The organism is Serratia sp. TSO36 (assembly GCF_057808395.1).
Genome location: NZ_JBJZOU010000010.1, coordinates 280000 through 337670, shown reverse-complemented (window position 1 = coordinate 337670; position 57671 = coordinate 280000). Strand labels below are relative to the sequence as shown.

The window sequence follows — 57671 nt, the reverse complement described above, 5'->3', positions numbered from 1 at the left end:
TCGGTTTGCCCGGTTCCACCCGCTGCACCGGCGGTAGCACGGTGAAAGGGCTTTGGATCTTGTTGCCGCGATCGTCTTCGATCCATCCCTGCGCCAGATACGGCAACTGTTTGTTCTGGTTACTGATGTTGAGACTGACCGTTTTCAGGTCGCCGTCGAAAATCACGCGCGTGCGATCCAGCGCGATGGCCGCATGAGCGGGCAGGCTGACCGCGCCGATCGTCAACGCGGCGGCGAGCGGGCCCACAAGGAAAACGGTCTTTCTGGTCATAGTCAGATTCATCATGTCTTCACGGTTCCAGTCGGCCGGAAGCGGACGAGCCCGCCCCGGCGGTTTAGCGGCGGAGCGGGCTCCGCCGGGTGTATGTCAGTTGGCGTCGACCGCCGGCTTGTCGCCGGCAAGGGGACGGCAAGGCAGCAGCAACGTGTTCATCAACATTTCGGCCGGCAGCGGCGCCGGCAGCTGGATTTCACACTGCGCCGCGCCGTTCCAGTGCACGCTCATGCGCTCGCCGGGATTGAGGCCAGACAGGTAAACGCTGCCGCCGTCATTGATGATGCCGGTCTCCTGTTTGCGGGCATTCAGCACCGTGGCGCCGAACGGCGGCTCGCTGCCGTCCGCCAGCTTGACGATCGCCATCGCCTTCTCGCCGGCAATCACCTCAAACTTGCGGTAGCCGATGGCCCCCTCGGTCAACGTGGCCTGCACCACCGAACGCGTCGCCTCGACGTTGTCGCTCAGGCTGTTGAGATCGATGCTGGCCTTGTTGCGGTAGTAGCTGTTTACATCCGCCACCACCGCCTTGCCGTAACGGTTGGTCAGCACCGTACTGCCGTAGCCACGCACCGGCACACCGGCGACGCCTTCGGTATCGAGCAGCAAACGCGTACCGCCCGGCGTATTGACGCGGTGCAGCACCGCCCCTTCCGCCGCCATTGTCAGGCCGCCCTGCGCGCCGATGCCGACGGCGCTGTAGCGGCCGGCCTGGTAGCTGGCGTTGGCGTTGATCTGCGCCATGTCGCCCTGATGGCTGTAATAACCGCTGGCCGTCGCTCCGCTGCGTGCGGCGCCGGCGCTGATCTGATAGTTGTTGTGTTCATCGACCCGGTTGTAGTACCCGACCCGGTGGGCGTTCTCTTCGCGATCGAGCGTCATGTTGTAACTGAGCGTGCCCGCGCTGCCCCAGGGCAGCGACAGCGACAGATACATCCCGTCGTCGTTGCGTTCGTTGTAACGGTTGCGATAGGCCGACAGCGACACGCTGACGTTCTTGAAATCGCCGATGTCGAAGTAGCGCGACACCATCAGGTTGTAACGATCGTTCGGCGCCCGATCCCAGTAGGTTTGGTGGCTGTAGTTGAGATAGGTGCTCAGCCCCAGATCGCGGAACTGTTTGTTGAAGGTGATGGTGTACATCTCCTTGCTCTTGCCGCTGCGCCCCCCTTCGTAACGCGCATCCAGGTAGTCCCCCATGCTCATGAAGTCTTCCTGAGAGAAGCGGTAACCGGCGAAGGTGACCTGGCTGTCGTATTCATCGAAGTTCTTCGAATAGCTCAGCCGGTACGAACCGCCGGTCAGCGTGCCATCCTGCGGCAAACGCGCACGCGACTGCGTGGCATCGAACGACAACGCCCCCAGCGCCATCAGATCGCGCCCGATCCCCAGCGACAGCGCGTTGTAATCGCCGCCGGCGATGCCCCCGCCGTACAGCGACCAGCCGTTGCTGATCCCCCAGGAGAACTCGCCGGTGCCGAACATCGGCCCGCGCAGATGGTGCCCCCACTCCGACGGCTTGCCCGTCGCCAGCTTGTAACGCACCGTACCCGGCCGCGTCAGATAAGGGATGTTGGCGGTGTTCATCTTGAACTCCTGCACGCTGCCGTCCTGCTCTTCGACACGCACGTCCAGCTCGCCGGAAACCGCATCGTTGATGTCCTGAATGCGGAACGGCCCCGCCGCCACCTGCGTTTCATACAGCACGCGCCCCTGCTGGCTGACCACCACCTTGGCGTTGGTTTTCGCCACGCCGGTCACTTCCGGCGCATAGCCGCGCAGGTTGGGCGGCAACATGCTGTCGTCGGATCGCAGACTGACGCCGGTAAAGCGCAGGCTGTCGAAAATGTCGGAGTTCAGGTAATCCTCACCCATCGTCAGCCGCGAACGCAGCGCCGGGATCGCCCGGTAGGCGTAATAGCGGCTCCAGTCGAACTGTTTATCGGTCGGCTGAGAAGAGCCGGTCTGATGGTTGAGGTTGGCCTGCCAGTCGGCACGCAGACGCCAGGCGCCCAGGTTGGCGCCGCCGGTGCCGTTGCCGCTCAGGCTGTAACTGCTGCCGCCCTTCTGATGTTTTTGCGTTTGGGCGTTGACGTTATAGTCAAACAGCAGCCCAGGAATACCATCATCCCAGCGCGAAGGTGGGTCCCAGTTTTCCGAGCTGTATTCCAGATAGGCCTGAGGAATGTTGAGATACAGCGAAGAGCTGGCAAGATCGCCGCGGGCTTCCATCCCCGCCAGGCTGGAGGCGTCAAGGCAACGGCCGCCGTGCGTCCAGTTCAGCGTACTTAACAGTTTTTCTTTCAGCCCCAGTTGGTTGACCAACTCCGGCGAAAGACAGGCTTCGCTGCCTTTAGGATCGTTCTCGGGCGCCATAAACGTCACCGGCTGTTCCGGCAGATCGTTCTTATTGACGTGCACCACCATGGTATAAACGCCCGGCATGATGTAGCCGCTGCGCGTGAATTGGCTCAGATCGATATTTTTGCGATCGTTGATGTCCAATACGTCGGTATTGAATTGAATCACGTCGGCGGCATAGACCAACGCGATTGGATTTCCCAGAGAAAGGGCAACGCAAAGCCCCAAGGCCTGAAGACGAAATAACTTCCCTGCCGGTGAAAGCATAATAAAGTCCTTTCAATAACGAATTAACCGTCAGTACGAGAAAAAATCAAAAATAATCCAGCTTAAAACGCACTGTGGAAAAATACGCTCCCACCTTCAACGGCTGGTGATTCGGCATCAACGTCATGGAATAATTCAGCACTCGGTTCCCCGGTATTATTCCCTCCATCGGCAAAGGTTTCCCTGGAATAACCGCCGTGCCGCTGCTGTCTTTTATCTCCAATGCAACGCCGCGCGCATCGCCCTGTACGCCAAACAGAGCGCCTTCCGCATAACCATCAAACGTGACCTGAAAGAATTTCCAGTCAGGCTTGTTTTCCGGCCGTTCCAAAATGCAATTGACCAATTCGATACTGAAAGGTTTAGTCATCCCCTGGCCGTCACGAATGATCTGCCCGAGAGGAATAGTGTCCATATCGATCGTCTGATCGCGGCTGCCGGCGGCAATGGCGCAGGCGGTGTCGATAATGGCGCCGTGCATGTTGACTTTGCCCCACCCCTGCGCGGCGGAAGTTGCATGGCCGGGCGCAAACGCCAACGACGCCAAAAGAACGGCACCCGCTCGATTCCTTGGTAAAAACATCGCGACATTCCTTTGACAGGGAGATTCACCAGGCATGCGGCGAACCCCATGCCTGGTTGATTAAGCCTTCGGGCTCACTTACTGATAAGCCAGGGTGAAATCGGCTACGGCAGTGAAATCGCCCGGAACGATGGCGGCGGAAGCGCCTTCGCCCTGCAGGTAGGCGGCGAAATGCAGGGTGTTATTGCCGGTATTCAGGGTCTGCGCGGTAGTCGCTTCACCCAGTTTGATCGGCTGGCCATTGTAAGAGATGGCTACGCCGGCGCCGCTGGCGGTGCCCGCGATACCCAACAGATCCTTGTCGGTGGACGATGCGACGCCGCTGAAGGTGGTTTTAACGGTTTTCAGCGTGGTGATGTCGCACTGCTCCAGTTTGATTTCAAACGGACGCGGGTTGGATTTGCCGCCGTTTTTCAACGCCACGTTGGAAACCTGGCCCAGATCTACGGTCTGATCGATCGACTCGGGCGCAATAGAGCATGGCGCATCAATAATAGAGCCCGTGAAGGTGACCTTACCGTGTCCCTGATCGGCTGCCTGTGCAAAAGAACTTGCGCCAAATGCAATCACTGCAGCCATCATGATTTTGTTAAGTTTCATAGAACCTATATTCCTTATAAGAAAAAATGCATATTCCAATCAAGAAAAAGAGCAACAGGAAACCTGCTCGCGCTTATATGTGCGCAGCCCTGATTCTTTAGCATCTTGCTGGTTGGTTAACTGCCAAAACCCAAAGGCATCGACAATAAATACGTCGATAACGGCAAGTCTGCAGCGGCCCACCCATTAATAAATTCGTCATATAAAAATAAACGAAATCACAACAAGCAGAGGCCAATACTTTCTAATCCGTCCTTCTTGTCCGGCGATGAATATTCTTGCAAATGCCTCTCAGCAAAAAAAGGCTTTTTTTGATCAAGGCGAACATTCGCAATTTATTTCCTAATTGAAGTTAATTTACTGTTATTTTTAGCCTCATAGATCGTAAAAGATACTTTTATAGAGCAATATCCTGTTTTTCTTGGATTCCCAAGTAATCAGATCGCAAAGTGGCACTTTGTGAATATAATAAACCAAAATTTTAGGTTTCAGCGTGACGCCACCCCTGCCTAAGCACAGGTAAAAACGGGGCGGGCAACGCCTTTTTTTTCAATCCTGATAAATAGATAGGAATTTTCTTTGTTCGCGTTTTACCTCGTTGTTGGTAGGCAGCGAAAGTTTGTTTTTTCTTAGGAATACGGCAATCGGAATACAGAGGAAGTGCTATGGAAGCGTTATCTCCGAAACAAAAGGAAATACGGCAATTGCAGCACGATCTGCTGCAAACATTATTCGCGCAGTCGCCCCGTAAGTGCCCTACCGGCGGGTTGCCGCCACAGCAGCAATGGCTATCGACGCGGCAACTGGCCAATGCCGTCAACGTCGGTGTTTACCGGGCGCGGCGGCTATTGCTGGATCTTGTCTCCCGGAAAAAAGTGATTGTGACGGACGGCTCTATCAACAACTCATTGAGGTGGTATCCCACCGCGTTGCTGAACGGTGATAACGACGGCATCTCCAACAGCGATGCCCCTCACTCCCCTTTAACGGAATAAATATGGCCAGCCGGCCTGATTGGCAATATTTCATTGCGGAGTAACGCCGCACACTATTTATATATATTGGGATATTATCGTGAGAAAAACAGCCCTGCTATTTTTACGTTGCTGCCTGGCATTATCTTTCTTCATGCTGTTTGGCAACGCCAACGCGTTTACCTGCCGCACGTCCGATGGCGGACTGATTCCACCCGGGGGCTCGACCACGCCGGTTGACGTCCGGGTACGCATCGGGCCACAGCTTTCTTATGGCAAAAACGAAATCGTCAACGTCAGCCAGGTCACCTGTAAAAACGACGTCGCAAGCTGGTATGACTATCTCAAAACCGACAGCCCGGCGCTGTCGATGAACAGTGCGATTTTTGGCGCCATCGGCAGCGGCACCACCATCAACGGCAGCGATTACAACTCCCCGGTGCCATCCGGCATCAGCGTACTCAGCCTTACCGGCCTGCAAACCCAGTCGGTCGCCATCCGGGTCTATATCGTGTTGAACCGTTTCCCAACGCCGGATATCAAGGTGAACAAAGGCGACGTCATCGGCCAAATCAACTTTATTCAGACCAACGATCAGCCGGGTTGCCCACAGTGCGGCGTTTATCGCTGGCGCCTGATCGCCGACAACGACGCTTACTTCGTCACCACCAGTTGCACCATCAACAACGGCCAGCAGATTAACGTCGACTTCGGCCAGATCCGTCAGGACTTTCTGACCCAGAGCGCCAATGATGCCCAGATAAAACAGGACAAAGCGCTCAGCTACCAATGCGACGACCAGAGCGCGACGCAGGATATTCTGATCCGCATGGTCAGCGATGCCAGCGGCTTCTCCAGCGATTTTATCAAGACCACCAATCCTAACGTCGGCGTGGCGATGATGTACAACGGCGCGGTGGTGAAGCCGAACAATGCCTTCAGAACGCGCATCGTCAACGGCCAGGGCAACGATACCGTGACCTTTGTACCGGTAAAGAACAATGTCCCTTACACCAGCATCGCCACCGGCCCGCTGTCGGGTTCGGCCACGCTGATCTTCAGCGCACCTTGAGACGGGAGCCAGAATGAACATGACGAGTAAAACGCGCTGCGCGCTGCTGTGGGCGCTGAGCCTGATTAGCGCCGCAGCTCAGGCCGCCGACCAGGGTACCAAGGTCAACATCACCGCCACCGTGGTGGCGCCTCCGCCTTGCGTGATCAACGACGGGCGCACCATCGATATCGACTTCGGCAAGGTCGGCATCAAGCGCATCGACGGCAATCGCTATATGCAACGCATCGATTACAGCATCAAATGCGAGTTTCGGGATAACAGCCGCCAGCTGAAAATGAAGATCATGGGCAGCGCGGCGGCCTTCGACGGCAGCGTGTTAACCAGCAGCGTCAATGGATTGGGCATCAAACTGTTGGCCAACGGTAAGGCCTTCGCCATCAATACGCCGCTGAACATCGACTACGCCAATCCCCCGACGCTTGATGCGGTGCCGGTGAAAAACAGCGCCGTCACCCTGGCGGAAGGCGATTTCACCAGCGGCGCCACCATGCTGGTGGACTACTTTTAATCACCGCCCCAAAAAATCGCGAAAAAAAAGCCGCAACCTCGCAGTTGCGGCCTGGTCGAGGATCGTGCGCCCGGGGCGCGCTCCTCACATCAGGGTATTCAGCCGAAGATCCCGCCGAACCACTGGCTCAGCTTCATCATCACCATATCCCAGATGCGGCTGAAGAAGTTGCCCTCTTTCACCTCTTGCATCACCACCAGCGGGTGTTGCTCGATGGTCTTGCCGTCCAGTTGGAAATCGATGGTGCCGACCACCTGGTTTTTCGCCAGCGGCGCTTCCAGCGTCGGCTGGGTCAGCTTGTAGCTGGCCTTCAGGTTTTTCATCTGCCCTTTCGGAATGGTGACCGAGGCGTCTTTCGCCACGCCGAGCGGCACTTCGCTGACGTCGCCGAACCACACTTTCTGGGTGACGAACGGCTTATCGGCCTTGATCGGCGTCGCGGTTTCATAGAAGCGGAAGCCCCAGGTCAGCAGCTTTTCGCTTTCGCTAAAGCGTACGCGATCGCTCGGCGCGCCCAGCACCACCGAGATCAGGCGCATCGGGCCGTCGGTGGCCGATGCCACCAGATTATGGCCGGCGCCGCTGGTGTAACCGGTCTTGATGCCGTCGACGTTCAGGTTGCTGCTCCACAGCAGGCGGTTGCGGTTAACCTGGCGGATCTTGTTAAAGGTGAATTCTTTCTCTTTATGCAGCGCGTATTCGTCCGGCACGTCGCGGATCAGCGCCTGGCTCAGCAGCGCCATGTCGCGCGCGGTGCTGTACTGCCCTTCCGCATCTAGGCCGTGCACCGTCAGGAAGTGGGTATTCTGCAGCCCCAGAGATTTGGCGTAGTTGTTCATCAGGCCGACGAACGAATCCTGGCTGCCCGCCACGTAGTCCGCCAGCGCGATGCTGGCGTCGTTGCCCGACTGGATCACGATGCCTTTATTCAGCTCCAGCACCGGCACCTGATCGCCCGGCTTGATGAACATCAGCGAAGAACCGCGCAGCGCCGGGTTGCCGGGCGCCCAGGCGTCTTTGCCGACGGTGACCATGTCTTCCGGCTTGATCTTGCCGGCCTTGATCGCCTGCCCAATCACGTAGCTGGACATGATCTTAGTCAGGCTGGCGGGATCGAGGCGGGTGTCGGCATTGCCTTCGGTCAACACCTTGCCGCTGTTGTAATCCATCAGAATGAAGGCCTTGGCGTCTACCTGCGGCGGCGCCGGCGGCTCGGCCGCATGCACGGCCGGGGCGGCCAGCAACAGGATGCCTACGCTGAAGGTCAGTTTTTTCAGGGAAGTGGATAAGTTTTTTTTCATCATGACGTCGCCAGAGTGTCCATTCAAATCATTGAAATAGCGTTAACTTTCAAACATGTTCACGTTTTAAGCCAACCAGCGAGAGTGGCCCGGTGCGCGCGTGCCGGCCGCAACCCCCTGCGGCGCCCGTAGCGGGTAACGCAGCGCACCGAAAATGCCCTTGCTGTGAGTTTATGTGATTTATCTTATTTTTGCAGGGTTTAGCGTGAATTTTCAGCATTTTTACATAACTGTACGCAGCCCCCCGCTTATCGTTCAAAAAAGCATCGCGGCGCACATTTTTGCACCCACCCACGGCTACACGGCCAAGCATCCGCACTGCTAAACATCTACGCATCCATACGTCTAAAAAAGATTAATATATTCCATAATGGCATATAGAACCGTTATTTGTTCTTTTTAAAGCGCTTATTCTCAGCGCTATCATCCACATAACGACTTTTATACCGAATAATCCTGGAGATGAGTCATGGCGATCCCCCATTCCGTCATCGAGATGATTGGCAATACCCCGATGCTGGAACTGACCCGGTTCGATACCGGCCCGTGCCGGCTGTTCGTCAAGCTGGAGAATCAAAACCCTGGCGGTTCGATCAAAGACCGCGTGGCGCTGTCGATGATCGAACAGGCCGAGCGCGACGGCAAGCTGCAGCCGGGCGGCACCATCATCGAAGCCACCGCCGGCAATACCGGCCTGGGGCTGGCGCTGGTGGCGGCGCTGAAAGGCTATAAGCTGCTGCTGGTGGTGCCGGACAAGATGAGCCGCGAGAAGATCTTCCATCTGCGCGCGCTGGGCGTGGAAGTGCTGTTGACCCGCTCGGACGTCGGTAAGGGGCATCCGGCTTACTATCAGGATTACGCCAAACGCCTGGCCGGGGAGATCCCCGGCGCCTTTTATATCGATCAGTTCAACAACCCGGCCAATCCGGCGGCCCATACCACCACTACCGCGCCCGAACTGTGGCGGCAGATGGAGCATGACGTGGACGCTATCGTGGTCGGCGTCGGCTCCGGCGGCACGCTGGGCGGGTTGAGCCGCTATTTCGCCGAGGTTTCGCCGCAGACGGAATTCGTGCTGGCCGACCCTGCCGGCTCGATCCTGGCGGACTACCTCGACAGCGGCCACATCGGCGAAGCGGGCAGCTGGCTGGTGGAAGGCATCGGCGAAGACTTCGTCCCGCCGCTCAGCGACTTTGACCAGGTCCGCCACGCTTATCGCATCGGCGACGCCGAAGCCTTTGCCACCGCGCGCGACCTGCTGCGCAAGGAAGGCGTGCTGGCGGGATCGTCCACCGGCACCCTGCTGGCCGCCGCGCTGCGTTACTGCCGCGCACAGACCGAAGCCAAGCGGGTGGTGACCTTCGTCTGCGACAGCGGCAACAAATACCTGTCTAAAATGTATAACGACCACTGGATGCTGGAACAGGGCCTGCTGAGCAAGCCGCAGCACGGCGATCTGCGCGATCTGATCGCCTACCGCCACGACGAAGGCGCCGCCGTCTCCGCCGCGCCGGACGACACGTTGGCGATCGTGCACGCCCGCATGCGGCTGTACGACATCTCGCAGCTGCCGGTGCTGGAAGGCGATCGGGTGGTCGGCCTGATCGATGAGTGGGATCTGCTGAACGCCGTGCAGGCCGACGCCGCCCACTTCAGCCTGCCGGCCGGCAGCGCGATGACCAAGCAAGTCCATACGCTGCAAAAGGAAGCCGGCTACGACGAATTGCAGGCCACCTTCAACCATGGCCACGTCGCGGTGGTGCTCGACGGCGAGCGCTTCCTCGGCCTGATTACCCGCACAGACGTGCTTAACGCCTGGCGTCAAAAATTACGTTAATAAGGATCCATTATGGCCAAGTTTGATACGTTGACCGTTCACGCCGGTTACACCCCGGACGCCACCGGCGCCGTGATGCCGGCAATTTACGCCACCTCCACCTACGCCCAACCGGCGCCGGGCGAGCATACCGGCTATGAATACTCCCGCAGCGCCAACCCGACGCGCACCGCGCTCGAAAGTGCCATCGCCGAACTGGAAGGCGGTAGCCGCGGCTACGCCTTCGCCTCCGGCCTGGCGGCCTGCTCCACGGTGCTGGAGCTGCTCGATAAGGACAGCCACCTGATCGCAGTAGACGATCTGTACGGCGGCACCTATCGCCTGCTGGAAAAAGTGCGCAGCCGCACCGCCGGCCTGCGCGTCACCTACGTGTCGCCGGCGGATCTCACCGGGCTGGAGCAGGCGATCGAGCCGGACACCAAAATGATCTGGGTAGAGACCCCGACCAACCCGCTGCTGAAGCTGGCGGATCTGAGCGCCATTGCCGCGATCGCCAAAAAGCATGGGCTCATCAGCGTGGCGGACAATACCTTCGCTTCGCCGTATCTGCAGCGTCCGCTGGATCTGGGCTTTGACGTGGTGGTGCACTCCGCCACCAAATACCTCAACGGCCACTCCGACGTGGTGGCCGGCGTCGCGGCGGCGGGGGATAACCCGGCGCTGGCGGAGCAGCTCGGTTTCCTGCAAAACGCGGTCGGCGGCATTCTCGATCCGTTCAGCAGCTTCCTGACGCTGCGCGGCATTCGCACCCTGGCACTGCGCATGCAGCGCCACAGCGACAGCGCGCTGCGCATCGCCCAGTGGCTGGAGAGCCAGCCGCAGGTGGAAAACGTCTATTATCCCGGCCTGCCGAGCCACCCGCAGCATGAACTGGCGGCGCGCCAGATGACGCGCTTCGGCGGCATGATCTCGGTGCGGCTGAAAGGCGACGATGCCTATGCGCGCCGGGTCATCAAGCGCTCGCGCCTGTTCACCCTGGCGGAAAGCCTGGGCGGCGTGGAAAGCCTGATCAGCCAGCCGTTCAGCATGACGCACGCCTCCATTCCGCTGGAACAGCGCCTGGCAACCGGCATCACGCCGCAGCTGGTGCGCCTGTCGGTGGGGATTGAGGATGTGGAAGATCTGATCGCCGATCTGCAGCAGGCGCTGGCGGAATAATCGCCCGTATCAAGCGCCATCAGCCCGGCCGGCGCGCCGGGCTTTTTTGTGCCCGCTATTCAGACGCCGATGACGTCCCGATAAAAGCGCTGCGCCACATCGGGGTGGGAACGGATGCGGCCTTTCAGGTAGTTATACCCCACGTCGCGCAGCAGCGGGTTGAGCGGATCGCTGGCCGGGCCGCGCGCCTGCGCCGCCAGCGGCGGCGGCAGTTGATACAACGGCACCACCGCGTCCAAGCGCGCGCCGAGGAAAAAAGCGATCGACAGCCTGTCGCGCCCCGCCGGCGGCGTTTCCACCCGATGCACCGTGGCGCGCAGATAGCCGTTGGTCGCCAGTTCCAGCAGCTCGCCGATGTTCACCACGAAGGTGTCTTCACGCGGCTGGGCGTCGAGCCACTGCCCTTCGCTCACCTCCACCTGCAACCCTTTTTGCTCGTCCTGTAGCAGGAAGCTGAGAAACCCGGAGTCCTTGTGCGCGCCGACGCCCTGTGCGCTGGCGGTCGCGTCCCGCCCCGGATAGCGAATCAGTTTGATGTGCTCGTTGGGCTTATCGCCATACAAGCGATCGAAAGCCTGCTCCGGCAACGACAGCGCCAAAGCGAAAGCGCGCAACAGCCGCAGCGACATAGCGGTCATCGCCTGCTGCCACTGCAGCAGCAGCGGTTTCAGCGTCGGCAGCGCCGCCGGCCACTGGTTTGGCCCCTGCAGACGCGCCCAGCGCGGGGTGTCGTCAGATAGCGTCAGCGCCGGGCGTTCGGCACCGATATCGAACTGCTCGCGCCAGTCCGGCTGGCCGCGCGTGAGCTCCGCCGCCGCCCGGTTGTAGCCGCGAAAGTGCGGCGAATGCACCATCTGCACCGCCAGCTTGTCGGCTTCCGGCAGCGCGAAAAATTGCCGCGCGCCCTGCTGCAGCCGCGCATTCAGCGCACTGTCCACGCCGTGCCCGCGCAGATAGAAAAAACCGACGTCGCGAGCCGCCGCGCGCAGATCGTCGAGAAAGGCGCGCCGCTGACGCGCATCGCCGTCAAGCAGCGAAAGATCCAGCAGCGGCAGCGTCTTCAGCGTCGTCAGATGCGTCATCATGCGGTTCCTCTTCTTCCCCAATCACGATCGGGCTGCCATACAGGCGAATAATCAACATTCTCTCTCCAGCGGGTAGCTGCATTTGCTCCATAGTTATCACCGCGCTCTCCGGGGCGGCCAATATTGTTGCGTTCTAAGTTATGCAAACGTTCAACAAACTGTCGCAAAACCGTCATCAATGTTTCTTATGCTCTGCGCAATTTCGCCGACGCCGCTGGCTGGCGACGGGCGCTATCCGCTATCCTGTAAACGACCTCATACCCTGCCTGCCGGAGAAATACTGATGGATTTAGCCTTATTCGACCTGGATGAAACCCTGATTGACGATGACAGCGCCAGCCTGTGGATCCGCTGGCTGGTCGGCCAGGGCTTCGCGCCGGCGGAGCTGGAGCTGCAGGAGCAGCAGCTGATGCAGCTCTATTATCAGGGCAAGCTGTCGATGGAGGATTACATGCAGGCCACGCTGGCGCCGCTGGCCGGCCTGAGCGTGCAAACCGTGGCCGGCTGGGTACAACGTTACATCCGGCGCGACATCCTGCCGCGCGTCTACCCCGCCGCCCGTGAACGCCTGCAGTGGCACCGCGAGCGCGGCGACTGCATTCTGGTGATTTCCGCCACCGGCGAGCATCTGGTGGCGCCGATCGCCGAACAGCTCGGCGCCGATGATGCGCTGGCGATCGGCGTGGAAATCAGCGACGGCCGCTTCACCGGCAACACCTACGGCACCATGACCTATCAACAGGGCAAGGTGATCCGCCTGCAACGCTGGCTGGCGCAGCATCCGCACCTGCAATTCGAACACAGCCACGGCTACAGCGACTCCCTCAACGATAAGGCGATGCTGCAATTCGTCGACAGCGCCACGGTGATCAACCCCGACAGCGAACTGAGCGCGCTGGCGGCGGAGCACGGCTGGGAAGTGTGCCGCTGGGAACGCTGAGCGGCAGGCAAAAAGTGCCCTGCGGTGTGACAAATAGCGTTTTGTGGCGTAGGTATAGAGGGTTCTTAATCCATTAACGGAGTTGCGCAATGCTGACCATTTGGGGCCGTGAGAATTCGAACAACGTCAGGAAGGTGCTGTGGTGCGCCGCCGAACTGGGGCTGAGCTACACCCACATCAACGCCGGCGGCGCGTTCGGCAAGGTGAACGAAGAGAGTTACCGCGCGCTGAACCCGAACGGCCTGGTGCCGCTGCTGCAGGACGATGACTTCGTGCTGTGGGAATCCAACACCATCGTGCGCTATCTGGCGGCGAAATTCGGCGACGCGACGTTCTATCCGCAAGATCTGCAGGCGCGCGCCGCCGCCGAGAAGTGGATGGACTGGACCACCTCAACCATCGTCCCGGCCTTCACCATCGTCTTTTGGGGCCTGATCCGCACCGCGCCGGAATTGCGCGACATGGCGAAAATCGAAGCGGCGATCGCCACGCTGGAAAAGCACTTCGACGTCATCGAACAGACGCTGGCGCGCCAGCCTTACCTCTCCGGCGAGGCGTTCGGCTTCGGCGATATCCCGCTCGGCAGCTTCGCCTACGCCTGGTTCGAAATGCCGATCGCCCGCCGCCCGCGGCCGAACATGGAGCGCTGGTATCAGCAGCTGCGCGCCCGCCCGGCCTATCAGCGCGGCGTGATGAGCGAACTCACCTGATCGCTGCGGGGCGTTACGACGCCCCGACCTTCAGCAGCTTGCCGTCCCGCTCGTCCGTCAGCAGATACAGATAGCCATCCGGCCCGCTGCGCACCTCGCGAATGCGATCGCCGCGATCGCCCAGCAGCCGCTCTTCCGCCACCACCTTGTCGCCTTCCAGCGTCAGGCGAATCAGTTCCTTTTGCGCCAGCGCGCCGATGAACAGCGAGTGCCGCCAGGCGGGGAAGCGCTGCCCGTCATAAAACGCCATGCCGCTGAGGCCGGGCGATACCCGCCAATAGTGCAGCGGCTGTTCGGTGCCGGGCACCCGTTCCCCTTTGGCCTCCGGGATCGGCTGGCCGGAATAGTTGATGCCGTAGGTGGCCAGCGGCCAGCCGTAGTTTTTACCCGGCAGCGGGAGGTTGAGCTCATCGCCGCCGCGCGGGCCGTGCTCGTGTTCCCAGATCGCGCCGCTCCACGGGTTCAGCGCCAGCCCTTGCGGATTGCGGTGTCCATAAGACCAAACCTCCGGCCGTTTGCCGGCCTGGCCGACCCAGGGGTTGTCCGGCGGCACCGCGCCTTCGGCGGTCAGCCGCACCAGCTTGCCCTGCAGCTTGTCGGTCTCCTGCGCCGTCGGCCGCTGGTTGTTTTCGCCCAGCGCGATAAACAGGTAGCCCTGCCTGTCGAACGCCAGCTTGCCGCCGAAGTGATTGCCGACCGACAGCTTGGGCAGTTGGCGGAAGATCACCTTGAAGTTTTCCAGCCGCCTTCCGTCTTCGCTCAAACGGCCGTAGCCGACCGCCGTGCCGGCTTTGCCGCCCTCGCCCGGTTCGGCGAAGCTGAGGTACACCCGGCGGCTGGCGGCGAAGTCGGGGGCCGGCAACACCTCCAGCAGGCCGCCCTGTCCCTCGGCGTAAACCTGCGGCACGCCGGCGATCGGCGGCGACAGGCCTTTGCCCTGCTGCCACAGCCGCAGCCGGCCGGGCCGTTCAGTAATAAGCAGGCCTTGTTCCGCCGGCAAGAAGGCCAGCGACCACGGGTGTTCCAGGCCGTCCTGCAGTTGGCTGACCGTCGGCGCGGCGTGCAGCAGGCCGCTGCACAGCAGCAAACCGGCCAGCAAAGTCAATCGGGGCATGGCGTCCTCCTGAGGGTAAAATGACCCGTTTAGTGTAGCCCACTCAGCAGAAGCGGTCGTTTACATTACATTTCAACAGGTTGCCTTTTGGCCGCAGTGTGCTTAAGTTAACCCATCACCCAGGAGGAAAAATGGACATTACCGTTACCGACGCGATTGACGAACACACCCTCGATGCGATCAGGCAAGGCCTGCGCGCTTACAACCTGCCGCATATCGACGCCCGTCATCGCAAGCCGCTCAGCGTCTATGCGCGCGACGAGGCCGGCACGGTGATCGGCGGGCTGACCGCCGAAACCTGGGGCAACTGGCTGAGCGTCGAATGGCTGTGGGTGGCGGATTCCCAACGCGGCAGCGGCCTCGGCGGCCGGTTGATGCGCACCGCCGAACGCGAGGCGCAGGCGCGCGGCTGCCGCTACGCTCGCCTGGATACCTTCAGCTTCCAGGCGCGGCCGTTCTACGAAAAGCTCGGCTATCAGCTGCAAATGACGCTGAAAGAGTATCCGGTGGAACATGAGTGTTATTTTCTTACCAAAACCCTGACTGATTAATGGATGGACGGATGGACAGCAAAAGCATGGTGGTGAACTGTGTGGCGTACAAAGCCGGCCAACGGCTGGGCGAAGTGACTATCGACGATATCAGCGAGGTGGTCAAACAGCCGGATACCTTCATCTGGCTGGGGCTGCGGCAGCCGGAGCCGGCGTTTATGCGCAAGGTGCAGGAAGAGTTCGGCCTGCACGATCTGGCGATCGAAGACGCGCTGTGCGCGCACCAGCGGCCGAAGCTGGAAACCTACGGCGACTCGCTGTTCATCGTGGTGAAAACCGCGCAGTGGGGCGAGAACGACGAAATCGAATACGGCGAAACCCATTTCTTCGTCGGCAAAAACTTTCTGGTGACGGTGCGCCACGGCGCCTCGCCCAGCTACGCGCCGATCCGCGCCAAGGCGGAAGAGAACCGCAAGCAGATGTGCCGCGGGCCGGGCTTCGCCCTCTATTCGGTGCTGGACTTCGTGGTGGACAACTACCGCAGCGTGGTGACGCGCTTCGAGAGCACCATCGAGAATATCGAAGCCAACATGTTTCAGTCGGAGTTCGATCAGGCGGCGATCGAGAACGTCTATACCCTGCGCCGCCACCTGTTGGCGCTGCGCAACGCCGCGTTGCCGATGGATGAAATCTGCAACCAGCTGATCCGCCTGCACGAAGAGGTGATCCCGAAAGAGCTGCGCGCCTATGTGCGCGACGTGCAGGATCACGCGCATCAGGTGGTCAGCAATATCGACGACATGCGCGAAATGCTGACCAACGCCATGCATGTCAACCTGGCGCTGGTAACGGTCAAACAGAACGAAGTGGTGAAACGGCTGGCGGGCTGGGGGGCGATTTTGGCCATCCCGACGGTGATCTTCAGCCTGTACGGCATGAACTTCGCCGACATGCCGGAGCTAAAGTTCCCTTGGGCCTATCACGCCACGCTGGGGGTGACCGCCGTCGGCTGCATTTTCCTGTATCAGAAGCTGAAGAAATCGGGCTGGCTGTAAGCGCCAAAACGGCGGATTTTCCCGCCGGAGAAACGATCTGCGGAGCGGCCCGCCACGCTGCTTCAATACAGCATCGGCCGCCGATCGCGATGCACGTGATTGTGGCGGCCGATATGCTTGTCATCGGCCGCGCAGATATCCATCGATGCCAGCACCATGCCTTCGCCTGCCAGGCTCTGCGTCAATGGATAGCCGTCGGCGTCGACGATCACCGAGCCGCCGATCCACGCAACGCCGCGCTCCGTTTCGCAACGATCGCACACCGCGATGAACAGCCGATTGACGGCGGCGTTGGCCTGCGCCTTCACCATCTCCGCCGGCCGTTCGCCCTGCGGGCGCGGCGCCAGCGGCCAGTTGACCGGCGCGCACAGCAGCTGAGCGCCGGCCAGCGCCGGCAGCCGCACCCACTCAGGGAATTCGAGATCGTAACAGATCATCACCGCCAACCGGCCAAAGCGGGTCTCGACGACCGGCGGCGGCCGATCGCCGGCGGTAAAGATGGTGCTCTCTTCATGCCACAGGTGCGCTTTGCGATAAATCGCCCTCACCCCCTGCGCATCGATCAATGCCGCGCTGTTGGCCACCTCGCCATCGGGCAGGCGCTCGCAGAAACCGGCGACGATCGCCACATCCAACTCGCGCGCCAGGGCTCCCCACAGGCTGAGGCTCGGCCCGTCTTCAGCCTCGGCCAACGCCCGCGCCTCCGCCTTATCGCGCAGCACGTAGCCGCTGTTCACCAACTCCGGCAGCACGATAACGTTGGCACCGTGCTGCGCCGCCCGGCGGATAGCCTGGGCGGACAGCGCCCGATTATGTTCCGCTTCCCCGACCCGCAACGCTAACTGGCAGCATGCGACGCTGATTTTTTCCTTCACTCCCAATCTCCTTACGACCGCCGTTAAACCCATTCGGGAGCCGTGCGCCCCGCCCTCCAGTAAAGCAGCAAAGGCGCCGCGATAAAAGCTCAGTGCGTTTCAGCGCTCGGTTTGGGTCTGCAGCTGCGCTGCCGGGCGGCTCAACAGGCTGCCCAGCACGAAGGCGACGCCGCCGCCCAGCAGGCCGCCGTAGATTGGGCTGTTGGCGTCGATGCCGTGCCAGACCATCAGCCCCACCACGCACAGGCTGCCGGTCAGCATGCTGGCGATGGCGCCGGCGCTGGTGGCGCGCGGCCAGAAGATCGCCCCCACCAGCGGGATCAGCATGCCGCCCACCAACAGGTTGTAAGCCAGGGTCAGCGCCGCCAGCACGTCGCGCACCACGAATGCCAGCCCCAGCATGACCGCGCCCATGAGGAGCGTGGTGAAGCGCCCGGCGGCCAACCCGCCGGAAGGTTTGCGCCGGATGGCCGGCAATACGTCCTCCAGCGCGATGGTGGAAGAGGCCAGCAGGCAGGCGCTGGCGGTGGACATCAGCGCCGCCAACGCCGCGGCGGCCACCAGCCCGCTGACGCCAACCGGCAACACCGCCTGCGCGATAGCGGCGAAGGCGCCGTCGGTGTTGCTGAGCGACGGCAGCACGATCTTGCCGGCCATGCCGATCAGCGCGCCGGTCACGCCGTACAGCACGCAGTAGACGCCCGCCCCCAGCCCGGCGAAGCGCGCCACGTTGGCGCTGCGGGCGGTAAATACCCGCTGCCAGATATCCTGGCCGATCAGAATGCCGAAGAAGTAGATCAGGAAGAACACCAGAATGGTGTCCAACCCGATCGACGACAGCTGGTAGTAACCGGCGGGCAGCAGGCTGGTGAAGGCTTCCCAGCCGCCGGCCTTGACGATGCTCATCGGCATCAGCACCAGCATCATGCCGACGGTCATGATGATGAACTGAATAATGTCGGTCAGCGTCAGCGACCACATGCCCCCCAGCGTCGAATACAGCACCACCAGCCCGCCGCCGAGCAGGATAGACGCGCTGAACGACAGGCCGAACATCACCTGCATCACGCTGCCGATGGCGATGATCGAAGTCACCGCCACCATCAGATCATACGCCAGCATGATCGCGCCGCTGGTAACCCGCGCCGCCGGATGATAGCGCCGCGACAACACCTGGCTGACGGTATACAGCTTCAGCTTGAGCAGCGGCTTGGCCAGCACCAGGCTCAACACCACGATGCCCAGCCCCAGCGCGCCGCACAGCCAGACGCCGGAGATGCCGTAGGTGTAGCCGAGCTTGACGCTGCCGATGGTCGACGCGCCGCCGAGCACCACCGCCGACAGCGTGCCCAGATACAGCCCCGGCCCCAGGTTGCGCCCGGCGACCAGATACGCCTCTTTGGAATTGGCGCGGCGAATGCCCATCCACCCCACCGCGCCTATCACCAGAAAGTAAAACACCACGACCAGCAGATCGAGATTCATGGGTACCTCCACTCCGTTGTTATTGTTATCAGGGGCCCCGACGCAACCGCTCCGCCGGTAGGGTCAGCGCACCGGCCTCAGCGGGCCGGCAGCACGCACAACATTTCAAACAGCAGGTTGGCGGCCAGCAGCGCCGTGTTGCCGGAGCGATCGTAAGGTGGCGACACCTCCACCACGTCGCCGCCCACCAGGTTCAGCCCGTGGCAGCCACGCACGATCTCCAGCCCCTGCCAGACCGACAGCCCGCCGACTTCCGGCGTGCCGGTGCCCGGTGCGAAGGCCGGATCCAGCCCGTCGATATCGAAGCTGAGGTAAACCGGCACATCGCCCATCTGTTCGCGGATCTCCGCCATCAGCGGCGTCAGCGACCGGTGCCAGCAGGCCTCGGCCGGCACCACGCGGAAGCCCTGGCGCCGTGACCAGTCGAAGTCGTCCGCCGCATAGCCGCTGCCGCGCAGGCCAATCTGCACCACCTTTTCCGGCGCCAGCAGCCCCTCCTCGAACGCGCGGCGGAAGGTGGTGCCGTGCGCCAGCTGTTCGCCGAACATCTCCTCGTTGGTGTCGGAATGCGCATCGACGTGGATCAGCCCGACCGGGCCATGCCGACGGGCGACGGCGCGCAGCACCGGCAGCGTCAGCGTGTGGTCGCCGCCGAGCGTCAACGGCATGCAGCCGTGCGCCAGGATCTCGTGGTAAGCCGCCTCGATGCGCTGCACGCTGTCCGCCAGGCTGTAAGGGTTGATGGCGACATCCCCCAGATCGGCCACCTGCAGCCGTTCGAACGGGGCGGAGCCGGTGCCCATGTTGTAAGGGCGGATCATCACCGACTCCTGGCGGATCTGGCGCGGGCCATAGCGGGTGCCGCTGCGGTTGGAGGTGCCGATATCCAGCGGAATGCCGACAAAGGCGGCATCCAGGCCGTGCGCCTGGTCGGCCGCGGGCAGGCGCATCATGGTGGGAATACCGGCAAAGCGCGGCATGTCGTTACCGCTTTGGGGTTGGTTCAGCATGGCGTTTCCTTGTCTTTATCTGCGATGAATTGAAACATTTGAGCAACATTCGCAGACTACCCCGTTGGCCACCCCGGCTACCATTCCCGCTTTTGCATGTAAACATCGAAAAACGCGATGCAACTAACTTATTGAAGTATTGATTTTTATTTCCACTTCATGCCATAAGGAAGGCCATATCTTCAGGGCCGCCCCTATTTTTTCGATGTTAAAAATGGGTTAACCGGCCGACGTTCTGCGGAGGGGGAATGCTCACCAACCTAAGCGATATCGATCTGAAACTGCTGCGGGTGTTCGTCGCGGTGGCAGAAGCCCAGGGCGTCAGCGCCGCGCAGGAAACGCTGCTGATGAACCAGTCCACCATCAGCACCCACCTGGCCTCGCTGGAAACCCGGCTGGGGTTTCGCCTGTGCCAACGCGGCCGCTCCGGCTTCCGGCTGACGCCCAAGGGCGAACGCATGCTGATCGCCTGCCGCTCGCTGTTCAACGCCGCCCGCGACTTCACCCGGGTCAGCCAGTCGCTGAACGGCCTGCTGACCGGCGATCTGCAGATCGGTCTGGTGGATAATCTGGTTTCGCTGCCGGGCAACCCGTTCAGCCAGGCCATCAAACACTTCCAGCGCCGACATCAGGACGTGCAATTGCAGTGCCGCATCTGTTCACCGAACGAGATTGAGCAGGGGCTGCTGCACCGGCAGCTCGATCTGGGCATCGGCTACTTCGGCCAACAGTTGGAGGCGTTGCGCTATCAGCCGTGGCTGGAGGAGACGCAGGCGATCTACTGCAGCGCGGATCACCCGCTGTTCGCGGTGGAAGAACCGGAGCGCGAGCAGATTGAAAACGCGCGCTGGGTCAAGCGCGGCTACCTGCTGGCGCAGCAGCTGTGCCCGATCGCGCCGCCTCACCTGGCTGCGGTGGCCCATCATATGGAAAGCGTCGCCCATCTGGTACTGAGCGGCTCCTGTCTTGGCTATCTGCCCACCCACTACGCGGCGCGCTGGGTGGAACAGGGGCTGCTGCGGCAGTTGGGCGGCGCGGCGCTCTCTTACCGCGCCACGCTCAGCCTGGTCAGCCGCCCTGTCCAGCCCGACGAGGCGTTGAACGCGCTGCTGGAGGATTTGGCGCGCGCCGGCGAAAAAAAAGCCCCGCATGCGCGGGGCCTGACGGACGTTAGCTGACCGGCATGCGCGCCGGATCGGGATACTGGTACTCAAAACCCAGCTCGTTGCAGATGCGGTTGCCGTCCACCAGCCGCTCATCCTGCTCCGCTTCGTCGGCAAACTGCGGCGGCTCCAGGTGCAGCTGTTCGGCCAGCGCCGGATAAAATTCGCGTTTGGCCGGATGACGCGGCGCGCACAGGTTGTATACGTGGCCGCCCTTCGGCAGCTTCAGCAGCAGTTGGATGGCGGCGATGACGTCGTCCTGATGCACCAGATTCACCCCCTGCGAACCGCCCTTCACGTCGAGTTTGCCCGCCAGGAAGCGGCCGGGGTGGCGATCGGCGCCCACCAGCCCCGCCAGCCGCAGAATGTCCACTGAGGTATTCGGCAATTCATGCAGCCAGCGCTCCAGCTCGGCCAGCACCCGGCCCGACGGCGAGACCGGCCGCAGCGGCGACTCTTCGCGCAGCGTGCCGGCGGTTTCGCCGTACACCGAGGTGGAACTGGTGAAGATCACGCGCGGCACGCCGAAGGCCATCGCGCTGTCCACCAGCATGCGCACCGCATTGAAATAGTTCTCGCTGCCTTCGACGGTGCGGCGCGCAGGCAGCGTCACCACCAGCGCATCCACGCGCAGCAGCGATTCCAGATCGTCCGGATCGCACACCAGCTCCGGCGTCAGCTCCAGTTGATAGCATTCGATGCCGCTCATGCGCGCGGCCTCGACGCCGTCCGGCGTGGTTTTGCTGCCGACCACGTCATACCCGCGCCCCATCAGCGACAGCGCCAACGGCATGCCCAGCCAACCCAAACCAATAATGGCTACCTTTTTCATCCTCTTCCTCTCCTGAAGATCGCAGCGCCCTACCCCTAAGGCTACGCCACTGTGCACGGCGATACAATCTGCCCGGCTTAAGGTTAGGTAAAGCCGTGTGTGGCTAATAACCTAACCTGTTTCAATAAATTAAATTTATGACGTTAAAAAAGGGTTGCGCGGTGGACAGCGGATAGTTTAGCTTAATCAGCATACGGTTTTTACCGGCTTTTGATTAGAGAAAAACACCATGACACGCGTTCAGTTCAACCACCATCATCACCATCACCCTGACTAGTCTTTCAGGCGATGTGTGCTGGAAGACGGTTTGTTAATCTTCCAGTGGCGCGCAGAACGCAAGAGAGAGCCCTCGGAAGATTTCTTCCGAGGGTTTTTTTTTGGCTTCGGACAGACAGAAAGAATATTTTTACAACAAATTCATAAAATTACAGATTAAACAGAGGTTACCATGCTGGACAAGACACGTTTACGGATCGCAATGCAGAAGTCGGGCCGCCTGAGCGAGGAATCCCAGGAACTGCTGGCGCGCTGCGGCATCAAGATCAACCTGCAGCAGCAGCGTCTGATCGCCTTCGCGGAAAACATGCCGATCGATATCCTGCGCGTGCGCGACGACGACATTCCGGGCCTGGTGATGGACGGCGTGGTCGATCTGGGCATCATCGGCGAAAACGTGCTGGAAGAAGAGCTGCTCAGCCGCCGCGCTCAGGGCGAAGACCCGCGTTACTTCACCCTGCGCCGCCTCGATTTCGGCGGCTGCCGCCTGTCGCTGGCCACCCCGCTCGACGCCGAATACGCCGGCCCGCAAAGCCTGCAGGACGCCCGCATCGCCACCTCTTACCCGCACCTGCTGAAGCAATACCTCGACAAGCAGGGCGTGCGCTTCAAATCTTGCCTGCTGAACGGTTCGGTGGAAGTGGCGCCGCGCGCCGGCCTGGCCGACGCCATCTGCGACCTAGTCTCTACCGGCGCCACGCTGGAGGCCAACGGCCTGCGCGAGGTGGAGGTGATCTACCGCTCCAAGGCCTGCCTGATCCAGCGCGACGGCGAAATGCCGGAAGCCAAACAGCAGTTGATCGACCGCCTGATGACCCGCATTCAGGGCGTGATCCAGGCGCGTGAATCCAAATACATCATGCTGCACGCGCCGAGCGAGAAGCTGGACGAGATCGTCGCGCTGCTGCCGGGCGCCGAACGCCCGACCATTCTGCCGCTGGCCGGCGCGCAGAACCGCGTGGCGATGCACATGGTGAGCAGCGAAACCCTGTTCTGGGAAACCATGGAAAAACTGAAAGCGCTCGGCGCCAGCTCGATTCTGGTGCTGCCGATTGAAAAGATGATGGAGTAACGCCATGTCGACCTTCAACACGCCGATCGATTGGGCAACGTGCAGCGCCGAACGCCAGGCCGAGCTGCTGATGCGCCCGGCAATCGCCGCTTCCGACAGCATCACCCGCACGGTGAGCGAGATCCTCGACAACGTGAAGGCCAACGGCGATCGGGCGCTGCGCGACTACAGCGCCCGCTTCGACAAGGCGGAAGTCGCCGCGCTGCGCGTCAGCGCCGAGCAGATCGCCGCCGCCTGCACGCGACTGGGCGATGACATCAAACAGGCGATGGCGGTGGCCGTCGCCAACGTGGACACCTTCCACAACGCGCAGCGACTGCCGCCGGTGGACGTCGAAACGCAGCCGGGCGTGCGCTGCCAGCAGGTGACCCGCCCAATCGACTCGGTGGGCCTGTATATTCCCGGCGGGTCGGCGCCGCTGTTCTCCACCGTGCTGATGCTGGCGACGCCGGCGCGCATCGCCGGTTGCCGCCGGGTGGTGCTGTGCTCGCCGCCGCCGATCGCCGATGAGATCCTGTATGCGGCACAGCTGTGCGGCGTGCAGGAAGTGTTTCAGGTCGGGGGCGCGCAGGCGATCGCCGCCCTGGCGTTCGGCACCGAAAGCGTGCCGCGCGTGGCGAAAATCTTCGGGCCGGGCAACGCCTTCGTGACCGAAGCCAAGCGGCAGGTCAGCCAGCGTCTCGACGGCGCGGCTATCGACATGCCGGCCGGCCCTTCGGAGGTGCTGGTGATCGCCGATGCCGGCGCCACCCCGGCGTTCGTCGCTTCCGATCTGCTGTCGCAGGCCGAACACGGCCCGGATTCGCAGGTGATCCTGCTGACGCCGGACGCGGCGATGGCGCAGGCGGTGGCCGAAGCGGTGGAAAGCCAGCTGGCCGAACTGCCGCGCGCCGAGACCGCCCGCCAGGCGCTGGCGAGCAGCCGCCTGATCGTGGCGCGCGATCTGCCTGAGTGCGTGGCCATCAGCAACCGCTACGGCCCGGAGCACCTGATCATTCAGACCCGTAATGCGCGCGAGCTGGTAGACGGCATCACCAGCGCCGGCTCAGTGTTCCTCGGCGACTGGTCGCCGGAGTCCGCCGGCGATTACGCCTCCGGCACCAACCACGTGCTGCCGACCTACGGCTACACCGCCACCTGCTCCAGCCTGGGGCTGGCCGATTTTCAAAAACGCATGACGGTGCAGGAGCTGACGCCGCAGGGCTTCAGCAACCTGGCCGCCACTATCGAGACGCTGGCCGCCGCCGAGCAGCTGATCGCCCACAAGAACGCCGTGACCCTGCGCGTCGCCGCCCTGAAGGAGCAAGCATGAGCATCGAAAAACTGGCGCGCGCCAACGTTCGCGAGCTGACCCCTTATCAATCGGCGCGCCGCCTCGGCGGTAAGGGCGACGTGTGGCTGAACGCCAACGAATACCCGACCGCGCCCGAGTTTCAGCTAACCGCGCAAACCTTCAACCGCTATCCGGAATGCCAGCCGGCGCAGGTAATCGAACGCTACGCCGCCTACGCCGGGGTGAAGAAAGAGCAGGTGCTGGTCAGCCGCGGCGCCGATGAAGGCATCGAACTGCTGATCCGCGCCTTCTGCGAGCCGGGCAAAGACGCCATTCTGTTCTGCCCGCCGACCTACGGCATGTACGCCGTCAGCGCCGAAACTTTCGACGTGGAGCGCCGCACCGTGGCCGCCAAAGAGGACTGGCAGCTGGATCTGCCGGCCATCGCAGACAGCATGGACAACGTGAAGCTGATCTACGTCTGCAGCCCGAACAACCCGACCGGCAACCTGATCGATCCGGACTCGCTGCGCAACCTGCTGGAGCTGGCCAAAGGCAAGGCGATCGTCGCGGTGGACGAAGCCTATATCGAGTTTTGCCCGCAGGCCTCAGTGGCCGGGTGGCTGAGCGACTATCCGCATCTGGCTATCCTGCGCACGCTGTCGAAGGCCTTTGCGCTGGCTGGCCTGCGCTGCGGCTTTACGCTCGCCAACGAAGATCTGATCGCCCTGCTACTGAAGGTGATCGCGCCTTACCCGCTCTCGACGCCGGTGGCGGATATCGCCGCGCAGGCGCTGAGCGAAGAAGGTATCCGCACCATGCGTCAGCGCGTCACCGACATCGCCGCCACCCGCAGCTGGCTGCAGCAACAGCTGGAAAAATGCGCCTGCGTCGAGCAGGTTTTCGCCAGCGACAGCAATTACCTGCTGGCCCGCTTCACCGCCTCAAGTAATGTGTTTAAAAGCTTGTGGGATCAGGGCATTATCTTACGAGACCAAAACAAACAGCCCGGGTTGTCCGGCTGCCTGCGCATCACCATAGGCACCCGCGACGAATGTCAACGCGTGGTGGACGCCTTGTCCGCCCTGCCCGGCGCCAACCAGACTCGCCAGGAGCCAATGTGAGCCAAAAAATCCTCTTTATCGATCGTGACGGCACGCTGATCGCCGAGCCACCGGAAGATTTCCAGGTTGACCGCCTGGACAAGCTGGCGCTCGAGCCGGACGTGATCCCTTCCCTGCTGGCGCTGCAACAGGCTGGGTATCAGCTGGTGATGATCACCAATCAGGATGGGCTCGGCACCGCCAGTTTCCCGCAGGAAACCTTCGATCCGCCGCACAACCTGATGATGCAGATCCTCAGCTCGCAGGGCATTCAGTTCGCCGATGTGCTGATCTGCCCGCACCTGCCGGCGGACAACTGCGACTGCCGCAAGCCGAAAACCGCACTGGTGAAGGGCTACCTCGAACCCGGCGTGCTGAATGCCGCCCACAGCTACGTGATCGGCGATCGGCCGACCGACGTGCAGCTGGCGGAAAACATGGGCATCCAGGGGCTGCGCTACCAGCGCGGCGTGCTGGGCTGGAAAGAGATCGTGCGCCAGCTGACCCTGCGCGACCGCCACGCGCGGGTTAACCGCGTGACCAAAGAGACGCAGATCGACGTCAACGTCTGGCTGGATCGCGAAGGCGGCAGCAAGATCAAAACCGGCGTCGGCTTCTTCGATCACATGCTGGATCAGATCGCCACCCACGGCGGCTTCCGCATGGAGATCGACGTCAAAGGCGATCTGTATATCGACGATCACCACACGGTGGAAGACACCGGTCTGGCGCTGGGTGAAGCGCTGAACAAGGCGCTTGGCGACAAGCGCGGCATCGCCCGCTTCGGCTTCGTGCTGCCGATGGACGAGTGCCTGGCGCGCTGCGCGCTGGATATTTCCGGCCGCCCGCACCTGGAGTACAAGGCCGAGTTCAACTATCAGCGCGTCGGCGATCTCAGCACCGAAATGGTCGAGCACTTCTTCCGTTCGCTCTCTTACACCATGGGCTGCACGCTGCACCTGAAGACCAAGGGCAAAAACGACCACCACCGGGTCGAGAGCCTGTTCAAAGTGTTTGGCCGCACGCTGCGCCAGGCGATCCGCGTCGAGGGCAATACCCTGCCGAGTTCGAAAGGAGTGCTGTGATGAACGTGGTGATTTTGGATACCGGCTGCGCCAACCTGGCCTCCGTCACCTACGCGGTGCGGCGCCTGGGTTACCAGCCGGAGGTGAGCCGCGATCCGGAGATCGTGCTGCGCGCCGACAAGCTGTTCCTGCCGGGCGTCGGCACCGCGCAGGCGGCGATGGATCAACTGCGCGAGCGCGATCTGATCGAGCTGATCAAGGCCTGCACGCAGCCGGTACTGGGCATCTGCCTCGGCATGCAGCTGCTGGCGGCCAGCAGCGAAGAGAACGGCGGCGTGACGACACTCGGCCTCATCGATACGCCGGTGAAGCAGATGACCGACTTTGGCCTGCCGCTGCCGCACATGGGCTGGAACCAGGTGTCCGCGCAGGCGGGCCACCATCTGTTCCGCGGCATCGATGACGGCGCCTACTTCTATTTCGTTCACAGCTATGCGATGCCGATATGCCCCAGCACCATCGCCCAGGCGAACTACGGCGAGCCCTTCACCGCCGCCGTGCAAAAAGACAACTTCTTCGGCGTGCAGTTTCATCCAGAACGTTCTGGAGCGGCCGGCGCACAACTGTTGAAAAACTTTCTGGAGATGTAGGCAGCATGATTATTCCGGCTTTGGATTTGATCGACGGCAACGTGGTGCGTTTGCATCAGGGCGATTACGGCCAACAGCGCGACTACGGCAACGATCCGCTGTTGCGCCTGCAGGACTATCAACAACAGGGCGCGCAGGTGCTGCACCTGGTCGATCTGACCGGCGCCAAGGATCCGGCGGCGCGCCAGATCCCGCTGCTGCGCAAACTGCTGGCGGGGGTTAATGTGCCGGTGCAGGTCGGCGGCGGCATCCGCAACGAGCAAGACGTCAGCGCCCTGCTGGAGGCTGGCGCCACGCGCGTGGTGATCGGCTCCACCGCGGTGAAACAGCCGCAATTGGTGCAGAGCTGGTTCGAGCGCTACGGCGCCGACGCGCTGGTGCTGGCGCTGGACGTGCGCATCGACGCGCAGGGCGTGAAACGCGTGGCCATCAGCGGCTGGCAGGAGGATTCCGACGCCACGCTGGAACAGGTGGTGGAGCAGTTCCTGCCCTACGGGCTGAAGCACGTGCTGTGCACCGACATTTCGCGCGACGGTACGCTGGCCGGTTCCAACGTGGCGCTGTATCAGGCGATCAGCCGCCGCTATCCGCAGGTGGCCTTCCAGGCCTCGGGCGGCATCGGCAATCTGGACGACATCGCCCAGCTGCGCGGCAGCGGCGTTGCCGGCGTGATCGTGGGGCGCGCCCTGCTGGAAGGTAAATTTAGCGTTGAGGAGGCGATCGCATGCTGGCAAAACGGATAATCCCGTGCCTGGATGTTAAAGACGGGCAAGTGGTGAAAGGCGTGCAGTTCCGCAACCACGAAATCATCGGCGACATCGTGCCGCTGGCGCAGCGCTATGCGCAAGAAGGTGCGGACGAGCTGGTGTTTTACGATATCACCGCCTCGAGCGACGGCCGGGTGGTGGACAAAAGCTGGGTATCGCGCGTGGCGGAGGTGATTGATATTCCGTTCTGCGTCGCCGGCGGCATTAAAAGCGCCGAGGACGCCAGCCAGATCCTGTCTTTCGGCGCCGACAAGATTTCGATCAACTCGCCGGCGCTGGCCGATCCCGAGCTGATTAGCCGCCTGGCGGAACGCTTCGGCGTGCAGTGCATCGTCGTGGGCATCGACACCTGGTTCGATAGTGAAACCGGCAAGTATCACGTCAACCAATATACCGGCGACGAGAGCCGCACCCGCATCACCCAGTGGGAAACCCTCGACTGGGTACAGGAAGTGCAGCGCCGCGGCGCCGGTGAGATCGTGCTGAACATGATGAACCAGGACGGCGTGCGCAACGGTTACGATCTGCAGCAGCTGCGCCGGGTGCGCGAGGCCTGCAAGGTGCCGCTGATCGCCTCGGGCGGCGCGGGCACCATGGAGCACTTCCTGGAAGCGTTCCGCGATGCGGACGTCGACGGCGCGCTGGCGGCGTCGGTGTTCCACAAACAAATCATCAATATCGGCGAGCTGAAAAGGTTCCTGGTTGAACAAGGCGTGGAGATTCGCGTGTGCTGACAGAACAACAGAACAACCAGTTGGACTGGGAAAAAACCGACGGCCTGATGCCGGCCATCGTGCAGCACGCCGTTTCCGGCGAAGTGCTGATGCTGGGTTACATGACGCCGGAAGCGCTGGCGGCCACCGAGCAGAGCGGCAACGTCACCTTCTTCTCGCGCACCAAGCAGCGCCTGTGGACCAAGGGTGAAAGCTCCGGCCACTTCCTCAAGGTGGTCAGCATCACGCCGGACTGCGATAACGACACGCTGCTGGTATTGGCCAACCCGATCGGCCCGACCTGCCACCTCGGCAACAGCAGCTGCTTCCACCCGGCCGCCAGCGACTGGACGTTCCTCTATCAGCTGGAGCAGCTGTTGGCGGAGCGCAAGCACGCCAGCCCGGACAGCTCGTACACTGCCAGCCTGTATGCCAGCGGCACCAAGCGCATCGCGCAGAAGGTCGGGGAAGAAGGCGTGGAAACCGCGCTGGCCGCCACGGTCAACGATCGCGAAGAGCTGACCAACGAGGCCTCGGATCTGATCTATCACCTGCTGGTGCTGCTGCAGGACCAGGATCTGGACCTGAGCGCGGTGATCGGCCGGCTGCGCGAGCGGCATCAGAAAAAAGCGTGACGTTAAATCGCGCCCAATAAAAAAGCCGCCGGGCGTTAACCTCGGCGGCTTTTTTTATCGCTCAACGGGCGGGCTTATTCCATCCATTCGGTATGGAACACGCCTTCCTTGTCGATGCGTTTATAGGTGTGCGCACCGAAGTAGTCGCGCTGCGCCTGGATCAGGTTCGCCGGCAGCACCGCGGAGCGGTAGCTGTCGTAGTAGGCGATCGCAGCAGAGAAGGTCGGCGTAGGAATACCGTTCTGCACGGCATAGGCCACCACGTCACGCAGCGCCTGCTGGTACTCGTCGGCGATTTGCTTGAAGTATGGCGCCAGCAGCAGGTTGGCGATATCGGCATCCGCCGCGTAAGCGTCGGTGATCTTCTGCAGGAACTGGGCGCGGATGATGCAGCCGGCGCGGAAGATCTTGGCGATTTCGCCGTAGTGCAGATCCCAGTTGTTTTCTTTAGACGCGGCTTTCAGCTGAGAGAAGCCCTGCGCGTAGGACACGATCTTGCCCAGATACAGCGCGCGACGCACTTTCTCGATGAATTCGGCTTTGTCGCCGGTGAACGGCGCCACTTTCGGGCCGGTCAGCACTTTAGACGCGGCAACGCGCTGGTCTTTCAGCGAGGACAGGTAGCGCGCAAACACCGACTCGGTGATCAGCGACAGCGGTTCGCCCAGATCCAGCGAGCTCTGGCTGGTCCACTTGCCGGTGCCTTTGTTGGCGGCTTCGTCCAGGATCACATCGACCAGGTATTTACCCTCTTCGTCTTTCTTGGTGAAGATGTCTTTGGTGATGTCGATCAGGTAGCTATTCAGTTCGCCCTTGTTCCACTCGGCGAAGGTTTCGGCCAGTTGCTCGTTGCTCAGGTTCAGCGCCTGCTTCAGCAGGGAATAGGCTTCGGCAATCAGCTGCATGTCGCCGTATTCGATGCCGTTGTGCACCATCTTCACATAGTGGCCGGCACCGTCTGCGCCGATGTAGGTCACGCAAGGCTCACCTTCCGCAACCGCAGCGATTTTCTCCAGGATCGGCGCCACCAGCTCGTAAGCTTCTTTCTGGCCGCCAGGCATGATGGAAGGCCCTTTCAGCGCGCCCTCTTCACCGCCGGAAACGCCGGTACCGATGAAGTTGAAGCCCTGGTCGGACAGTTCACGGTTACGACGGATGGTGTCCTGATAGTAGGTGTTGCCGCCGTCGATCAGGATATCGCCCTTGTCCAGGTGCGGAGTCAGCGAGGCAATGGTTTTATCCGTTGCTTCGCCCGCTTTCACCATCAGCAGGATGCGGCGCGGTTTTTCCAGCGATTCGACAAACTCTTCAACGGTGTAATACGGCGCCAGATTCTTGCCCGGGTTCTCAGCGATCACTTCGTCAGTTTTGTCGCCAGAACGGTTGAAAATGGAAACGGTGTAACCACGGCTCTCGATGTTCAGCGCGAGGTTGCGGCCCATTACCGCCATGCCGACAACGCCGATTTGTTGCTTGGACATTTAGGAACTCCTGTCTGAGGATGACCCTGCCGGCAACGTCGGCCAGCAGGTTTTGTGATGTGGCACACATGTTAACTCAGGATTGAGCCGGGTGGGTAGTGATTGGTGCGATAGGTCACATCACGGCACAAATTCATAGCAAGCAAATTCACATTTTGTTACACACATTGACAAAAAGGTGAGGTAAAGAGGGGAAAAACTTTAAACTTGATGTGAGATGCACTAAAATCCAGCAACCCATTTTTTGTGTAAAAAAAAGAAAATGAAGCCTCTCTATTCTCATCAAAAAAACTGTTTTGATGTTATTCGTATTTTTGCAGCATTCCTTGTTCTTTATTCGCACCATTTTGCTTTGAGTGGCAAAGCCGAGCCGTCCTTTCTAGGATTTGAAAGTTTTGGTGGATTGGCCGTTGTCATATTCTTTGGCGTTTCCGGATATCTGATCGCTCAGTCAGGGATGAGAAGCGTGAGCTTTGTCTCTTTTATGGAAAAAAGAATAAAGCGAATATTCCCGGCGCTTGTTGTATGCAGCATCGTTCTCTACGTCGTATTAGGCCTAACTTTACAGCCAGAAAGCGTCTTTACTAAAAGATCGTTGATTGCTGCGATTAACCTGGTCGCCTTACGCGGTGCTGACCCTATCACTATGGCACAGCATTACATTTATCCTAACGCGATAAATGGCAGCCTCTGGACATTGCCGTTAGAGTTCGCTTGCTATCTTATTCTTGCCGTCGCTTTTTGTTTCGCAAAAAATATCAAGCCAATACTCATCGTTCTGCTCGTTATGGTGGCGCTCACTATTTATTTTCTGTCAAATCCAACAACTCTCGGATTCTATTCAATTTCGCTGCAACTGTTTACGCCACGTGCCGTCGCCTTCTTCCTGGGAGCCTTAATGGCATTAACGGAAAGTAGTTGGAGTAATAGAAACGCCAAGAAATTTATCTTCCTGTCAGGTATCGTTTTGCTTTATGTACTAAAAGGGAGTTATGAATTGCGGGTTTTAGGCTACCTCATCATTCCCGCGCTGGTCATTATCATTGGTGTGTCAATAACGGACAAACTTATCTATGGCCGATTTGATTACTCTTATGGCGTCTATATTTATGCGTTCCCAGTGCAACAAATTGTCATAAACCATACGTCGTTGGGTTTTTACAGCAGTATGCTGCTCAGCGCATTAATGACCTTATTCCTCGGTGCGTTATCCTGGCATCTTGTGGAAAGACGCTTCCTACGCAAGAAAGCGATACCGTCACCGTCGTCCACATCCTCTATTAATGTGGACGAACTGGCCGTCAAGTAGGCCAATAGCGCCGTTTAAAAGTCCCTCCGCTCTCTTTTCTATAAAAAAACCGGCGCTCTAGCGCCGGTTTCTAACGCAAGACACTCGTTCTCTGTCTCGTTAACCGATGATCTCATGGATCGCTCGGCGCGACAGAATTCGCTTCACGTAGCGCTGCAAACGATAAGGCACCAATTTGACGCCCCAGGCCAATGCCGGGTGTTTGCTAAGCCGCCATAAAATGGCCAGTAGTTTTTCCTTACGGCCTTGCGGTGCAGTTGGCGTTACGGCAACAACTTCTACATAGGCAGAGGCGTAAACGGATGCCAGCAAGGCTTTATAATCGATACGCCCCAACTCGCTTTCCCGCAGCCAATCAGCCTGCAGATAACCGTCGCGATAGAAGTCCCCTACGCGTTCTGCGTGAGAAAGATCCAGCAACGCCGGCGCATTAGCGGCTGCAAAGAAAGCTTGCGGGTCGGCACGCAAAGAACGCCAGAGCTCGCACATTTTCTTGGCGGAAGTGTCCCATGCAATCACCCGACTATCGCGGCGGCCGACAACACGTTCGCCGAAAGCGCCAATGTTCGGAACGACAACGGGAATTCCGTATTCAAGCGCGATGCTGAGCGTATAGCTATAAGTTTCAGGCCATTGAGCCGGGTACCAAATGACGTCCGGCTTGATCTCATCCAGTTTCTGCTGCAGATCGCGGCTTGAATAGGCGCCATGACCTTTGACGGCATCGCACAGGGGGCGGAAAGCGTAGCCTAACAGATGAAACTCGATATCTTCGTGTTTCAAGTCATTGGCGACTTCATCCAACATCAATGCGCCTTTTTCACGGCTGATCGCCCCCAACACAAGTACCTTCAGCTTCTGCCCCGGCTGATAGGTGGACTTGACTTCAGGATAAGGGGCGGCAACTTCGTAATCCGGATGCCAGGCAATGACACTTTTTTGCGCGCAACTTGGAAAATCGCGCATAAAGCGAACTTGCGTATCCGCAGAAGGGAAAATAACCCGCTCGGCATTTTCGATCCATGGCAGCAGTTTTGCACGCCATTGTTCCGCCGACAACCCGCCCGGAATCTGATAGTGTTCACTGCACAGCTTATCGCGGGTGGCGACGGCATCACCAGCAAAAATCCCATTTTTATCGGTTAACGTTGGATTCGCGTTCACGAAATAATAATCGTGAATCGTAATGTCATAGGTGCATGACAAGCTATTCCTCAACTCGCCAATTTTATCGGCAACCCCGATCATATGATGGAAATGAATGTGCCCAACGCCAATAAAGCGCAATAAGTTGACCAGCGTTTCATAACCATGGGTGACATCAATAATGAACTTCTCGCGGTACACTGCCTCGTTCGTATTTAACGACAATGCAACGCTGCAACCTTCCTCTTCCGGCGTCAACAGCAGGAAATGCGCCTTATCTTTATAAAACTTGACCAACTCATGCAAATGCTGGGTAACACCACCGCCCATCTTATGAGAGACCAACAAGACTTTGCTGACGTCCTTCTTGGCCAAAATACGCAGTAACATCTGTTGGCGAGCTTTTTTTGCCGGATCGTGAGCGATGAAATCCATCACATCCTTCGTATAGTTGGGATGGAGTTCGTTCAACAGCTCCAGCGCTCGCGTTTTGCGCGGGTTCTGTTCGCCGGCGAAGCTCACGCCGCCTTTGTGATAAACAAAGACGTTGAGCTGATGAAAGTTGGGCCATCCGGCTTTTGCCGCACGCTGGCACCAGTCGTTTTCCTCACCATAACCTCGGCCAAAGGTTTCGACGTCAAAATACCCCACCTCATTCAAACAATCCCGACGGATATACATGCAGAAGCCGACACCAGTCGGTACTTCCACCAGGTTGTTTTCTCTACCATAAGTCGAGAACTGATCGTCCAGCTGCTGTACGTTCATTCCCATAAAGAGTTCATTATCTTCACAGAAATTAGGGAAGCTGCAGATGGTTGCATTGTTTGAAAACGGTGTGATGCTGCCGACCCGGCTACGTGAATAAGCCGCGTCACGAATACGCTCCAGCCAATCATTAGCGACTTCAACATCGCTATTGAGCAGCAAGACGTCCCTCTTCGGATTGAGCTTCATACCACGGTTCACCGTCGCCACAAAGCCCAGGTTTTGCTCGTTTTCAAGCAGCTTGAAACGCGCCGTTTCGGCCCGTTCACGTAGCCACTGAGTCAGCTCAGGCTCCGGCGAAGCATCGTTGATAACCACCAGTTGCGCCCAATGCGGCAAAGTTGTCAGAGCAGACTCAATACACTCCTGAGTCTCTTCCAATCCACCGTATACAGGGACTACGACGTCGACAATGATCTCTTCGGATTGCTCGTTGACCGTAGCTTCCAATGCGCCGACTTTTTCTTCCAGAACGCCGATCTCAGCCTGCTTGGCTGCCAATGCCAAGTTCAAATCTTCAATTGTATTCATTAAAGTACAAACAGTCCTTTCAACACTTCCATCTTCAACAATGGAAGAGGCCTTTTTTTCCATTTCCGCATCACGCATGCCATCACCAAGGGTAATATAATAATTGACGTGTTTCGCTATTATTTCCGCTTCATCAGGAGAGGAAAGCCGGAAACGAATATAGTTGATATCAAACAATAACTCAAAAGGCACCAAATAGGAGAACAGATAGAAGGCAAGGCGCTTTACCTTCTCTGTCTGATTGGCAACATTACAGAAAGCATATGAACAATCACCCAATACGGTCACGGGAATGTCCAACAACATCGCTTCTAGGCCGACACTGGAGTTAATCGTCAGGATATGTTTGCAACGCTGAATAAAGTCGATGCTATTTGCCGAATGGTCGATGACATCAGGTCCTTCCTGCAAAGTAAAGCGACTGCCAGGATGGCTACGAATCAATCGCTTCCCAGAAAAAGTGAACTCGGCATAGTCCAGCAACGATTGGTTATTGAAAGAGTTGCTGAACGCAATGATATTGGAGTCATTTTCAACCTGAAGCGCGATACCGACATCAAACTTGTCTTCAGCTCGATCTTCATCACCTTGAGGCATCGCCAGGGACTGACCGGTAAAGAACTCGCGGAGTTGCTCCACCTGAACGTTCATATTGAAACGGTAATCGCTACTCAGGTAGCGCCTTTCCGCCTCTGTATTGCCGTTTACCCCGCTAAAGTCGAAATAAGCGGTCGATAAGTACTCTGGCGAGCGTAATGGCCCCAACTCAAGGTTGACGACTTTAATATTCCTTCTTTTCGCTGCCGCATTTAAGGAAGGGCAATTACACCACGTCAATACGCACTCGATGTGGCTTTCCTGACTTAACGCAGCAAACAGAACCTCCTCAAGTTCAGGGATCACCTCGGTGATAAACTTCTTAAAGAGCTCATCGGGATTGTTAAAACATTTTGCCATGTAGTGATTGAAATACGACTCGTCAATCACACTGACGTTATGTTTATCACTCAGTTGGCTCAGGTCAGGCAATTGGAAACCCAGACGCCTTTGCGAATCCTCCTCAAGCTCCCAACGCTTCTCACTTTCCCATTGCTCAAGAGAAGACAGGTAATCGTTGCCCATCATGAAATAAACGGGTTCTTTCATCGAGCTCAAGACGCGATAGAAAAACCACAAATAGGGTGCTTTAACGCCTCTAAAGGGATAAGCCGGTAAGAAAACACTGACCATTATGACACTCCATCGGCAACGATCTGGATTGGAGCATGGATCACGCCACCGAGCTCTCGTGAAGACCAGTACTTAATTTTTCCAATAGGCCTACGCTGATCGAGCTCTTCTCGCTCGCCATTATTAAAGCATGCCAGACCGCAGTGGATGAGATAATCGCCGGCGTTAATCGGCAACTTAACTTTGTATTTCAACGTTTGCAAACCTGGTTGCAGCGTCAGAGGGTGCCCGGCGCCGATGTTGTTATCCCCCCAAATATCTCCCCCCTGAGCGCGAGAAATCGAGATACCCAAAACAACGTCGCTGATCGTCTCTGAAGCCGCCAGGGTAAAGTTAAAGTACAGTTCTTCACCCGATTTGACTAAAGGTTTGTCAGCCAGGGGGGTACCATCACTTTTGATGACAGAGAACGACTCGATAATCGCCCGCGCACTACCAAAACGTTTCTCATCCACTTCCGCATTGATCGACGCCTGTTGCAGAGCACGGAGCTCCTCAATCCCATACCTGGCGGAAGAGTCGACGGAGGAAGATACCACCGGTTCCTGTTTCTTTTCAGAAAGCAGCATCCCCTTTTCATAGGCTAATACCGCGGCCAGCACATCCGTCGTATCACCGATCAGTTGGCCGTCGCTCATAACCAGACAGCGATCGGCGTATTCCAGAATGCTGCCGGTTGAATGGGTCACCATAATGATGGTTGTCCCCTGCTTCTTCAGCGCTTCCATCCTTTTAAAGCATTTATACTGGAATCCGATATCCCCTACCGCCAACGCTTCATCGACGATTAAAATCTCGGGATCAATACAGGCTTGCACCGCAAAAGCTAAGCGCACATACATCCCACTGGAATAGGTCTTTACCGGTTGGTCGATAAACGCGCCAATATCTGCGAAATCGAGAATACTTTGAAACTTGCGATCGATCTCAGCCTTGCTTAACCCCAGAACACTGCCGTTAAGGTAGACGTTATCTCGGCCAGTAAATTCAGGATTAAACCCCGCGCCCAGCTCCAGCAAGGCGGCAATTCGGCCATTGACGCTGATGTCACCTGTCGTCGGCGTCAGCGTACCGCAAATCATCTGAAGCAGCGTGGACTTACCCGCCCCGTTTCTACCGATGATGCCAACGGTCTCGCCACGGTTGATCGTGAAAGACACATCCCTGAGTGCCCAAAACTCACGGAAATAAGTACGGCTTTCCTTTCTCGCCACGCGCTGCAGCTTAGGGGCAAAGAACTGCTTCAGACGGTCGCGCGGACGAGAGTAGATCTGGTAGCATTTGCTTAAATTGCTAACCTGAATCGCAACATCGTTAGAGGACATCTGCAAACCCCTTTCTGGTTTTCTGGAAGAAAGCATAACCCAGCCAAGCCACTAACATCGCGGCCAACGTATAGACCACCAGACCGCTCCAGTTAGGCATCTGACCCCAGATCAAAATATTACGCGCTTGTTCGATGATAAATGTCAGAGGATTGAGCATAATCCAGATCCGATACTTCTCAGGGAGCGCAGTGATTGGGAAGAAGACCGGGGATAAAAACATCATTACGGTGGTAATGATTACCGTAGTCTGGCCAACATCACGGATAAATACCCCAAGCGAAGCCAGGATCCATCCCAAACCAAGGCAAAAAATGACCAGCGGTAGGAAGACCAACGGCACAAACACCAGCGTCCAATGCAAATAGCCGTTGAACAGGAAAAAGGCGCAAAGCAGAACCAGCAGGCTAATCAAAGTGTGGAACAGGGCAGCACATAAGCTGATCACCGGCAAGGTTTCCAAAGGAAACACCACTTTCTTCACGTAGTTGGTATTTCCCAGAATGATCTGCGGCGCACGATTCACGACCTCAGCAAAAAAACCGTGGACAATCATGCCGACAAAGAGAATTACGGCAAACTGGGTGCGGCTTTCATCTCCGCCGACAGACCAGCGGGCTTTAAAAACGACCGAAAAGACAAAAGTATAGACAACGAGCATAAACAAAGGGTTTAAAAACGACCAGGCCAGCCCCATCGCGGAACCTTTGTAGCGGCCGATCACTTCACGTTTGGTCATCTGCAGAATCAGCTGCCTGTAACCCCATATGTTACGCACCAAGGAGAGCGGTGATATTGGTTGATTTTTATGCGGATTACTCATTCCCCTGCCCCCTGCATGATCACGGCAGTATGTCTCACCGCCATAAACTCATTGAAAATAATCATAATCAATACCTTAATACTTTTAACACACCGTCTTGGCACTTTTTCTCGCGATGTATGCTACCGCTTGCGGCCGTTTTCTTTCATAGGAATGCTCTTTAAGCATTGCTGGTTATATTGGCGGCGCTGACGATCAAAAAACCATCCCCATTTGCAAAAGTAGGCAACAGCAGAGCGTACATGATGGCCCAGCAGCACCAGATTTTTGTAAGACCCTTTGCCGAAGACATGTGTGATTTGCGCTCCCGAAAAGTAGATGATGTCGCTATGCGGCAAAGCCCGGCGACAGAGATCGACATCTTCCATGTACATGAAAAAGCGCTCGTCAAATCCATTCAACTTTTTCAGCAATGGTGACGCAATCAGCATGAAACACCCTGACACGGTCGGCACGGCAAACGTTGAATCATAATCAGCAGCCTGGAGCTCATAGGCTGCATCCATCTTAACTCCTAAACGGGGTATAAAGCGGCGCAACAGCAAATTCGCCGGCGTCGGCAGCAATCGGCAGCTGTACTGAAAGCGACCATCACTGTAATGTATTCGTGGAGAGACGAACTGATGTTTCCCTTCGCTGGCGAACTGATGCAAACTTGCCAACGCGCCTACTTCAAAACTGATATCCGGGTTGCAGATCAAAAAATAATCGCAGGAATCCAGGTAGCGGCTCATTGCCAGGTTATGTCCGTGGCCAAATCCGCCATTTTCCTTAGCAGAGATGTAGCTGATACGGTCATTATTCAAGGCATCGGCCCAATCGGCACCGCCATTATTGACCAGAACAATCTTATCAACGCAGCGCTCCGCCAAAAGAGACGTCAAGGTGCCCGCCACCTGCTCATAGCTGTGGTTGAACAAAACGATAGATGCAACGATCTGAAATTGAGATTTTTCTTGGTCTACAGCCATGCTGTATCTAGTTCCTAAACCCGTAATTTACCGCAGTCACAAAGTCATGCCATTAGGGTGATTAAAAGACTGAACGTCAGGCCCATAAGCGATGCTAACGTTTCATCAACACACAAAAACGTCAAAGGGGATAGTATTATCCCCTTTAATCTCATCCATTTGAAGGATCATCACTGAGATAATATCTTCTGGAGTACTGTTTTAAGTTGCTGTTCCCATGGGCTAGGCTTCAGAGCCAGCGCACAAATCTTGCTGGTGCTCAAAATCGAATACGCTGGCCTGGATGCAGGCGTTGGATATTCATGGGTTGCGATAGGTTTGACGCTCACCTTATGCGGATAACGCGCTGATGCTTCCGCCTCCCGGAAGATAGCGCAAGCAAAATCGAACCATGAAACGGCATTATCACCGCAGTAATGATAGATGCCATAAGGCAATTGAGGATGGGACAGCATAGCGATGACAGTCGCTGCAATGTCCCCCGCATAAGTTGGGCAGCCGAACTGGTCGCTCACCACGCCCAACTCCCCTCTCTGTGCTCCGACTCGCAGCATGGTTTTCACGAAGTTGTTACCGTACTCGCTGAAAACCCAGGCCGTTCTGATCACGACAGTTTTCGGATTAGCTTGTAGTGCTGCCCGCTCACCTTCGAGTTTCGTCTGCCCGTAAACGCTTTTGGGCGAACAAGGTGTCTCTTCGCAATACGGCTCCGATGAAGTGCCATCAAAGACGTAATCGGTCGAGATATGTATGAAAGGAATGTCTAACTTCGCCGCAGCAGTAGCGAGGAAGCCGGGGCCGAACGCATTGATTGCCCGAGCCTTTTCAGGTTCCGATTCCGCTTTATCAACCGCAGTATAAGCCGCAGCATTGATAATGGCATCCGGTACCAGCTGCTCAACCGCCGCCGAGACAGCGGCAGAGTCCGCAATATCCAATTGCTGGCTGTCCATCGCCATCAGGGTCCAATTGGCAGGGAAACGATCGATAATACAGCGCCCCAACTGCCCCGCAGCACCGGTCAAAAGTACACGCATTAAAAAAGCTCTCTAAACAATTTTCCCTGTAGATCCTTCGGCGACAACAGCGGCTCGCTGATTGGCCATTCGACACCTACTTCCGGATCGTTCCACAGCAGGCACCCTTCATTACTTGGATCATAGTAATCAGTGCATTTATATTCAAAATCAGCCGAGTCCGAAACTACGACAAAACCATGGGCGAGACCAGGCGGCACCCAAAGCTGGTTTTTGTTCTCTTCGGACAGATAGACGCCAACCCACTTTTTGAATGTCGGCGACTCAGGACGAATATCGACGACGACATCGTAGACCTCGCCGCGTACCACCCTCACCAACTTACCTTGCGGTTTTGCCGTTTGAAAATGCAAGCCCCGCAAAACGCCACGCGCTGAACGGGAGTGGTTATCTTGTACGAACTCCGCATCAATGCCGAGCAACTCCTGATATCGACTTTTTTGGAATGTTTCCAAGAAAAAACCACGCTGGTCGCCAAACACTTTGGGTTCGATCAGCTTTACACCTTCAACCTGCGTCTCTATCACTTTCATTAGAAATTTACTCACGAAAAACGTTACCCAGAGACCTAGAATTATGCTTATAAACACGCGCCGCCACCGAGTTTACACTTCACGTCTGAGGTCTTTTTGAACGAACCTTAAACAAACTCGCGTGCATATGACAGAAATAATATAGGATCCGCGAAGGTCTGAGAGACTAGCACAATTTGCAAAAACATCCGACACCGTAACGTAAAAAAATACGCTGAATTTGTGTGGTTCATGTACGAAGATGAGATTTAACTCAATGGTTTTAAAATAAAATATAGAAAATTTAGCAGGGAGTCATGCTGTGATTTCTAAGAGGCTGGTTACAATTTATCAAGTATTGCTTACTGATTTCCCAATAGACGTTTGTGCCCCACTGTTTATCCTTCCCGATAAACAGTGGGGTTGAATTGCATGGTCAATGCTGAAAACCCTTAGGATTTTTCTTCTGCCAGTTCCAGGTATCGCGCATCATGTCATCGATACCCCGACTGACTTTCCAACCCAACTCCTGATAAGCCAGATCGGCGTTCGCCCAGAAAGCAGGCAGATCGCCGTCACGGCGAGGTAATATTTGGTAAGGGATCGTTACGCCGGACGCTTTTTCAAACGCCTGAACCATCGCCAGCACCGAGTGCCCTACGCCAGCCCCCAGGTTATAAGCCTTAAATCCATTGATCTTCGGCAAATGATCCATGGCTTTCAGGTGGCCTTCAGCCAAATCCATGACATGGATGTAATCGCGCTCTCCCGTGCCGTCCTTCGTCGGATAATCTCCGCCGAAAATGCCCAGCTTTTCCAACTTGCCGATAGCCACCTGTGAGATGTAAGGCAGCAAGTTGTTGGGGATACCGTTAGGATCTTCGCCAATGAGTCCGGACTCGTGAGCCCCCACCGGATTGAAGTAACGCAAGGCAATAATCGAAAATTGCGGTTCAGCCTTAGCGAAATCTTGCAGGATCTGCTCCACCATCAACTTGGACGTGCCATAAGGGCTGGTTGTCCCGCCGATCGGTGTCGTCTCCACATAGGGCACCGGCGAATTGGCGCCATAGACAGTGGCGGAGGAACTGAAGATGAAATCATGCACGCCGGCACGGCGCATGGCGTCCAGTAACACCAGCGTTCCGGTAACATTATTCTGGTAGTATTCCAGCGGTTTACGCGTAGATTCCCCAACGGCCTTAAGGCCGGCGAAGTGGATCACAGCGGTAATCGTGTGCGCTGCAAAGATGCGATGCAGGCATTCAGCATCCTGAACATCGCCTTGGTAAAACACGGCGGCTTTTCCCGTCAGTTTCTCTACGCGGTGTAAAGATTCCGCTGACGAGTTCGACAGATTGTCCAACACCACTACCTCTTCACCGCGCTCCAGCAGCGATAACACAGTGTGAGATCCAATATAACCAGCGCCACCGGTAACTAAAATTGCCATATCCCCCCCTTACGCTTCGACAGCATCAAAGCCTAGTTACTCGTTCTATAAGAAGGCCGTTTTTTTCGTAGGACGTTTAAGCAGGCCATCCATTGATTTCGATACGCATAATACAGCTCAATGGTTCATGCATGAAGAGAAAACGGCAGCCCACGGCCTTGCCCGATGGGGTCAGGTGCAACACTCTCCCTCGGCCATTTTCTTGCTTTAACGCTATATCGCACACGATTCGACACCCAAAGGGACAAGCCGTTCCCTATCAATGGCATTTGGGGCATAGACGCCTCTTCAGGCAAGGAGAACCGCTCCACTAATCAAATAGCGTCGCGTGATGAAAAGGCACATCCATCGAAAAAGAGCAGCTCAACGCTGCTCTTTCAGATTAATGCTCATAGTGAATATGTTGCTAGCGACTGCGGGCAAAATACTGCGCTACCCGCATAACATCTTTTTCATCCAACGTACCGGAGTCGCTCAGCAAGGTAATCCACGACTTGATGTAGGCGTACTTGGCGGAGGCCAGATCGCGCTGGGCGCTATAGAGCTGCTGTTCGGCGTTGAGCACGTCAACGTTGACACGTTGCCCGGCCAGCACGCTTTGCCGGGTCGCCGTCACCTGTGTGGTGGCCGATTGTACCGCCAACTCATAGGCCGCCACCTTGGCGCGGCTGCTGATGCACAGATTGTACTGCTTGCGCAGATCGTTGAGCGTGGTGCCCGTCTGCGCATCCATCTCATACATCGCCTGGCCATAGCGCGCCGCCGCCTGCCGGGTCGACGCCGAAACGCCGCCGCCGGAATAAATAGGCATGCTGACCTGCACGCCGATGCTGTCGGTGCGGTATTTCTGGTTAACCGTGTTATCGCTGCTGGAGTCGTTTTCCGAATGCGAAGCATACAGCTGAACCTGCGGCATAAAGCCCGCCCGATTCCTTTCGACGTCATACTTGGCGGCATCCACGCCATGACGCGAGGCGGCCAGCACCGGGTTATTCTCCAGCGCGATCTTTTGCCACTCTTCAAACTTGGACGGGATCAGCGGCGCCACCTTGAACTTGCCCGGCCGCAACACCTGCAATTCATCCAGCTGGTTCAGCGGTATGCCGATAATCACTTCCAATTCGCGCTGCGCGGCATCCAGCGCATCGCGCGCCTCGATGACCTGCGCTTCGGCCAGGCTGTAGCGCGCCTGGGTTTCCGATACGTCGGTAATGGTGCCTTCACCGGCGCTCATCAGGCGATCGTTCAAGGTCAGCTGTTCCTTGTAAGCCGCCTTTTGCGCTTCGGCCAACGCGATTTGATCCTTGGAATAGGCTACTTCGACATAGGCGTTAATCACCCTAACCGCAAGATCCAGCAACTTACCGCGATAGCGCTCGTCCGACATCATCGTCTGCGCTACGCCGGCTTTGTAGCGCGCGTACGCTTCATAATCGAACAGCGGCTGCGTCAGCGTGATCGAGCTGGAATAACTGCGATATTGCTGCCGCCGGGTGACCTCCGAAACATTGCCGAAAAAGTCGCTCTGCGGGTATTTTTGCGTCTGCCAGTTACGCGGCGAATTCTGGTAGTTCAGCGACACTTTCGGCAGCAGCCCCGCCCTGCCGATGTTTTCGTTCTCATCTCCCGCTTCTTTCTCTTTTATAGCCGCCCGGAAGGTCGGGTCCTTTTCTAATGCCAGCGAATATGCGTCTAAAATCCCTATCGAATAAACCGGCGCAGATATCGCAAACAAAAGGGTGCCGATAACCAGACCGGCAGCCTGTCGTTTTGATTGAATCAAAATTATTCCTCGGTTAATGAAGTATGAGCGCGATCCAAAATAGGTTTAAACAGATAGCTCAGCAGCGAGCGCGACCCCGTTTTCACGAACACCTCTACCGGCATCCCCGGCTTGATGTCCTCGCCACTGAGCATCTTCATGCCCTCCGGCGAGACCGTGACCTGCATCTGGTAGTAAGGCTCGCCGTTGGCTTTGTCGACCAGGCGATCGGCGGAAACCAACGTGACCGTTCCCGGAATTTTCGGGGTTTTGTTTTGGTTGAAGGCGGTAAACATCAGATCCACCGGCAACCCGTTGTACACCTTGTCGATCAGGTCGACTTTGAGGCGAGAATCCACCACCAATGTCGCCTGGCTGGGTACAACGTCCATCAGGTGGTCACCCGCTCCCACGACGCCCCCCTGAGTGAAGATATTCAATCCGACCACGGTGCCGTCCACCGGTGAGGTGATGGCAGTGTTGCCCAGATCGAAATCGGCCATTTGCAGCTTATTGCGAAACTCGCTGGCGTCCATTTGGGTTTGCGCCAGTTGCGTTCTGACCTCGCGCTGATAGTCGGCGAAACGCTGATCGATACGCTGCTGAGATTCCTGCAGCTGCTTTTGCAGCTGGCCAATCCGCCCGACGGTTTCATCGATGCTGCTGTTCACCTCGGCAAACTGACGCTGCACTTCCAGGTAGCGGTTGCGCGGCAGGTAACCGTCCGCCGCCAGTTGCTTCATGCTGTTCATCTGCTCACGCAGGCTGGAAAGTTGAATCTGCTTGTTGGCGCGCGAATCCTGCAGGCCTTTCAATTGGAAACGAATCCCGTCCATCGACTGCTTATAACCGTCAATTTCACTTTGCAGCCCCTGGCGGCGGGAGGCGAACAGCTGCGTTTGCAACGCGATGATTTCAGCCACGCGCGGCTGAGTTTTGATCTGGGCAAAAATAGGGGAAAAAGTGACGTTGCTCAGACCGTCGCGCTCGGCGAGTAAACGCCCTTCGGTGGCCAGCGTGGTGTAGTACTGGTCGCGCAGGGAATCAACCTGCGCCTGTGCCTGCACCTGGCTCAACTGCACCAGGACTTCTCCGGCTTTCACCTTGTCGCCGTCTTTCACCGCGATATTCTTGATGATGCCGCTGGCCGGGGCCTGCACCGTTTTGCGATTGCCGGAAACGGTTACCGATCCCGGCGATGCCACCCCTTTATCCAGAGGCGCGAACGCTGCCCAGGCCAAAAATCCGAACAGACCAATTCCCACCACCAGCCAGCCCATCCGGGTAAACCGCCGTTCATCCTGCGGGATCTCTTCAATATACGAGTCTTGCGGCTCGCCAATGTGCGTCGACATACCAACTCCTTTAAACTGCGGACGGCAATAAAGCCGTCAGGCAATTCACGGCTTAATTAATTTGCGTTTTCGGGATATTGCCTTCATCCGGCTCGGAATTTACCGCCCTCACCGCTTGCTGAGGCGGTTGCGCCTGCGCTTTTTGCGCATTGGCTAACGCCTGAAGCACTTGTTGAGTCGGGCCGAATGCGTTGACGTTGCCATTTACCAGGAGCAACAGCTTGCTGGTCATCGACAGCAAATTGGTGCGATGGGTAATCAGAACCACCGTTTTATTACGTTGCTTGAGGAACATAATGGCCTGGTTCAACGCTTTCTCGCCCGCATCATCCAGGTTGGAGTTAGGCTCATCCAATACCACCAGCGAAGGGTCGCCATACAATGCGCGCGCCAGGCCGATACGCTGTTTCTGTCCACCGGAAAGCCCAGCGCCACCGTTGCCGAGCACCGAATCGTAACCGTTAGGGAAACGCAGGATCAGTTCGTGCACGCCGGCCAGCTTGGCGGCTTCAATGACTTTCTCTGAGTCAATATCGTTAAAGCGGGCGATATTCTCGGCGATAGTCCCGGCAAACAGCTCAATGTCCTGTGGCAGATAGCCGATATACGGCCCCAACTCATCCTTGTTCCACTGATAGATGTCGGCATTATCCAACCGAACAATCCCTTCGCTGACCGGCCAAATGCCGACCAGCAAACGCGCCAGCGTCGATTTCCCCGACGCGCTCGGGCCAATGATCCCCAGCACGTCACCGGGCTGGATGGCAAAACTCACGTTATGCAATACCGCATCGCCTTGGGATCCCGGCGGCGTGGCGGTGACGCCTTCTACGGCCAGCACCCCTTCCGGGCGCGGCAAGGACATGCCGGTACCCCGCTGCGGATGCGTTTCCAGCAGCTTGACCAACCGGCCATAAGAAAGCTTCGCCGCGCTGTAGCTCTTCCAGACGTTAATAACCTGCTCAATCGGCGCCAGGGTTCGCCCCATCAGAATGGAACCGGCGATCATCATACCGGGCGTGATGTGCCCATCGATCGCCAGCCAGCCCCCCAGCCCCAGCACCAATGATTGCAGCGACATGCGCACAAACTTGGTGATCGACGTGACCCGCGATGCGCGTTCGCTGGCGATGCGCTGACTGTTCAAGAACCGCTGGTGCAGACCGAACCACCTGCGTTTCAGGTTGGGCAACATCCCCAAAGCTTCGATCACTTCGGCATTGCGCAAATTGGTGCTGGCCAGCGTCCCGGACATAATCGACAGCTTGCTGGCTTCCGCCAGCGGCTTTTTCGACACCATTTCGTTGATCACCGCCAATGCGATCAGCAACAGCGCACCGACCAGAGCGAAAAGCCCCAACCAAGGGTTAAAGAGGAATATCACCAACAGATAGATTGGAAACCACGGCGCATCAAAGAAGGCGAACAGCGCGCTGCCGGTGAGGAATTGGCGCAGATTGGTCAAATCGCTCAGCATCTGGCCGGCATCAGACGAGCCGTTTTTCAGATTCGCCTCGTAGGCCGCGGTATAGACTCGCGTGTTGAGCCGCATATCCAGCTGGCTGCCGATGCGGATCACCACCATGCTGCGCACGTATTCCAACAGCGACATCATGCCGAACATGCCCAGCATGATCAGCGTCAGCATCAACAGCGTGATTTCATTGCGAGAAGGAAGCACCCGGTCATAAACCTGGAGCATATAGATAGAAGGAACTAGCATTAATAAATTAATAAATGCGGTAAATATGCCAACGGTCCAGAAAACCTTGCTGCGAGTCCGTATAACATCCGCAATTTCATTGCGCGGTATAAATTGGTTCACTTTCTGCCCTTACATCATGTGCACTGTCAGTCAAAATCCGCATTGATTTTTATGAGATTAACCTCACAAAAAAAGCCCCCAAACATGCTCAAGACTGCAGCTGCTTTTTCATTAACTATAGATACACATTTGGAATTCCAGCAAGGCGGCAGACGAAAAAAACATTCCTCAAAAATTCAAAAAAAAACCAATATAAAGCAAAAAGTTATCCAAACCTGAATGACAGGACACCGCCCCCCTTTCCCACGCCCCGGCAAAGTCAAACCGCCACCACTGGAAATAATTAGAAATCTAATAATCCCCACCGTTAAAAAAACAACCAAAATCATTGCACTCATAAAAAATATTAATCAACTGCGACAAAAACGCAGGATTAATTGACAACACAATTAGTTATAGAAAAACAAAAACAATAGAAATAAAAAAAATCCTATAGCCTTGACAAAAATCTCATCAGCTCCTTTGATTAAAACGTGAAAGCAACAATTGGCATTAGTATGTCATTTTTATATGCCGTTGTTTTCACAAGCTTTAATACTAAAAAATCTGACCAAACCTCTTCCTGGCACGGCTATGGGGGGCCGGTCACATCTTTCTTATGTCCGTAGAAAATGGGTACATCCAAAGGGGTAACGTATGGCCACATTAGTAGCACAGCAAAAAGCGGCTGCTTTTTTCCTTGCAATCTCTGGAAAGAATATTGATACCGCGGCGTTAGATTACTACTCGCAGAAAATTGAAACTTCTGCACTTTCTCTGGAGCAAGTTGCGCAAAAATTCATTACCGGCACCTCAAGCCTGAACGGTCTGACGGCTTCTCAAATCGTAACCAAGGTCTACACCGCAGTGAACGGCAGTGCCCCCAGCAGCAGCGTGCTTGCCGATCTTTTAGCGGGCAACCCCACCACGGCATCCGTTGTTGCCAAGGTGATTAACGACGTACTTAGCTACAGCGGTTTTGATTCAACGCTGCTGACAGCACAGAGCAATTTCGAAGCTCAAGTCGAAAAAACCCTGTTCCCTGTCGCGACAGCCGCATCGTCGGCCGGCGCAGCTGACGTACAGGGTGTTTTCCATGTCGTGGGCTTAACGCAAACTCAGGACGGCATTACCTACTGGGGAACCGTATTGGCGCAGGGCAGCAAAACGCTGGCGGCGGTCGCACAAACCTTCGTGAACAACAGCCCGCTGAAAACGTTAAGCGATAGCGATTTCATCAACGCCATCTTCCAAAACAGCTATGAACGCGCACCAACTTCGGCCGAAAGCAGCAGCTATCTCGCCTTGCTGAGTGGCGGCTCGACTCGCGGCGACGTCGTAGCTCAAGTGATCGCAGCACTGAAGGGCACCGTTGCCGCCGGCGATACCACGGCCCAACAGCACTTCCAGGCGGCGACACACGTGTGGCAACCGGGTGAACTGCCGGCTCTGAACTATCAAGAACAAGTCGCAGCGGCCTTCCTGGCAATTCCTGGCCGTGGCGTCGATGCCCGCGGGCTGGACACCTGGAGCAAAGAACTGTTTGCCGGTAAAACTTATGCACAGGTCATCACTACCCTGATCAATTCAGCAGAGTCGCAAAAGAAAGGCGCTCAATTGACTGGCGATGATTTTGTTCAGCATATCTTTACCCTGGTGCATGGCACCGCCGCCACCGCTGCGCAATTAGCCAGCTATGGTGCGCTGGGGAGCAAAACGGCCATCACGCAGGCCATTATCAACGACCTGCGCAGCTCCGTCGCCACTGACAGTGCCACCGTCACTCAGCAGCATGGTTTCGAGTTCGACATCGGTACCAGCCTGCTGTACAAAACTGCTGCGTCTCTGACGGCAACGGCCGCCGGCGGCAACGCGACGGGCACCGTCAACACAGGCGCATCTCACCAAATTAGCAATGCCGAAACGGCAGTGTTGACGGATGTGCAACTGAACGCCAATGCCGCCAGCATCGTGAACCTGAAGTTCGCCGACCACCTGGCGAATCTGACCATCAACGGCACCAGTGCAGCAACGGTCAACCTGTCTGACAACGGGGTTAACCCTGGTGTCGATATTACCGTTAACAATGGCAACGTGATTCTGAACGCCAGTTCCGGGAATGACGATGTCATCGTGACGTCGACGGCCAATATCGCCACGGGCACCGGCGACTTTAACCTTGGCAACGGCAACGACTCGCTGAAATGGGCGGGGAATGCGGCAACCGGCGCAGCCAACACCGTCGGCGCCGGCATCTCCGCTAATGGCGGCGCGGGTACGGACTCTATCTCCGCCAACTTCATCACCAAAACCGTGGTGACCAACCAAAACGCCCTGGGCGTTCGTACCAGCACCGTGACCAGCAACGCCAACAACTTCTCGAACTTCGAGCAGATCGACCTGACCGGCTATATCGGCAAGTCCGTCGGTACGCTGATTACGACGCCGCTGATTGGTTCACCGACTACCACCAGCGTGACCACGCCAAACAACACCTTTGACTTTGGCCTGACCAACGGCACGTCCACGGTCGAAGGCACCACCGGCGGCACGGTTACGCAGAACGCAGCGGCCACCAATCTGGGCACTCAGGGGTTTGTGGTCTCCGGTCTGGCTAACGTCAACGTCATCAACGCCGCCGGCGGAAACGCCGCGCAGTTGGCAGTGAAAGGGGACGCGACCGCTGCCAGTACGCTGAACTTCACCTTTGTCCAGAACGCCACCGATCACTTCAATATCAACTTCGATGCGGTGAGTTCTGCCAACGTGAATGCCGGCGCCATCACTCTCAACAGCAGCAGCAGCGCCTTGTTGGGCACCGCTCTGACCACGGTTAACGTGGCCTCGGGCGGTACCGGCAGCTTTGACAATATTCTGTCATTGGCCGGCACCAATGCGCAGGTTCAGACCATCAACGTGACCGGTGATCACGCGCTGGATCTGACGGTGGGCAGCGGTTTCAGCAACGTGCGTGATATCAATGCGTCCACCAATACCGCGGGGCTGAATCTCGACTCCAGCCATGGCGGTACCGGTGACGGTATCATCATTCAGTTGCTGAACATTCTGCCGCTGAGCGTTGTCACCACCAACCTGTTGGCACCGGTGTTGACGGCGTTGGGCCTGAACGGTTACCAAATGACCGTAGAAGGTACCAGTGCTGCCGATACTCTGGGCGTGATTGGCAACACCACGCTGACCGGCGGCGCAGGTGCCAACACCTACGACATCAAGGCCAGTAACACGCAGGCGGGTGTGACCATCAAGGACTTTAATAGCCTCAAGGACTCGATTGTCGACGTGAACCATGGCGGCCTGACTATCTCCGATGACGCCAGCGGCACCGCGGTAGCGAACTACGGTACGCGTTCTGCCGACACGTTGGATGCATTGTTGGGGACACTGGTGGGCGGTTTGACCAATGGCGTTATCGGCCTGCTGGGCGGTATTCTTGGCCTGGATAGCAGCAACTCGCTGACGTCGAAAGTGGGTGTGGCATCCGTTGTATTCAGCGGTGGCGGTAACACTGCCAGCTCTTACGTGATTATCGACAACAACGATAACCACTCGCTGGACCTCAACGATACCGTGGTATACCTGACTGGGCAAAACCACCAGCAATTGGTGGATACGCTGCACTACGCGTAAGCGTAACGCCTTCAACAAGCGCCCTGATTATTTATTCAGGGCCGCATGGAGAACGGCAGTTATATACTGATGCCAGCCGGCTATGCCGGCTGGCTTTTTTATAGGCGGCAAATGCAGGCGAATGACGAAGCAGCAAGCCGCTTATGACGCTGGACAAAAAAAAACCGCAAGCTTAATAAGCTTGCGGTTTTTTACTCACAGCCTGCCTACCAGGGCGAGGCAATCGGAGCACTGGAGCGCATCATTACCGGTACATCGCCATCGGGCGCAGCCGTATTCCCCTGAACCTCTTTGAGCGGCGTAGCACTTTGGTTTTGCGGCGCCTCACTCGCCATAAAACTGCGCAAGCCTGAAGAAATACCGCTGGCAGGCTTAGCCACCGGTTTTTCCTGCCAGAATAGCATCGCATGTTGATTATTCCCTTTCAATGCGATGGAAATTTTACCGCCCGGCAGCACTTGGTATTTCTCAACGGAATACGATCGCGCAACATCTGCGACCTTACTTAAAGCCAGCATCGACGGCTTCGGTTGACCGTTTCTCGTCAGCAGCCCAAATCGATGTTCATTGATTTTCGGGTTGTCTCCATCATCGAGCAAATCGTACCACCATATCCCTTTGATAAAGGGCCGCGATTTGGCCAGGAAAGTATATTTCACCACATATTGCGCAGCCACATCTTTTGATAACCCGCCTTTACCGTCATAGGTTGGCACGCCGATTTCAGTGATATAAATCGGCACCGTCTTACCTGCTGCCTTTGCAAGCCGGGCCTCGAATTTATCCACAACGCCGAGGTTCCCCTCAGGGGCCCGTATAGCGTAATTATCGTTGCCATAGGAGTAAGGGTGGATGGAGAAACCATCGACGTAATTCAACACGCCGAGTTTAACGATGTTATCAACCCAGGAAGGATCGCGGGTTCCTGTTGGGTTGGCCGTTCCCGTAATGACAATTGCGTTGGGATCGGCCTTTCGAACCGCAGCAGCCGTAGCTTTCACCAACGCGACGAAAATCTCCGGCGGCGGTGGCGTGCGCGGCTTCGGCTTAATCGCAGTGGCATTCGTCCATTCGTTCCAGATCTCGTAATACTTGATCTTGCCTTTATATTTGGAGGCCGTCCAATACGCGTAGTTGGCAAAAGCCTGAATGGCTTCAGGCGTCGTTGGATAACCCGATGGATCGTAGAGTTTGTTACCGTACGCCAATACTAATAACCCATTCAGACCAAATTTTGCCTGGGCATCGTTAAACGCTTGGTCGGCCTTTTGCATATTGCCGGTTATGACATACTGCCCTTTTTGCTGTTCCAATCCGCTCCAGGGAAAATCCGCTCGATACGACGTGAAACCGTAACGCTTAATCAGATCCAAATATTTATCCGGATCGTTGGGGTACCAGCGAAAATGCGCATGAACCCCGACTTCGAAAGCCAACGCGTTCGCACTGATAAACATCAGCGGCAATGCGAGGGCCAGCGATGAAGCCGCCCCCTTCCAGCACCTCAGTTTACGGTTTGTTTTAGTCAACATCTGACCGACCTCCAGTTTTAAAAGAAAAATGAACTGTCTCAACATCCCCAGAGATCAGGAAATCCACATTTCCCAGGCGCGACATCCTTAAAGAAAATCTAATACGCCGCTTTATTAATGAATCCCTTGAAAATGGTCAGGAAGACGATTTTAATGTCCAACCAAACGCTCCAGTTACGGATGTAGTCGAGATCGAACTCAACGCGCTTTTGCATTTTTTCCAACGTATCCGTCTCGCCACGCCAACCGTTGATCTGCGCCCACCCCGTGATACCCGGCTTCATTTTATGGCGCAGCATATAGCCGTTGATCAACTTTCTATACTGTTCATTATGTGCCACGGCATGCGGCCTTGGGCCTACAATCGACATGTCGCCTTTCAGTACATTGACAAATTGCGGCAATTCATCCAGAGAGGTACGACGCAAGAAGGAGCCGACCGGCGTCAGGCGCGCGTCCCCTTTTTTCGCTTGAACGACTTTATCGCCATCTTCCATCACGGTCATCGAGCGGAATTTCCATACCTCGATGGCCTTGCCATCCATGCCATAACGCCTTTGTTTGAAAATGATGGGCCCGGAAGAGGTAAATTTGACCATGCAGGCGATCAGCAACAGAACCGGAGAAATGAACAGCAAAATAAATATTGACAGAATGATGTCTTCAATACGCTTAATTACCTGATTAATCCCGCTCATTGGCGTATCGAATAACGAAACGACGGGAACGCCATTAATCTCTTCCGATCGCGACTGTAATATGTTGAACGTAAAGATATCCGGGATCAGCATCACTGAGCAGGTCGTATCAGAAAGATCCGCGATCGTATCTTTGATCAATTTTTCCTGCTCCATCGACATTGCGATATAGACCCTATCGATACGCCCACTTTTCGCGTCGCTCACGAGCTGAGACAAGTCGCCGCAGCGTTCGATTTTGCTGTTCAACGGAGAATTATCGTTGTCGTAAATGCCCAACACTTTAAATCCCATCCAGTGCGCGTCACGTAAAGATTCTGCCAGACGAATACCGACGGGCATCGCACCCATGATGGCCACATTACGGGTATTGAAGCCAATATTGCGCATGTATCCCAAGAGCAGCCGGATCACGCTGCGCGTAATGACCAAACCGCAGCAGACCAGCAGATACCATTGGATATAGACGGAATACTCGTTATTGAACACATTTATCAACGCCACCGTTCCTGAGGTCAACAGCAGGCTCAGCGACCAGTTTTGCAAAATGAGCTGGATCTCCAGCCCCGCACGCACACCACGCCACGAACGATAAAAGTCAGTAATCCCACCAATCATTTGGAAGATAACGATCGATATTAATACCATAATCCAGTGTTGCACGCTAAATGCGGCACCGGAGATTAGGCAAGACAAGTACAGCCCGCTAAAGATAACGAAAATATCAGAGAAGCGCTGAAGCATTGAAGTAAGAGACGCATTAGTATGCAACACGCCCCGACGGAAACCGTTCATAGATAACTGCCTATTAACTATCATAGTATAGATGCCTTTTGTTAGTTTTCTCTGGTACCTATATCGCTTCACAACGCTGGGCATATACCGCTCGCCCAGCATTAAAATATAGCTTTAAAACCAGAGATCAGCGTCGAAGCAAGGCCAGTATTTCCTCTGTTTTTTGCTGCATCAGTGCAGGATTGGCTCGTGATTCGACATTCAAACGCACCACCGGCTCAGTATTTGAGCTACGTAAATTAAATCGCCAGTCTGCAAATTCCAGACTAATGCCATCGGTCGTGTCAAATTCCAGTGCCGAAGGCTGATAGCGATTGAGTACTCTTTCAATTGCAGCTTTTGGATCTTGCAGTTTGCTGTTAATTTCACCCGATGCTGGATAAGCGATCATTCGATCCCCGACCAACTCCCCGAGCGTCTTGTTTTTAATGCACAGCAATTCAGCAACCAACAACCATGGGATCATGCCGCTGTCGCAATATGAAAAGTCGCGGAAGTAATGGTGGGCGCTCATCTCACCACCGTAAACGGCATCTTCCAGGCGCATACGCTCTTTAATGAATGCATGGCCCGTTTTCGACATCACCGGCACCCCGCCTGCCTGCTTGACCACGTCGATGGTGTTCCAGCTCAAGCGCGGGTCATGAATGATCTTCGCCCCAGCGTCTTTCTCCAGGAACGCCTCCGCCAACAAGCCAACGATATAGTAACCTTCAATGAATCCGCCGTGTTCATCGAACAAGAAGCAGCGATCGAAATCACCGTCAAACGCGATTCCCATATCCGCCTTGTGCGCACGCACTGCTTGCGCCGTATCTTCCCGACACTCCGGCAGCAGCGGGTTAGGGATACCGTTGGGGAAATTGCCGTCAGGCTGGTGGTGAACCTTGATAAATTCAACCGGCACCTGAAGCTGCTTGAAACGCGATTCGACAGCATCGATAACGTGACCTGCAGCGCCGTTGCCGGAGTTGACGACCAGCTTCAACGGTTTGAAGTTAGCCGTATTCACATAGCTCAGCAGATGATCCACATATTCTTTTTCAATCGATATTGTTTCGTAGCTGCCGCGTCGGGTCGGATCCACCGCAGCGAAGTTATTATCTTCTGCCAAACGCTGAATATCGCGCAAACCGGTATCGCCGCTGATCGGTTTAGCCTGGCTCCGCACCAGCTTCATTCCGTTGTAATCCATAGGATTATGACTGGCCGTCACTTCTATGCCGCCATCGAGACCTAAGTGGAAAGTGGCAAAATAAATTTCTTCCGTCCCACTGACGCCAATATCCAGAACATTAACCCCGGCATCGCGCAGCCCTTCCGCCAACGCGAGTTTCAGTTCCTCGCTGGTCAAACGGATGTCTCCCCCGACGACAACGCTTTTAGGTTGCAAAAACTCCCCATATGCACGGCCGACACGATAGGCAATATCGTTGTTCAGCTCTTCACCCAGCTGCCCGCGAATGTCGTATGCTTTGAAACAAGTCAATGATTGAGACATGTTGAGATCCTTACCAAACGTAAATACAGTGATGCGGCTCAAATATCCACCGCACCAAAATGATTAATTATGCTGAGCGGAGTCGCCGATTCGCACGATATCGTCTTCTCCCAAATAGGCACCCGACTGAATTTCAATTAAATCCAGCGGGATTTTTCCCGGGTTTTCGAGAGAATGTTCGACCCCAAGAGGGATATAAACGGATTCGTTTTCACTGATCAGTTGCATTTTACCATTGGTATGCACTTTGGCAGTGCCTGACACCACTACCCAGTGTTCCGAACGATGATGGTGCATCTGCAAGGACAATTTCTCGCCTGGCTTTACAGTAATGCGGCGCACCTGGAAGCGATCGCCCTGAGCAATCGCATCATGTTTGCCCCACGGACGATAAACTTCACGGTGCTGTTTGCTTTCGGAACGCTTTTGTCGCTTCAGTTGGTTGACGATTTCTTTTACGTCTTGGACGTTATCTTTATCGGCAATCAACACGGCATCTTTGGTTTCAACTACAACCAAATTGGTCACCCCGACAGCGGCCACCAATTTATGCTCCGCGCGAATATAGTTATTTGAACAGTTATGCTCAAGAACATCACCGAAAGTAGAGTTCCCTTTTGTGTCTTTTTCACTGATTTCCCACAACGCAGACCATGATCCCACGTCATTCCATCCCGCGTCCAGGGGTACGACGACAGCATCGGCAGTCTGTTCCATCACGGCATAATCGACAGACTCATCCGGGCAGGCAATGAATGCATCTCGGTCAACGCGGATAAAGTCCATATCGGGGGTCAAATGCGCAAGCGACTGCTTGCACGCGTCCAGAATATCTGGGCGGAAACGGCCTAATTCTTCCAGGTAACGGCTGGCTTTGAACAAAAACATACCGCTATTCCAGAGATAGTCGCCGCTGGCCAGATACTGCTGCGCCGTTTCAAGATTAGGCTTTTCGACAAAGCGCGAAACGCCGCAGATACTGGAACCGTCGACGCTGGTACCTTTTTGAATGTATCCATAGCCCGTTTCCGGGCCCGTCGGCACGATGCCGAAAGTAGCCAGTTTTCCCGCTTCAGCATAGGGAATCGCCTGATTGACCGCATCGCGGAAAATCGCTTCGTCCTGAATGACGTGATCCGCGGCCAATACCAACATGAGCGGATCGTCACCGCTGGAAACCGCCTGCAAAGCGGCAAGCGCAATCGCCGGCGCCGTATTACGCCCTACCGGCTCCAGAATAATATTATGCGATAAACGCGTGATTTGGCGCAGTTGTTCGGCCACGATAAAACGATGCTCTTCGTTACATATAACAAGAGGATTAATAATCTCTAACCCTTTAAGCCGCATGACTGTCGTTTGCAACATGGAAAATTCATTGCACAGCGCTAAGAACTGTTTGGGGAATAATTCACGAGAAAGCGGCCACAGGCGACTCCCTGTTCCCCCAGCCATAATAACAGGATAAAGGTTACTCATTTTTACTCTCACCGATTAAATATAAATAGTAAAAAAAATTATTTTCATTCCAAAAAACGGATGTATCGATTATCTGTAATGACGATAAGTATTGGATATCATTTCTTCTGAAGTAAAATTAGCATTGTAGAAATCGACACAGTCAACTTTCATTGCACTCCAATCGCGTTGGTCGCGAGCATTCAATATCTCAACGGCCTCATCGGCCTGATTGGTCGTAAACAGATACCCCGTAACGCCTTCGCTCACCACCTCCGGCAATGAACTGCAGCGGCTGGCGACAACGGGCAACCCATAGCTTTCAGCTTCAACGGCGACCAGACCGAACGACTCCCATCGGCTTGGCATCAACAACACGTCGGCGTAGGTGAAATAAGGCGCCATTTCTGCCGAAGTCAACCAACCTTTAAAATCCATCCGGGCATGTGATGCCGGTTGCTCTTTTGCGTGTACATTGCCGCCGACGATCGTGATTAAAAATCTGTCATCCAATTCGTCGGCAATCCGCTGAACCAAATCAAATCCTTTTTGATAATCAAAACGGCCGACAAACAATATATTTATTTTATCTTGGCGATAAGGATTGGTATCATCCGACAGCGTTACAGGGGGTTCAACGCCATTATATACCACAGTCAAATTATCAGGACTCAACCCGGCCATCAGTGCCGTTCGTTTCTCATATTCGCTGGTACAGATGATAACATCGGTATTCTTTTGCAGAATTTTCTCTATCTTGGCATAAACCTTCTTTTTCTTTTCTGATGTGTCCATCAGGAAAGAAAAAGCATGCGGACAATAAATAATTTTAGGCCTGCATGTCATTCTTACCAATGGCGTTAACAGCCGGCAAACAACCCCCGCAAAAGTACTGTGGACGTGAATGACATCCGGTTTTTCTTTACGTACCATCTGGATATAGTTAATAGCCAAAGAGATAAACGAAGAAATATTTCTCCCTGTCCGCGTAAATACCTTCATTTTTTCTGCGGGGAAAGCGCCAATCTCACGATATTGACTATCGGGCAACACACAGTAAAAATCAAATTCATCATTTTGCTGTACAAGTTGTCTAATTACCGTAGCGACGCCACCCTTCACTGTCTCGGCGACATGCAGCACTTTTTTTTTCATTGCATAGATCTCGTCATTATCTCGCTCAACGCTGCTGCCGAACGCATCCAATCGAAACGTTTGACATTCGTAAATCCCTCAGCGATTAAAATTTGGCGCAACGCTTCATCCTGCATAATCCGCTCCAGTGCCTGTTTCATTTCCAGGATGTTTTCCGGATCAAAG

At 56.5% G+C, this 57671-nt stretch carries 49 protein-coding genes and 1 other annotated feature (2 of these 50 only partly in view); of the genes, 21 read left to right on the top strand and 28 right to left on the bottom strand.

Features of this window, described 5'->3' with window-relative positions; translation table 11 throughout:
- The 4 genes from ACK3CV_RS08625 to ACK3CV_RS08610 all read right to left on the bottom strand — a co-directional run.
- Nucleotides 1-286: the beginning of a fimbria/pilus periplasmic chaperone gene (locus tag ACK3CV_RS08625; protein WP_048321394.1), read on the bottom strand. The gene continues 479 nt to the left of window position 1, outside the view; 286 of the gene's 765 nt are visible here — the first part of the coding sequence; the start codon lies at nt 284-286; its stop codon lies off the left edge, out of view.
- Between the two features lie 81 nt (nt 287-367).
- Entirely contained in the window at nt 368-2902 is a 2535-nt protein-coding gene (locus ACK3CV_RS08620; RefSeq protein WP_164140754.1) for an outer membrane usher protein, read from the bottom strand.
- A 46-nt stretch (nt 2903-2948) separates the two neighbouring features.
- Nucleotides 2949-3485, bottom strand: a complete 537-nt coding sequence (locus ACK3CV_RS08615) for a fimbrial protein (RefSeq protein ID WP_033654626.1) — start codon at nt 3483-3485, stop codon at nt 2949-2951.
- A 78-nt stretch (nt 3486-3563) separates the two neighbouring features.
- Complete coding sequence (locus ACK3CV_RS08610; protein ID WP_025302212.1) at nt 3564-4085, bottom strand: fimbrial protein; 522 nt, start codon at nt 4083-4085, stop codon at nt 3564-3566.
- 665 nt (nt 4086-4750) lie between these two features.
- Between ACK3CV_RS08610 and ACK3CV_RS08605 the strand changes: the two genes are divergently transcribed.
- The 3 genes from ACK3CV_RS08605 to ACK3CV_RS08595 all read left to right on the top strand — a co-directional run bounded on the left by ACK3CV_RS08605 (nt 4751) and on the right by ACK3CV_RS08595 (nt 6642).
- Nucleotides 4751-5080, top strand: a complete 330-nt coding sequence (locus tag ACK3CV_RS08605; RefSeq protein ID WP_033637788.1) for a hypothetical protein — start codon at nt 4751-4753, stop codon at nt 5078-5080.
- A 133-nt stretch (nt 5081-5213) separates the two neighbouring features.
- Nucleotides 5214-6131, top strand: coding sequence for a fimbrial protein (locus tag ACK3CV_RS08600; protein WP_072022384.1), 918 nt, complete (start codon nt 5214-5216; stop codon nt 6129-6131).
- 19 nt (nt 6132-6150) lie between these two features.
- Complete coding sequence (locus ACK3CV_RS08595; protein ID WP_239504618.1) at nt 6151-6642, top strand: fimbrial protein; 492 nt, start codon at nt 6151-6153, stop codon at nt 6640-6642.
- Between the two features lie 98 nt (nt 6643-6740).
- Here the strand turns inward: ACK3CV_RS08595 and ACK3CV_RS08590 are convergent, their stop codons facing one another.
- Nucleotides 6741-7946, bottom strand: a complete 1206-nt coding sequence (locus ACK3CV_RS08590) for a serine hydrolase (protein WP_033637786.1) — start codon at nt 7944-7946, stop codon at nt 6741-6743.
- A gap of 466 nt (nt 7947-8412) precedes the next feature.
- Here ACK3CV_RS08590 and ACK3CV_RS08585 point away from each other — a divergent pair, with 466 nt between their 5' ends.
- Together ACK3CV_RS08585 and ACK3CV_RS08580 are read left to right on the top strand one after the other, a co-directional pair.
- On the top strand, nt 8413-9780 hold the full coding sequence (locus ACK3CV_RS08585; RefSeq protein WP_164140750.1) for a pyridoxal-phosphate dependent enzyme: 1368 nt from the start codon (nt 8413-8415) through the stop codon (nt 9778-9780).
- Nucleotides 9781-9792: 12 nt separating this feature from the next.
- Entirely contained in the window at nt 9793-10938 is a 1146-nt protein-coding gene (locus tag ACK3CV_RS08580) for a trans-sulfuration enzyme family protein (RefSeq protein WP_164140748.1), read from the top strand.
- A 59-nt stretch (nt 10939-10997) separates the two neighbouring features.
- On the opposite strand, the gene ACK3CV_RS08575 is transcribed toward ACK3CV_RS08580, so the two are convergent.
- Nucleotides 10998-12020 carry an isopenicillin N synthase family dioxygenase gene (locus ACK3CV_RS08575; protein WP_164140827.1) on the bottom strand — a complete coding sequence of 341 codons (1023 nt, stop codon included), beginning with the start codon at nt 12018-12020 and terminating at the stop codon, nt 10998-11000.
- A gap of 286 nt (nt 12021-12306) precedes the next feature.
- On the opposite strand from ACK3CV_RS08575, the gene ACK3CV_RS08570 reads away from it, so the two are divergent.
- Both ACK3CV_RS08570 and ACK3CV_RS08565 read left to right on the top strand, forming a co-directional pair.
- The gene (locus ACK3CV_RS08570) at nt 12307-12963 is read left to right on the top strand and encodes an HAD family hydrolase (RefSeq protein WP_033654623.1); all 657 of its coding nucleotides are present in this window, start codon (nt 12307-12309) and stop codon (nt 12961-12963) included.
- Nucleotides 12964-13052: 89 nt separating this feature from the next.
- Nucleotides 13053-13673 carry a glutathione S-transferase family protein gene (locus ACK3CV_RS08565; protein ID WP_103772461.1) on the top strand — a complete coding sequence of 207 codons (621 nt, stop codon included), beginning with the start codon at nt 13053-13055 and terminating at the stop codon, nt 13671-13673.
- A gap of 13 nt (nt 13674-13686) precedes the next feature.
- On the opposite strand, the gene ACK3CV_RS08560 is transcribed toward ACK3CV_RS08565, so the two are convergent.
- Complete coding sequence (locus ACK3CV_RS08560; protein WP_164140746.1) at nt 13687-14787, bottom strand: PQQ-dependent sugar dehydrogenase; 1101 nt, start codon at nt 14785-14787, stop codon at nt 13687-13689.
- A 131-nt stretch (nt 14788-14918) separates the two neighbouring features.
- Between ACK3CV_RS08560 and ACK3CV_RS08555 the strand changes: the two genes are divergently transcribed.
- Nucleotides 14919-15338, top strand: a complete 420-nt coding sequence (locus ACK3CV_RS08555; protein ID WP_033637779.1) for a GNAT family N-acetyltransferase — start codon at nt 14919-14921, stop codon at nt 15336-15338.
- An 11-nt stretch (nt 15339-15349) separates the two neighbouring features.
- Nucleotides 15350-16333: a magnesium/cobalt transporter CorA gene (gene corA, locus ACK3CV_RS08550; RefSeq protein WP_033637778.1), complete on the top strand. Its 984-nt coding sequence runs from the start codon at nt 15350-15352 to the stop codon at nt 16331-16333.
- A 62-nt stretch (nt 16334-16395) separates the two neighbouring features.
- Here the strand turns inward: corA and ACK3CV_RS08545 are convergent, their stop codons facing one another.
- From ACK3CV_RS08545 to speB, 3 genes are all read right to left on the bottom strand, one after another.
- The gene (locus ACK3CV_RS08545) at nt 16396-17208 is read right to left on the bottom strand and encodes a nitrilase-related carbon-nitrogen hydrolase (protein ID WP_239504617.1); all 813 of its coding nucleotides are present in this window, start codon (nt 17206-17208) and stop codon (nt 16396-16398) included.
- Nucleotides 17209-17307: 99 nt separating this feature from the next.
- Complete coding sequence (locus tag ACK3CV_RS08540; RefSeq protein WP_033646725.1) at nt 17308-18693, bottom strand: sodium:solute symporter family protein; 1386 nt, start codon at nt 18691-18693, stop codon at nt 17308-17310.
- Between the two features lie 77 nt (nt 18694-18770).
- Nucleotides 18771-19703, bottom strand: a complete 933-nt coding sequence (speB, locus tag ACK3CV_RS08535; protein ID WP_164140742.1) for an agmatinase — start codon at nt 19701-19703, stop codon at nt 18771-18773.
- A 248-nt stretch (nt 19704-19951) separates the two neighbouring features.
- Between speB and ACK3CV_RS08530 the strand changes: the two genes are divergently transcribed.
- Entirely contained in the window at nt 19952-20881 is a 930-nt protein-coding gene (locus tag ACK3CV_RS08530; protein WP_101455483.1) for a LysR family transcriptional regulator, read from the top strand.
- Here ACK3CV_RS08530 and ACK3CV_RS08525 read toward each other — a convergent pair.
- Entirely contained in the window at nt 20874-21698 is an 825-nt protein-coding gene (locus ACK3CV_RS08525) for an SDR family oxidoreductase (protein WP_015377257.1), read from the bottom strand. The two genes, ACK3CV_RS08530 and ACK3CV_RS08525, sit on opposite strands and share 8 nt — an antisense overlap.
- Before the next feature lie 229 nt (nt 21699-21927).
- On the opposite strand from ACK3CV_RS08525, the gene hisL reads away from it, so the two are divergent.
- The 9 genes from hisL to hisIE all read left to right on the top strand — a co-directional run bounded on the left by hisL (nt 21928) and on the right by hisIE (nt 29212).
- Complete coding sequence (hisL, locus tag ACK3CV_RS08520; RefSeq protein ID WP_100396937.1) at nt 21928-21975, top strand: his operon leader peptide; 48 nt, start codon at nt 21928-21930, stop codon at nt 21973-21975.
- Nucleotides 21951-22077: a sequence feature (His leader region), on the top strand. Its footprint overlaps the gene before it by 25 nt.
- A gap of 69 nt (nt 22078-22146) precedes the next feature.
- Nucleotides 22147-23046 (top strand): ATP phosphoribosyltransferase, encoded by a 900-nt coding sequence (hisG, locus tag ACK3CV_RS08515; protein WP_033637770.1) that lies wholly within the window; start codon nt 22147-22149, stop codon nt 23044-23046.
- A 4-nt stretch (nt 23047-23050) separates the two neighbouring features.
- Nucleotides 23051-24358, top strand: a complete 1308-nt coding sequence (gene hisD / locus ACK3CV_RS08510) for a histidinol dehydrogenase (protein WP_033637769.1) — start codon at nt 23051-23053, stop codon at nt 24356-24358.
- Nucleotides 24355-25443 carry a histidinol-phosphate transaminase gene (gene hisC / locus ACK3CV_RS08505; RefSeq protein ID WP_164140740.1) on the top strand — a complete coding sequence of 363 codons (1089 nt, stop codon included), beginning with the start codon at nt 24355-24357 and terminating at the stop codon, nt 25441-25443. Before hisD ends, hisC begins: the two co-directional genes overlap by 4 nt.
- Complete coding sequence (hisB, locus tag ACK3CV_RS08500) at nt 25440-26507, top strand: bifunctional histidinol-phosphatase/imidazoleglycerol-phosphate dehydratase HisB (protein ID WP_033637767.1); 1068 nt, start codon at nt 25440-25442, stop codon at nt 26505-26507. The genes hisC and hisB overlap by 4 nt, the downstream gene beginning before the upstream one ends.
- Nucleotides 26507-27097 carry an imidazole glycerol phosphate synthase subunit HisH gene (gene hisH / locus ACK3CV_RS08495; RefSeq protein ID WP_033637766.1) on the top strand — a complete coding sequence of 197 codons (591 nt, stop codon included), beginning with the start codon at nt 26507-26509 and terminating at the stop codon, nt 27095-27097. Before hisB ends, hisH begins: the two co-directional genes overlap by 1 nt.
- Before the next feature lie 5 nt (nt 27098-27102).
- Nucleotides 27103-27840: a 1-(5-phosphoribosyl)-5-[(5-phosphoribosylamino)methylideneamino]imidazole-4-carboxamide isomerase gene (hisA, locus tag ACK3CV_RS08490; RefSeq protein WP_042784058.1), complete on the top strand. Its 738-nt coding sequence runs from the start codon at nt 27103-27105 to the stop codon at nt 27838-27840.
- Nucleotides 27822-28598, top strand: a complete 777-nt coding sequence (gene hisF / locus ACK3CV_RS08485) for an imidazole glycerol phosphate synthase subunit HisF (RefSeq protein WP_033637764.1) — start codon at nt 27822-27824, stop codon at nt 28596-28598. Before hisA ends, hisF begins: the two co-directional genes overlap by 19 nt.
- Nucleotides 28592-29212 (top strand): bifunctional phosphoribosyl-AMP cyclohydrolase/phosphoribosyl-ATP diphosphatase HisIE, encoded by a 621-nt coding sequence (gene hisIE, locus ACK3CV_RS08480; RefSeq protein ID WP_033637763.1) that lies wholly within the window; start codon nt 28592-28594, stop codon nt 29210-29212. Before hisF ends, hisIE begins: the two co-directional genes overlap by 7 nt.
- A 74-nt stretch (nt 29213-29286) precedes the next feature.
- Here the strand turns inward: hisIE and gndA are convergent, their stop codons facing one another.
- The gene (gene gndA, locus ACK3CV_RS08475) at nt 29287-30693 is read right to left on the bottom strand and encodes an NADP-dependent phosphogluconate dehydrogenase (RefSeq protein WP_004938815.1); all 1407 of its coding nucleotides are present in this window, start codon (nt 30691-30693) and stop codon (nt 29287-29289) included.
- A 262-nt stretch (nt 30694-30955) separates the two neighbouring features.
- On the opposite strand from gndA, the gene ACK3CV_RS08470 reads away from it, so the two are divergent.
- Nucleotides 30956-32002 (top strand): acyltransferase family protein, encoded by a 1047-nt coding sequence (locus ACK3CV_RS08470; protein WP_164037260.1) that lies wholly within the window; start codon nt 30956-30958, stop codon nt 32000-32002.
- Between the two features lie 99 nt (nt 32003-32101).
- Here the strand turns inward: ACK3CV_RS08470 and ACK3CV_RS08465 are convergent, their stop codons facing one another.
- The 10 genes from ACK3CV_RS08465 to ACK3CV_RS08420 all read right to left on the bottom strand — a co-directional run bounded on the left by ACK3CV_RS08465 (nt 32102) and on the right by ACK3CV_RS08420 (nt 46740).
- Nucleotides 32102-35677: a GT99 family glycosyltransferase N-terminal domain-containing protein gene (locus tag ACK3CV_RS08465; RefSeq protein ID WP_164037261.1), complete on the bottom strand. Its 3576-nt coding sequence runs from the start codon at nt 35675-35677 to the stop codon at nt 32102-32104.
- Nucleotides 35677-37002: an ABC transporter ATP-binding protein gene (locus tag ACK3CV_RS08460; protein ID WP_033637760.1), complete on the bottom strand. Its 1326-nt coding sequence runs from the start codon at nt 37000-37002 to the stop codon at nt 35677-35679. The genes ACK3CV_RS08465 and ACK3CV_RS08460 overlap by 1 nt, the downstream gene beginning before the upstream one ends.
- Nucleotides 36992-37825 (bottom strand): ABC transporter permease, encoded by an 834-nt coding sequence (locus ACK3CV_RS08455; RefSeq protein WP_033637759.1) that lies wholly within the window; start codon nt 37823-37825, stop codon nt 36992-36994. The genes ACK3CV_RS08460 and ACK3CV_RS08455 overlap by 11 nt, the downstream gene beginning before the upstream one ends.
- Before the next feature lie 122 nt (nt 37826-37947).
- Complete coding sequence (locus ACK3CV_RS08450) at nt 37948-38796, bottom strand: glycosyltransferase (protein WP_033637758.1); 849 nt, start codon at nt 38794-38796, stop codon at nt 37948-37950.
- 170 nt (nt 38797-38966) lie between these two features.
- Nucleotides 38967-39833, bottom strand: coding sequence for a dTDP-4-dehydrorhamnose reductase (rfbD, locus tag ACK3CV_RS08445; RefSeq protein ID WP_033637757.1), 867 nt, complete (start codon nt 39831-39833; stop codon nt 38967-38969).
- The gene (gene rfbC, locus ACK3CV_RS08440) at nt 39833-40366 is read right to left on the bottom strand and encodes a dTDP-4-dehydrorhamnose 3,5-epimerase (RefSeq protein ID WP_033638711.1); all 534 of its coding nucleotides are present in this window, start codon (nt 40364-40366) and stop codon (nt 39833-39835) included. The genes rfbD and rfbC overlap by 1 nt, the downstream gene beginning before the upstream one ends.
- Nucleotides 40367-40781: 415 nt before the next feature.
- Nucleotides 40782-41798 carry a UDP-glucose 4-epimerase GalE gene (gene galE / locus ACK3CV_RS08435; RefSeq protein WP_049212997.1) on the bottom strand — a complete coding sequence of 339 codons (1017 nt, stop codon included), beginning with the start codon at nt 41796-41798 and terminating at the stop codon, nt 40782-40784.
- A 406-nt stretch (nt 41799-42204) separates the two neighbouring features.
- Nucleotides 42205-43581: a TolC family outer membrane protein gene (locus ACK3CV_RS08430; protein ID WP_049196222.1), complete on the bottom strand. Its 1377-nt coding sequence runs from the start codon at nt 43579-43581 to the stop codon at nt 42205-42207.
- Nucleotides 43582-43583: 2 nt separating this feature from the next.
- Nucleotides 43584-44915 carry an HlyD family type I secretion periplasmic adaptor subunit gene (locus ACK3CV_RS08425; RefSeq protein ID WP_033637755.1) on the bottom strand — a complete coding sequence of 444 codons (1332 nt, stop codon included), beginning with the start codon at nt 44913-44915 and terminating at the stop codon, nt 43584-43586.
- 52 nt (nt 44916-44967) lie between these two features.
- Nucleotides 44968-46740 carry a type I secretion system permease/ATPase gene (locus ACK3CV_RS08420; RefSeq protein ID WP_033637754.1) on the bottom strand — a complete coding sequence of 591 codons (1773 nt, stop codon included), beginning with the start codon at nt 46738-46740 and terminating at the stop codon, nt 44968-44970.
- 636 nt (nt 46741-47376) lie between these two features.
- Here ACK3CV_RS08420 and ACK3CV_RS08415 point away from each other — a divergent pair.
- The gene (locus ACK3CV_RS08415) at nt 47377-50367 is read left to right on the top strand and encodes a beta strand repeat-containing protein (RefSeq protein ID WP_060453205.1); all 2991 of its coding nucleotides are present in this window, start codon (nt 47377-47379) and stop codon (nt 50365-50367) included.
- A gap of 206 nt (nt 50368-50573) precedes the next feature.
- Here ACK3CV_RS08415 and ACK3CV_RS08410 read toward each other — a convergent pair whose 3' ends face one another.
- The 6 genes from ACK3CV_RS08410 to ACK3CV_RS08385 form a co-directional block, all read right to left on the bottom strand.
- Nucleotides 50574-51899 (bottom strand): cellulase family glycosylhydrolase, encoded by a 1326-nt coding sequence (locus ACK3CV_RS08410; RefSeq protein ID WP_060387819.1) that lies wholly within the window; start codon nt 51897-51899, stop codon nt 50574-50576.
- A gap of 98 nt (nt 51900-51997) precedes the next feature.
- Nucleotides 51998-53392, bottom strand: a complete 1395-nt coding sequence (gene wcaJ / locus ACK3CV_RS08405; protein WP_033638709.1) for an undecaprenyl-phosphate glucose phosphotransferase — start codon at nt 53390-53392, stop codon at nt 51998-52000.
- A 127-nt stretch (nt 53393-53519) separates the two neighbouring features.
- Nucleotides 53520-54893 (bottom strand): phosphomannomutase CpsG, encoded by a 1374-nt coding sequence (gene cpsG / locus ACK3CV_RS08400; RefSeq protein WP_033637752.1) that lies wholly within the window; start codon nt 54891-54893, stop codon nt 53520-53522.
- A 63-nt stretch (nt 54894-54956) separates the two neighbouring features.
- A complete protein-coding gene (locus ACK3CV_RS08395) occupies nt 54957-56372 on the bottom strand; it encodes a mannose-1-phosphate guanylyltransferase/mannose-6-phosphate isomerase (RefSeq protein ID WP_033637751.1) in 1416 nt (471 codons plus the stop codon).
- A 69-nt stretch (nt 56373-56441) separates the two neighbouring features.
- Complete coding sequence (locus ACK3CV_RS08390) at nt 56442-57506, bottom strand: glycosyltransferase (protein ID WP_164140737.1); 1065 nt, start codon at nt 57504-57506, stop codon at nt 56442-56444.
- Nucleotides 57503-57671, bottom strand: partial view of a glycosyltransferase family 4 protein gene (locus tag ACK3CV_RS08385; RefSeq protein ID WP_164140735.1) — the 3' portion only. It continues 893 nt past the right edge of the window; the window shows 169 of its 1062 coding nt (coding positions 894-1062); its start codon lies off the right edge, out of view; it ends in the stop codon at nt 57503-57505. Before ACK3CV_RS08385 ends, ACK3CV_RS08390 begins: the two co-directional genes overlap by 4 nt.

Excerpts from the sequence above, each read along its gene's own strand:
- ACK3CV_RS08460 (WP_033637760.1), bottom strand. The coding sequence starts at position 37,002 with ATGTCCTCTAACGATGTTGCGATTCAGGTTAGCAATTTAAGCAAATGC.
- corA (WP_033637778.1), top strand. The coding sequence starts at position 15,350 with ATGGACAGCAAAAGCATGGTGGTGAACTGTGTGGCGTACAAAGCCGGC.
- ACK3CV_RS08470 (WP_164037260.1), top strand. The coding sequence starts at position 30,956 with ATGAAGCCTCTCTATTCTCATCAAAAAAACTGTTTTGATGTTATTCGT.
- ACK3CV_RS08620 (WP_164140754.1), bottom strand. The coding sequence starts at position 2,902 with ATGCTTTCACCGGCAGGGAAGTTATTTCGTCTTCAGGCCTTGGGGCTT.
- ACK3CV_RS08555 (WP_033637779.1), top strand. The coding sequence starts at position 14,919 with ATGGACATTACCGTTACCGACGCGATTGACGAACACACCCTCGATGCG.
- rfbD (WP_033637757.1), bottom strand. The coding sequence starts at position 39,833 with ATGCGTGTACTTTTGACCGGTGCTGCGGGGCAGTTGGGGCGCTGTATT.
- hisC (WP_164140740.1), top strand. The coding sequence starts at position 24,355 with ATGAGCATCGAAAAACTGGCGCGCGCCAACGTTCGCGAGCTGACCCCT.
- cpsG (WP_033637752.1), bottom strand. The coding sequence starts at position 54,893 with ATGTCTCAATCATTGACTTGTTTCAAAGCATACGACATTCGCGGGCAG.
- ACK3CV_RS08540 (WP_033646725.1), bottom strand. The coding sequence starts at position 18,693 with ATGAATCTCGATCTGCTGGTCGTGGTGTTTTACTTTCTGGTGATAGGC.
- ACK3CV_RS08605 (WP_033637788.1), top strand. The coding sequence starts at position 4,751 with ATGGAAGCGTTATCTCCGAAACAAAAGGAAATACGGCAATTGCAGCAC.
- ACK3CV_RS08565 (WP_103772461.1), top strand. The coding sequence starts at position 13,053 with ATGCTGACCATTTGGGGCCGTGAGAATTCGAACAACGTCAGGAAGGTG.
- ACK3CV_RS08415 (WP_060453205.1), top strand. The coding sequence starts at position 47,377 with ATGGCCACATTAGTAGCACAGCAAAAAGCGGCTGCTTTTTTCCTTGCA.
- ACK3CV_RS08525 (WP_015377257.1), bottom strand. The coding sequence starts at position 21,698 with ATGAAAAAGGTAGCCATTATTGGTTTGGGTTGGCTGGGCATGCCGTTG.
- hisA (WP_042784058.1), top strand. The coding sequence starts at position 27,103 with ATGATTATTCCGGCTTTGGATTTGATCGACGGCAACGTGGTGCGTTTG.
- ACK3CV_RS08590 (WP_033637786.1), bottom strand. The coding sequence starts at position 7,946 with ATGATGAAAAAAAACTTATCCACTTCCCTGAAAAAACTGACCTTCAGC.
- ACK3CV_RS08455 (WP_033637759.1), bottom strand. The coding sequence starts at position 37,825 with ATGAGTAATCCGCATAAAAATCAACCAATATCACCGCTCTCCTTGGTG.
- ACK3CV_RS08575 (WP_164140827.1), bottom strand. The coding sequence starts at position 12,020 with ATGACGCATCTGACGACGCTGAAGACGCTGCCGCTGCTGGATCTTTCG.
- galE (WP_049212997.1), bottom strand. The coding sequence starts at position 41,798 with ATGGCAATTTTAGTTACCGGTGGCGCTGGTTATATTGGATCTCACACT.
- speB (WP_164140742.1), bottom strand. The coding sequence starts at position 19,703 with ATGCTGAACCAACCCCAAAGCGGTAACGACATGCCGCGCTTTGCCGGT.
- hisG (WP_033637770.1), top strand. The coding sequence starts at position 22,147 with ATGCTGGACAAGACACGTTTACGGATCGCAATGCAGAAGTCGGGCCGC.
- ACK3CV_RS08580 (WP_164140748.1), top strand. The coding sequence starts at position 9,793 with ATGGCCAAGTTTGATACGTTGACCGTTCACGCCGGTTACACCCCGGAC.
- ACK3CV_RS08610 (WP_025302212.1), bottom strand. The coding sequence starts at position 4,085 with ATGAAACTTAACAAAATCATGATGGCTGCAGTGATTGCATTTGGCGCA.
- ACK3CV_RS08595 (WP_239504618.1), top strand. The coding sequence starts at position 6,151 with ATGACGAGTAAAACGCGCTGCGCGCTGCTGTGGGCGCTGAGCCTGATT.
- ACK3CV_RS08570 (WP_033654623.1), top strand. The coding sequence starts at position 12,307 with ATGGATTTAGCCTTATTCGACCTGGATGAAACCCTGATTGACGATGAC.
- ACK3CV_RS08585 (WP_164140750.1), top strand. The coding sequence starts at position 8,413 with ATGGCGATCCCCCATTCCGTCATCGAGATGATTGGCAATACCCCGATG.
- hisH (WP_033637766.1), top strand. The coding sequence starts at position 26,507 with ATGAACGTGGTGATTTTGGATACCGGCTGCGCCAACCTGGCCTCCGTC.
- ACK3CV_RS08465 (WP_164037261.1), bottom strand. The coding sequence starts at position 35,677 with ATGGTCAGTGTTTTCTTACCGGCTTATCCCTTTAGAGGCGTTAAAGCA.
- ACK3CV_RS08425 (WP_033637755.1), bottom strand. The coding sequence starts at position 44,915 with ATGTCGACGCACATTGGCGAGCCGCAAGACTCGTATATTGAAGAGATC.
- ACK3CV_RS08410 (WP_060387819.1), bottom strand. The coding sequence starts at position 51,899 with ATGTTGACTAAAACAAACCGTAAACTGAGGTGCTGGAAGGGGGCGGCT.
- rfbC (WP_033638711.1), bottom strand. The coding sequence starts at position 40,366 with ATGAAAGTGATAGAGACGCAGGTTGAAGGTGTAAAGCTGATCGAACCC.
- ACK3CV_RS08395 (WP_033637751.1), bottom strand. The coding sequence starts at position 56,372 with ATGAGTAACCTTTATCCTGTTATTATGGCTGGGGGAACAGGGAGTCGC.
- gndA (WP_004938815.1), bottom strand. The coding sequence starts at position 30,693 with ATGTCCAAGCAACAAATCGGCGTTGTCGGCATGGCGGTAATGGGCCGC.
- ACK3CV_RS08615 (WP_033654626.1), bottom strand. The coding sequence starts at position 3,485 with ATGTTTTTACCAAGGAATCGAGCGGGTGCCGTTCTTTTGGCGTCGTTG.
- wcaJ (WP_033638709.1), bottom strand. The coding sequence starts at position 53,392 with ATGAACGGTTTCCGTCGGGGCGTGTTGCATACTAATGCGTCTCTTACT.
- ACK3CV_RS08450 (WP_033637758.1), bottom strand. The coding sequence starts at position 38,796 with ATGGCTGTAGACCAAGAAAAATCTCAATTTCAGATCGTTGCATCTATC.
- ACK3CV_RS08600 (WP_072022384.1), top strand. The coding sequence starts at position 5,214 with ATGCTGTTTGGCAACGCCAACGCGTTTACCTGCCGCACGTCCGATGGC.
- hisF (WP_033637764.1), top strand. The coding sequence starts at position 27,822 with ATGCTGGCAAAACGGATAATCCCGTGCCTGGATGTTAAAGACGGGCAA.
- ACK3CV_RS08390 (WP_164140737.1), bottom strand. The coding sequence starts at position 57,506 with ATGAAAAAAAAAGTGCTGCATGTCGCCGAGACAGTGAAGGGTGGCGTC.
- ACK3CV_RS08530 (WP_101455483.1), top strand. The coding sequence starts at position 19,952 with ATGCTCACCAACCTAAGCGATATCGATCTGAAACTGCTGCGGGTGTTC.
- ACK3CV_RS08560 (WP_164140746.1), bottom strand. The coding sequence starts at position 14,787 with ATGCCCCGATTGACTTTGCTGGCCGGTTTGCTGCTGTGCAGCGGCCTG.
- hisD (WP_033637769.1), top strand. The coding sequence starts at position 23,051 with ATGTCGACCTTCAACACGCCGATCGATTGGGCAACGTGCAGCGCCGAA.